Origin of the sequence: Nocardioides sp. AX2bis (genome assembly GCF_902506435.1) — a bacterium.
Lineage (GTDB): Bacteria > Actinomycetota > Actinomycetes > Propionibacteriales > Nocardioidaceae > Nocardioides.
Window position 1 is genome coordinate 62139 of sequence record NZ_LR733215.1, and the last position, 54942, is coordinate 117080.

61 protein-coding genes (1 of these 61 cut by a window edge) are annotated in these 54942 nt (G+C 73.2%); 32 read left to right on the forward strand and 29 right to left on the reverse strand.

Annotated features, from left to right (window positions below; genetic code table 11):
- Positions 1–282: 282 nt before the first annotated feature.
- From GV155_RS00295 to GV155_RS00305, 3 genes are all read right to left on the reverse strand, one after another.
- Entirely contained in the window at positions 283–429 is a 147-nt protein-coding gene (locus GV155_RS00295) for a hypothetical protein (protein ID WP_160004173.1), read from the reverse strand.
- A 100-nt stretch (positions 430–529) separates the two neighbouring features.
- Positions 530–1189 (reverse strand): hypothetical protein, encoded by a 660-nt coding sequence (locus GV155_RS00300; protein ID WP_160004175.1) that lies wholly within the window; start codon positions 1187–1189, stop codon positions 530–532.
- Positions 1186–1626: a MarR family winged helix-turn-helix transcriptional regulator gene (locus GV155_RS00305; protein WP_160004177.1), complete on the reverse strand. Its 441-nt coding sequence runs from the start codon at positions 1624–1626 to the stop codon at positions 1186–1188. Before GV155_RS00305 ends, GV155_RS00300 begins: the two co-directional genes overlap by 4 nt.
- 66 nt (positions 1627–1692) lie before the next feature.
- Here GV155_RS00305 and GV155_RS00310 point away from each other — a divergent pair, with 66 nt between their 5' ends.
- The 5 genes from GV155_RS00310 to GV155_RS00330 all read left to right on the forward strand — a co-directional run bounded on the left by GV155_RS00310 (position 1693) and on the right by GV155_RS00330 (position 7254).
- Positions 1693–2544: a phosphotransferase family protein gene (locus GV155_RS00310; RefSeq protein ID WP_160004190.1), complete on the forward strand. Its 852-nt coding sequence runs from the start codon at positions 1693–1695 to the stop codon at positions 2542–2544.
- Between the two features lie 73 nt (positions 2545–2617).
- Positions 2618–3355 carry a DinB family protein gene (locus GV155_RS00315; RefSeq protein WP_160004192.1) on the forward strand — a complete coding sequence of 246 codons (738 nt, stop codon included), beginning with the start codon at positions 2618–2620 and terminating at the stop codon, positions 3353–3355.
- Between the two features lie 46 nt (positions 3356–3401).
- A complete protein-coding gene (locus tag GV155_RS00320; RefSeq protein WP_236553749.1) occupies positions 3402–4247 on the forward strand; it encodes an esterase/lipase family protein in 846 nt (281 codons plus the stop codon).
- A gap of 133 nt (positions 4248–4380) precedes the next feature.
- Complete coding sequence (locus GV155_RS00325) at positions 4381–5358, forward strand: hypothetical protein (protein ID WP_160004194.1); 978 nt, start codon at positions 4381–4383, stop codon at positions 5356–5358.
- A 138-nt stretch (positions 5359–5496) separates the two neighbouring features.
- Entirely contained in the window at positions 5497–7254 is a 1758-nt protein-coding gene (locus GV155_RS00330) for a DEAD/DEAH box helicase (protein ID WP_160004196.1), read from the forward strand.
- 93 nt (positions 7255–7347) lie between these two features.
- Here the strand turns inward: GV155_RS00330 and GV155_RS00335 are convergent, their stop codons facing one another.
- On the reverse strand, positions 7348–7905 hold the full coding sequence (locus GV155_RS00335) for a Dps family protein (protein WP_160004198.1): 558 nt from the start codon (positions 7903–7905) through the stop codon (positions 7348–7350).
- A 130-nt stretch (positions 7906–8035) separates the two neighbouring features.
- Between GV155_RS00335 and GV155_RS00340 the strand changes: the two genes are divergently transcribed.
- From GV155_RS00340 to GV155_RS00350, 4 genes are all read left to right on the forward strand, one after another.
- Positions 8036–9973 carry a penicillin-binding transpeptidase domain-containing protein gene (locus GV155_RS00340; RefSeq protein ID WP_236553757.1) on the forward strand — a complete coding sequence of 646 codons (1938 nt, stop codon included), beginning with the start codon at positions 8036–8038 and terminating at the stop codon, positions 9971–9973.
- A 206-nt stretch (positions 9974–10179) separates the two neighbouring features.
- Positions 10180–11655: an NAD-dependent succinate-semialdehyde dehydrogenase gene (locus tag GV155_RS00345; RefSeq protein ID WP_160004202.1), complete on the forward strand. Its 1476-nt coding sequence runs from the start codon at positions 10180–10182 to the stop codon at positions 11653–11655.
- Between the two features lie 29 nt (positions 11656–11684).
- Positions 11685–12014 (forward strand): hypothetical protein, encoded by a 330-nt coding sequence (locus tag GV155_RS20590; protein ID WP_236554522.1) that lies wholly within the window; start codon positions 11685–11687, stop codon positions 12012–12014.
- On the forward strand, positions 12011–12730 hold the full coding sequence (locus GV155_RS00350; protein ID WP_328820822.1) for a DUF2332 family protein: 720 nt from the start codon (positions 12011–12013) through the stop codon (positions 12728–12730). Before GV155_RS20590 ends, GV155_RS00350 begins: the two co-directional genes overlap by 4 nt.
- Here GV155_RS00350 and GV155_RS00355 read toward each other — a convergent pair.
- The 5 genes from GV155_RS00355 to GV155_RS00375 all read right to left on the reverse strand — a co-directional run bounded on the left by GV155_RS00355 (position 12727) and on the right by GV155_RS00375 (position 17024).
- Positions 12727–13770, reverse strand: a complete 1044-nt coding sequence (locus GV155_RS00355) for a helix-turn-helix transcriptional regulator (RefSeq protein WP_160004204.1) — start codon at positions 13768–13770, stop codon at positions 12727–12729. The genes GV155_RS00350 and GV155_RS00355 overlap by 4 nt on opposite strands.
- Positions 13771–13833: 63 nt before the next feature.
- Entirely contained in the window at positions 13834–14427 is a 594-nt protein-coding gene (locus GV155_RS00360) for a TIGR03086 family metal-binding protein (RefSeq protein WP_160004205.1), read from the reverse strand.
- Entirely contained in the window at positions 14427–15416 is a 990-nt protein-coding gene (locus GV155_RS00365; RefSeq protein WP_236553759.1) for a sigma-70 family RNA polymerase sigma factor, read from the reverse strand. The genes GV155_RS00360 and GV155_RS00365 overlap by 1 nt, the downstream gene beginning before the upstream one ends.
- A gap of 125 nt (positions 15417–15541) precedes the next feature.
- Positions 15542–16216, reverse strand: coding sequence for an AIM24 family protein (locus GV155_RS00370; protein ID WP_160004209.1), 675 nt, complete (start codon positions 16214–16216; stop codon positions 15542–15544).
- Positions 16217–16286: 70 nt separating this feature from the next.
- Positions 16287–17024, reverse strand: coding sequence for a pirin family protein (locus tag GV155_RS00375; RefSeq protein ID WP_160004211.1), 738 nt, complete (start codon positions 17022–17024; stop codon positions 16287–16289).
- A gap of 16 nt (positions 17025–17040) precedes the next feature.
- Here GV155_RS00375 and GV155_RS00380 point away from each other — a divergent pair, with 16 nt between their 5' ends.
- Complete coding sequence (locus GV155_RS00380) at positions 17041–18420, forward strand: glycoside hydrolase family 1 protein (protein WP_236553763.1); 1380 nt, start codon at positions 17041–17043, stop codon at positions 18418–18420.
- Positions 18421–18527: 107 nt separating this feature from the next.
- Here the strand turns inward: GV155_RS00380 and GV155_RS00385 are convergent, their stop codons facing one another.
- From GV155_RS00385 to GV155_RS00410, 6 genes are all read right to left on the reverse strand, one after another.
- Positions 18528–19859: a UDP-glucose dehydrogenase family protein gene (locus GV155_RS00385; RefSeq protein WP_160004224.1), complete on the reverse strand. Its 1332-nt coding sequence runs from the start codon at positions 19857–19859 to the stop codon at positions 18528–18530.
- A gap of 88 nt (positions 19860–19947) precedes the next feature.
- Complete coding sequence (locus tag GV155_RS00390) at positions 19948–21102, reverse strand: aminotransferase class I/II-fold pyridoxal phosphate-dependent enzyme (protein WP_160004226.1); 1155 nt, start codon at positions 21100–21102, stop codon at positions 19948–19950.
- 10 nt (positions 21103–21112) lie between these two features.
- Positions 21113–23269 carry an FAD-dependent oxidoreductase gene (locus GV155_RS00395; protein WP_160004228.1) on the reverse strand — a complete coding sequence of 719 codons (2157 nt, stop codon included), beginning with the start codon at positions 23267–23269 and terminating at the stop codon, positions 21113–21115.
- Positions 23266–23796, reverse strand: coding sequence for a PadR family transcriptional regulator (locus tag GV155_RS00400; RefSeq protein ID WP_160004230.1), 531 nt, complete (start codon positions 23794–23796; stop codon positions 23266–23268). Before GV155_RS00400 ends, GV155_RS00395 begins: the two co-directional genes overlap by 4 nt.
- Before the next feature lie 63 nt (positions 23797–23859).
- Positions 23860–24603 carry a hypothetical protein gene (locus GV155_RS00405; protein WP_160004232.1) on the reverse strand — a complete coding sequence of 248 codons (744 nt, stop codon included), beginning with the start codon at positions 24601–24603 and terminating at the stop codon, positions 23860–23862.
- On the reverse strand, positions 24600–25151 hold the full coding sequence (locus tag GV155_RS00410; protein WP_160004234.1) for an RNA polymerase sigma factor: 552 nt from the start codon (positions 25149–25151) through the stop codon (positions 24600–24602). Before GV155_RS00410 ends, GV155_RS00405 begins: the two co-directional genes overlap by 4 nt.
- Positions 25152–25260: 109 nt before the next feature.
- Here GV155_RS00410 and GV155_RS00415 point away from each other — a divergent pair, with 109 nt between their 5' ends.
- Together GV155_RS00415 and GV155_RS00420 are read left to right on the forward strand one after the other, a co-directional pair.
- Positions 25261–25515 carry a metal-sensitive transcriptional regulator gene (locus GV155_RS00415; RefSeq protein ID WP_236553766.1) on the forward strand — a complete coding sequence of 85 codons (255 nt, stop codon included), beginning with the start codon at positions 25261–25263 and terminating at the stop codon, positions 25513–25515.
- Between the two features lie 38 nt (positions 25516–25553).
- Positions 25554–26030: a hotdog fold domain-containing protein gene (locus GV155_RS00420; RefSeq protein ID WP_160004236.1), complete on the forward strand. Its 477-nt coding sequence runs from the start codon at positions 25554–25556 to the stop codon at positions 26028–26030.
- Positions 26031–26042: 12 nt separating this feature from the next.
- Here the strand turns inward: GV155_RS00420 and GV155_RS00425 are convergent, their stop codons facing one another.
- The 4 genes from GV155_RS00425 to GV155_RS00440 form a co-directional block, all read right to left on the reverse strand.
- A complete protein-coding gene (locus tag GV155_RS00425) occupies positions 26043–26900 on the reverse strand; it encodes an amino acid ABC transporter permease (protein WP_160004238.1) in 858 nt (285 codons plus the stop codon).
- Positions 26897–27550: an amino acid ABC transporter permease gene (locus GV155_RS00430; RefSeq protein WP_160004239.1), complete on the reverse strand. Its 654-nt coding sequence runs from the start codon at positions 27548–27550 to the stop codon at positions 26897–26899. The genes GV155_RS00425 and GV155_RS00430 overlap by 4 nt, the downstream gene beginning before the upstream one ends.
- A gap of 93 nt (positions 27551–27643) precedes the next feature.
- Complete coding sequence (locus GV155_RS00435) at positions 27644–28537, reverse strand: glutamate ABC transporter substrate-binding protein (protein WP_160004241.1); 894 nt, start codon at positions 28535–28537, stop codon at positions 27644–27646.
- An 18-nt stretch (positions 28538–28555) separates the two neighbouring features.
- Positions 28556–29332 carry an amino acid ABC transporter ATP-binding protein gene (locus GV155_RS00440; protein WP_160004243.1) on the reverse strand — a complete coding sequence of 259 codons (777 nt, stop codon included), beginning with the start codon at positions 29330–29332 and terminating at the stop codon, positions 28556–28558.
- A gap of 150 nt (positions 29333–29482) precedes the next feature.
- On the opposite strand from GV155_RS00440, the gene GV155_RS00445 reads away from it, so the two are divergent.
- The 3 genes from GV155_RS00445 to miaB are packed head-to-tail and all read left to right on the forward strand — an operon-like array spanning position 29483 to position 32697.
- Positions 29483–30922, forward strand: coding sequence for a GntP family permease (locus GV155_RS00445; protein WP_236553769.1), 1440 nt, complete (start codon positions 29483–29485; stop codon positions 30920–30922).
- A 1-nt stretch (position 30923) separates the two neighbouring features.
- Positions 30924–31151 carry a hypothetical protein gene (locus tag GV155_RS00450; protein WP_160004245.1) on the forward strand — a complete coding sequence of 76 codons (228 nt, stop codon included), beginning with the start codon at positions 30924–30926 and terminating at the stop codon, positions 31149–31151.
- A gap of 22 nt (positions 31152–31173) precedes the next feature.
- On the forward strand, positions 31174–32697 hold the full coding sequence (gene miaB / locus GV155_RS00455; protein WP_160004247.1) for a tRNA (N6-isopentenyl adenosine(37)-C2)-methylthiotransferase MiaB: 1524 nt from the start codon (positions 31174–31176) through the stop codon (positions 32695–32697).
- Positions 32698–32712: 15 nt separating this feature from the next.
- Here the strand turns inward: miaB and GV155_RS00460 are convergent, their stop codons facing one another.
- The gene (locus GV155_RS00460; protein WP_160004249.1) at positions 32713–33009 is read right to left on the reverse strand and encodes a hypothetical protein; all 297 of its coding nucleotides are present in this window, start codon (positions 33007–33009) and stop codon (positions 32713–32715) included.
- A gap of 90 nt (positions 33010–33099) precedes the next feature.
- Here GV155_RS00460 and GV155_RS00465 point away from each other — a divergent pair, with 90 nt between their 5' ends.
- A complete protein-coding gene (locus tag GV155_RS00465) occupies positions 33100–33987 on the forward strand; it encodes a DUF559 domain-containing protein (RefSeq protein WP_160004251.1) in 888 nt (295 codons plus the stop codon).
- Positions 33988–34053: 66 nt separating this feature from the next.
- Here the strand turns inward: GV155_RS00465 and GV155_RS00470 are convergent, their stop codons facing one another.
- The 4 genes from GV155_RS00470 to GV155_RS00485 are packed head-to-tail and all read right to left on the reverse strand — an operon-like array spanning position 34054 to position 35304.
- Complete coding sequence (locus tag GV155_RS00470; protein ID WP_160004253.1) at positions 34054–34317, reverse strand: hypothetical protein; 264 nt, start codon at positions 34315–34317, stop codon at positions 34054–34056.
- Positions 34314–34817: an NUDIX hydrolase gene (locus GV155_RS00475; protein ID WP_201300003.1), complete on the reverse strand. Its 504-nt coding sequence runs from the start codon at positions 34815–34817 to the stop codon at positions 34314–34316. The genes GV155_RS00470 and GV155_RS00475 overlap by 4 nt, the downstream gene beginning before the upstream one ends.
- Positions 34814–35041, reverse strand: coding sequence for a hypothetical protein (locus GV155_RS00480; RefSeq protein ID WP_160004255.1), 228 nt, complete (start codon positions 35039–35041; stop codon positions 34814–34816). The genes GV155_RS00475 and GV155_RS00480 overlap by 4 nt, the downstream gene beginning before the upstream one ends.
- Positions 35038–35304, reverse strand: a complete 267-nt coding sequence (locus GV155_RS00485) for an antitoxin (protein ID WP_160004257.1) — start codon at positions 35302–35304, stop codon at positions 35038–35040. Before GV155_RS00485 ends, GV155_RS00480 begins: the two co-directional genes overlap by 4 nt.
- 58 nt (positions 35305–35362) lie before the next feature.
- Here GV155_RS00485 and miaA point away from each other — a divergent pair, with 58 nt between their 5' ends.
- From miaA to GV155_RS00510, 5 genes are read left to right on the forward strand one after another with little or no spacing between them, the layout of a single operon-like run.
- On the forward strand, positions 35363–36286 hold the full coding sequence (gene miaA / locus GV155_RS00490; RefSeq protein ID WP_160004259.1) for a tRNA (adenosine(37)-N6)-dimethylallyltransferase MiaA: 924 nt from the start codon (positions 35363–35365) through the stop codon (positions 36284–36286).
- On the forward strand, positions 36283–36909 hold the full coding sequence (locus GV155_RS00495; RefSeq protein WP_160004261.1) for an MSMEG_1061 family FMN-dependent PPOX-type flavoprotein: 627 nt from the start codon (positions 36283–36285) through the stop codon (positions 36907–36909). The genes miaA and GV155_RS00495 overlap by 4 nt, the downstream gene beginning before the upstream one ends.
- Entirely contained in the window at positions 36906–37745 is an 840-nt protein-coding gene (gene dapF / locus GV155_RS00500) for a diaminopimelate epimerase (RefSeq protein WP_160004263.1), read from the forward strand. Before GV155_RS00495 ends, dapF begins: the two co-directional genes overlap by 4 nt.
- A 32-nt stretch (positions 37746–37777) precedes the next feature.
- Entirely contained in the window at positions 37778–38554 is a 777-nt protein-coding gene (locus GV155_RS00505) for an SDR family NAD(P)-dependent oxidoreductase (RefSeq protein WP_160004265.1), read from the forward strand.
- 33 nt (positions 38555–38587) lie between these two features.
- The gene (locus tag GV155_RS00510) at positions 38588–38995 is read left to right on the forward strand and encodes a hypothetical protein (protein WP_160004266.1); all 408 of its coding nucleotides are present in this window, start codon (positions 38588–38590) and stop codon (positions 38993–38995) included.
- Here the strand turns inward: GV155_RS00510 and GV155_RS00515 are convergent.
- Positions 38986–39531, reverse strand: a complete 546-nt coding sequence (locus GV155_RS00515) for a maleylpyruvate isomerase family mycothiol-dependent enzyme (protein ID WP_160004268.1) — start codon at positions 39529–39531, stop codon at positions 38986–38988. The genes GV155_RS00510 and GV155_RS00515 overlap by 10 nt on opposite strands.
- A 60-nt stretch (positions 39532–39591) precedes the next feature.
- Here GV155_RS00515 and GV155_RS00520 point away from each other — a divergent pair, with 60 nt between their 5' ends.
- Positions 39592–40413, forward strand: a complete 822-nt coding sequence (locus tag GV155_RS00520) for an AraC family transcriptional regulator (protein WP_160010621.1) — start codon at positions 39592–39594, stop codon at positions 40411–40413.
- 69 nt (positions 40414–40482) lie between these two features.
- On the opposite strand, the gene GV155_RS00525 is transcribed toward GV155_RS00520, so the two are convergent.
- Positions 40483–42009, reverse strand: a complete 1527-nt coding sequence (locus GV155_RS00525) for a flotillin family protein (RefSeq protein ID WP_236553771.1) — start codon at positions 42007–42009, stop codon at positions 40483–40485.
- Positions 42010–42193: 184 nt separating this feature from the next.
- Between GV155_RS00525 and GV155_RS00530 the strand changes: the two genes are divergently transcribed.
- Positions 42194–43150: an asparaginase gene (locus GV155_RS00530; protein ID WP_160004272.1), complete on the forward strand. Its 957-nt coding sequence runs from the start codon at positions 42194–42196 to the stop codon at positions 43148–43150.
- A gap of 122 nt (positions 43151–43272) precedes the next feature.
- On the opposite strand, the gene gmd is transcribed toward GV155_RS00530, so the two are convergent.
- The gene (gene gmd, locus GV155_RS00535) at positions 43273–44310 is read right to left on the reverse strand and encodes a GDP-mannose 4,6-dehydratase (RefSeq protein ID WP_160004274.1); all 1038 of its coding nucleotides are present in this window, start codon (positions 44308–44310) and stop codon (positions 43273–43275) included.
- Positions 44311–44421: 111 nt separating this feature from the next.
- On the opposite strand from gmd, the gene GV155_RS00540 reads away from it, so the two are divergent.
- The 4 genes from GV155_RS00540 to GV155_RS00555 all read left to right on the forward strand — a co-directional run bounded on the left by GV155_RS00540 (position 44422) and on the right by GV155_RS00555 (position 47476).
- The gene (locus tag GV155_RS00540) at positions 44422–44829 is read left to right on the forward strand and encodes a helix-turn-helix domain-containing protein (RefSeq protein WP_160004276.1); all 408 of its coding nucleotides are present in this window, start codon (positions 44422–44424) and stop codon (positions 44827–44829) included.
- 11 nt (positions 44830–44840) lie between these two features.
- Positions 44841–45545 carry a hypothetical protein gene (locus GV155_RS00545; protein WP_160004278.1) on the forward strand — a complete coding sequence of 235 codons (705 nt, stop codon included), beginning with the start codon at positions 44841–44843 and terminating at the stop codon, positions 45543–45545.
- A 108-nt stretch (positions 45546–45653) separates the two neighbouring features.
- Positions 45654–45932 carry a DUF2516 family protein gene (locus tag GV155_RS00550; protein WP_160004280.1) on the forward strand — a complete coding sequence of 93 codons (279 nt, stop codon included), beginning with the start codon at positions 45654–45656 and terminating at the stop codon, positions 45930–45932.
- Positions 45933–46030: 98 nt separating this feature from the next.
- Positions 46031–47476, forward strand: coding sequence for a polysaccharide biosynthesis tyrosine autokinase (locus GV155_RS00555; protein WP_160004282.1), 1446 nt, complete (start codon positions 46031–46033; stop codon positions 47474–47476).
- Positions 47477–47668: 192 nt separating this feature from the next.
- Here GV155_RS00555 and GV155_RS00560 read toward each other — a convergent pair whose 3' ends face one another.
- Complete coding sequence (locus GV155_RS00560; protein WP_160004292.1) at positions 47669–49111, reverse strand: sugar transferase; 1443 nt, start codon at positions 49109–49111, stop codon at positions 47669–47671.
- A gap of 277 nt (positions 49112–49388) precedes the next feature.
- Here GV155_RS00560 and GV155_RS00565 point away from each other — a divergent pair, with 277 nt between their 5' ends.
- On the forward strand, positions 49389–49880 hold the full coding sequence (locus tag GV155_RS00565) for a hypothetical protein (RefSeq protein WP_160004294.1): 492 nt from the start codon (positions 49389–49391) through the stop codon (positions 49878–49880).
- 225 nt (positions 49881–50105) lie between these two features.
- Here GV155_RS00565 and GV155_RS00570 read toward each other — a convergent pair whose 3' ends face one another.
- On the reverse strand, positions 50106–51587 hold the full coding sequence (locus GV155_RS00570; protein WP_160004296.1) for a sugar transferase: 1482 nt from the start codon (positions 51585–51587) through the stop codon (positions 50106–50108).
- A 138-nt stretch (positions 51588–51725) separates the two neighbouring features.
- Here GV155_RS00570 and GV155_RS00575 point away from each other — a divergent pair, with 138 nt between their 5' ends.
- The 4 genes from GV155_RS00575 to GV155_RS00590 all read left to right on the forward strand — a co-directional run.
- Positions 51726–52649: an alpha/beta hydrolase gene (locus GV155_RS00575; protein WP_160004298.1), complete on the forward strand. Its 924-nt coding sequence runs from the start codon at positions 51726–51728 to the stop codon at positions 52647–52649.
- 4 nt (positions 52650–52653) lie between these two features.
- Complete coding sequence (locus GV155_RS00580; RefSeq protein ID WP_160004300.1) at positions 52654–53613, forward strand: glucosyl-3-phosphoglycerate synthase; 960 nt, start codon at positions 52654–52656, stop codon at positions 53611–53613.
- Between the two features lie 91 nt (positions 53614–53704).
- The gene (folP, locus tag GV155_RS00585) at positions 53705–54565 is read left to right on the forward strand and encodes a dihydropteroate synthase (RefSeq protein WP_236553773.1); all 861 of its coding nucleotides are present in this window, start codon (positions 53705–53707) and stop codon (positions 54563–54565) included.
- Positions 54566–54633: 68 nt separating this feature from the next.
- Positions 54634–54942, forward strand: the 5' portion of a protein-coding gene (locus GV155_RS00590) for a hypothetical protein (RefSeq protein ID WP_236553775.1). Its footprint extends 195 nt past the window's final position; 309 of the gene's 504 nt are visible here — the first part of the coding sequence; it begins with the start codon at positions 54634–54636; the stop codon falls past the right edge of the window.

Sequence of the window (54942 nt, forward strand, 5' to 3'; positions counted from 1 at the left end):
GGCTGTCCGCGAGCGTCATCTCGGCGGGACGGGGCGTGGTGCTGCTCGACGGCGTCATGGTCGACAAGCCGGTCGTGGACCGCGCCCGCCGGGTCCTCGCCCGCCGAGATGACGCTCGCGGACAGCCGAGATGACGCTCGCGGACAGCCGAGATGACGCTCGCGGCGCCTCGAGGTGACGGTTGCGGACACCGTCGTGTCCCGGACGCGACACGACCCGCCGCGAGGAGCTTCGCGACGGGTCGTGAGGCGGCGTCCGGGGGACGCCGGGGTGCGGTGCGGGTCAGGCAGCCTGGACGATCGTGGCGTGCGAGGCCATCTCGACGTGGCCGGCCGGGACCCAGTGCGCGACGGGGCGGGTACGTCCGGACGCATCGGTCTCCAGCGTCCAGCGCATCGTCAACGCCGCGTTCTCGGTGGTTTGGTACATGGGACACCTCCTGTTCACCTTCTGTTCACCTAAGGTAGCACGGGCGTCCACCGGACGGGGGCGATCGGCCGGCCCGGCCGGGTGAGGGGACCCGACCGGGCTAGGGCCGGCGACCAGGACGCGGGGACGAGAGCCCGGCCCGCTCGCGCACCAGCGCGGCGAGGACGCGGGGCTCGTCGGCGGCCAGCACCACGCGGGTGACCCCCTGGCGGGCGCCACCGACGACGACGTCGAGCGGCGTCCGCAGGTCGACGTGGAGGGTCGTGACCTTGCCGACCGGCACGATCAGCTCGGCTCGCGCCGGGTCGTCGCCGAGCTGCACCCGCCGTCCCGACTCGTGCGAGCGCTCCCGCACCCCCACGCCCACGACCAGGTCCCACGGCACCACGGCCGCGGCGCTCCGTTCGGCGTTGCGCACGACGAGGCCGGCGTCGGTCACCAGGTGCGGATAGACGTAGTGGCAGCCCGTCATCCCCAGGCACCACAGCACGCCCCAGATGCCGAGCGCGTCGGCGGCCAGGCGCACGCCCTCCCACGGGATGATCAGGTGCAGTGCGACCAGCTCCACCGCCGAGACCGCGGTGAAGGCCCACATCGCCAGCGCCACGGTCCCGGAGTACGCCACCGACCCGGCGCCGTCGGGCACCTGCGCGCGGCGCGTGAGGAGGCGGACGGCCCCGCAGTACATGCGCCACTCGGTGACCAGGGCCAGCCGGGCCAGCGTCCGGGCCCGGAGGAGGAGCCGCCGCGCACCGCTCACGACCCCTCCTCCGCCACGAGCACCTGCAACCGCGCCGCGACGTCGGCGAGTGCGGCGTGCGTCGCGGCGTACGCCCCGTCGTCGAGGTCGCCGAAGAGCTGGTCGGCCAGGCGCTCGTGACCGGCGACCAGGGCGGCGACCAGGTCGGCGCCGGCCGGGGTGGGGGTCACGTGCACCGCTCGCCGGTCGGTCGGGTGCGGTCGTCGTTCGACCAGACCTGATCCGACCAGGGCGTCGACGACGCTGGTGACGGAGCGCGGCGCGAGCCCGGTCTCGACGGCGAGCTGCTGCTGCGTCGCCGGACCGGTGGTGCCGACCAGCCAGAGCACGTGGCTGCGGGTCTCGGTCAACCCCATCGCGGCAAGGCCGCGCCGCATGTCCTCGCCGAGCAGCACGGTGATCAGCAGGACGAGGTCGAGGGCGGGGGTGCGGGCCATTCCATGAGGCTACCTCATCGTGAGTGTGACTCACGGATAGGTCACGACGTCACCTACGGTCCTCCCATGACCACCGAGGACGCCCTGGCCTGGGTCGAGCGCACGGTCGGGCCGGCCCGGGTCGTCGGGGAGCTCCTCGGCGGTTGGACGTCCACCATGCTCGCGCTCGAGACCGCCGCGGGCGAGGGCCTGGTGCTGCGGCTGATGACGCGCGAGCCGTGGCGCACCCACGGTGCGGCACTCACCACGCGGGAGAGCGAGGTGCAGCGGATGCTGGCCGACACCCCGGTGGCCGCGCCGCGCTCGGTCGCCCTCGACGCCGACGGCTCGTCCTGCGGGCACCCCGCCCACCTGATGACGCGGCTGCCCGGGTCCGTGCACACCGACCGGCCGTCGGCCGCGGACCTGCGGAGCATGGTCGCCGTGCTGGTGGGGATCCACGAGGTCGTGCCGACGATCGAGGTGCGGACGTACCAGTCCTGGGCCTTCGAGGCGAAGTACGTCGTGCCGCCGTGGTCGACCGACGACGGTCTGTGGGAGGCCGCGTTCGACCTGCTGCGGACGCCGCCTCCGGCGTACGAACCGACCTTCCTGCACCGTGACTTCCAGCCCCGCAACCTGCTGTGGTCGGGCGGTCGGGTCAGTGGCGTCGTCGACTGGGTGGAGACCTCGACCGGGCCGGCCTGGCTCGACGTCGCCCACGCCGCGAGCAACCTCGCGGTCGCGCACGACGCCGAGGTGGCCGAGACGTTCGCGCAGGAGTACGCGGGGCGCACCGGCCGCGAGCGGCAGCCGTACCTCGAGGTGATGGACCTCGTCGGCTTCCTCCCGCCGCCGGGAAGGCCCGGCTTCCTGACGCTGCCGCAGGAGCACGCGGGAGCGGAGGCGTGGCTGCGCCTGGCGCTGGGGAGGCTCTGAGGCCTGGCGCCCGGCCCGCGCGTGCGATATCCAGGAGGTCGGCAGCCGCCCACCGGCCGGACGAGGAGACCGCATGCCGCCCGAGACACCGTCCTTCGTCGACCGCGACCTGAGCGGCGCTCGCTTCGTCCGGGTCGACCTGTCCGGTGCGCGGATGCGCGCCGTCGACCTGCAGGGCGCCGACCTCGACGCCCCGTGGCTGGGCGAGGAGGGGGGCTCCCTGCTCGTCAACGGGGTCGACGTGGCGCCGCTGGTCGAGGTCGCGCTCAACGAGCGGTTCCCGGGTCGGGAGCTGCGGCGCGCCGCCGACCCCGAGGGGCTGCGTACGGCGTGGGCCGCCCTGGAGCGCGCCTGGCAGGCGACGCTCGTGCGCGCCGAGGCGATGGGGCCCGGTGCGGTCGACGTCCCCGTCGCCGGCGAGTGGTCCTTCGCCCAGACCCTGCGGCACCTCGTCATGGCGACCGACACCTGGCTGGGCCGCGCCGTGCTGCAGCTCGACGAGCCGTACGACCCGCGGGGCGTCCCGCACGCGGAGTACGCGACGGACGGGCACGACCCGGCGGTCTTCAGCGCGTCCGACCCGCCCTGGGACGAGGTGCTCGACCTGCGCGCGGGCCGGGTCGCGATGGTCCGAGACTTCTTGCGCGACGTCACACCGGCCGTGCTGGACGAGCCGCGCCGCAACCCGTGGGCGCCCGAGCACGCGGGGACCGTCCGCTCCTGCCTGCACGTGATCCTCAACGAGGAGTGGGAGCACCTCCGGTACGCCGTGCGCGACCTGGACGTGGTCGCGGCGGGAGGTCCGTCGTAGACGGACAGGGGGTGCGCGGGCTCACGCCCGGCACCATGATGTGACCGTGACCACGCTGCGCCGCCACCTCGCCGCCCTCCTCTGCACGGTCGTGGCCGCTGGCCTCGGCGCGGCAGTGCCCGCCACCGCCGCCGGCGCGGCGCCGTACGCCGGTCCCGTCCCCGCGGCGGACGTCTCGCCGCCGGGGGCCAACGACTTCGGCTGCCGGCCGGACCGCCGGCACCCGCAACCGGTCGTGCTGGTCAACGGCACGTTCGAGACGATGGAGAAGAACTGGGTGACGATGTCGCCGTACCTGGCCGACCGCGGCTACTGCGTCTTCGCCTTCAACTACGGCAACCGCGCGACCGGCCCGATCGGGAAGTCCGCCCGCGAGCTGAAGCGCTTCGTGCGCACCGTCCGGCAGGCCACGGACGCCCGCCGGGTGGACCTCGTCGGTCACAGCCAGGGCGGGATGATGCCGCGCTTCTACCTGAGGTTCCTCGACGGTGCCGCCAAGGTCGACGACCTCGTCGGCATCGCCCCGTCGAACCACGGGACCGAGATGGCGACCGAGGTCGAGGGGGACTCTCCCTGCCCCGCCTGCGAGCAGCAGGCCGCCGGCTCACGCTTCCTGACCCGGCTCAACCGCGGCGGCGACACCGTCCCGGGCCCGGACTACACCGTGATCTCCACGAAGCTCGACGAGGTCGTCACGCCGTACCAGTCCCAGTTCCTCGACGGTCCGCGCCGCCGGGTGACCAACACCCTGCTGCAGGACGTCTGCCCGACGGTCCTCATCGAGCACGACCAGGCGCCCAACGACCCGGTCACCCAGCAGATCGTGCTGGACGCGCTGCGCGCCGACGGCCCGGCCCGCGAGCGGTTCCAGCCGGAGTGCCTCCCGGTCTGAGTGGCGCTTCAGCAGTGCAGCGGATCGGTACCGGATACGCGTACCGATCCACTGCACTGTCGCCTCGTGCGCGTCATCCACAGGCCGGCCGAAGGCGCTGGTCACGGCGGTGTCTTCGCAGGAGGCTCGTGGGGTGGACCCGCCTCCCTACCCCGTTCGCGCGCTGCTGGTGCGCCAGGACGGTGTGGTCGCCCGCTGGCAGGCCCTCGGGTCGGGGCTCGAGAAGCGCGACGTACGTCGCATGCTCCACCGTCATGACTGGGTCTGCCTCCTGCCCGGGGTCTACGTCGACCACACCGGCACGCCGACCTGGCATCAGCGCGCCTGGGCCGCGGTGCTCGCGACCTGGCCCGCGGCGCTGCACGGCGAGTCGGCGCTGCGCGCGTACGACGGTCCCCTTCCCGGGCGGCGTCCGTCGGAAGCGACCGTCGTGCGCGTCGCGATCGACCGGACCCGGTCCCGGCCGGCACCCCTGCCCGGGGTCCAGGTGCACCAGGTGGCGCGGTTCGAGGAGTCGGTGCTGTGGAACCTGGGGCCACCGCGCCAGCGGTACGCCGACGCGGTGCTCGACGCGGCCCTGTCGGCAGGGTGCGAGCTGGACCGGGTCGCCGTGCTGGCCCGTGGCTGCGGGACGCGGGGGACCACGGCCCAGCAGCTGACGACCGCGCTGGCTCGCCGACCCCGGGCGCCACACCGCCGGTGGACCGAGCGGGTGCTGCGCGACCTCGCCGAAGGCACCTGCTCCGTCCTCGAGCACGGCTACCTGACCAGGGTCGAACGCCCGCACGGCCTGCCCCGCGCGGTCCGTCAGCAGCGAGAACGGTCCGTCAGCGGGATCGTCTACCGCGACGCGACCTACGCCACGGCCGTCGTCGAGCTCGACGGACGGCTGTTCCACGACGGACACGACGCGCGCGACCGGGACCTGGAGCGCGACCTCGACGTCGCCGCCTCCGGTCGGACGACGGTGCGCCTGGGCTGGGGCCAGGTCCTCGAGCGTCCCTGCACCACGGCGGTGAAGGTGGCGGCGTTCCTTCGACACCACGGGATCGCCGTCGAGGCCCGCCCGTGCGGCGACGGCTGCGCGGTGGGCGGCACGGTCGCTGCGTGACTGCAGCGGATCGGTGCCGGATACGCGTACCGATCCGCTGCTGTGGCCGGGATCCGAAGGTCCCGCACCACTCGCGTGACGCAGGTCGCACAGCTCCCCGAAAAGACGCCGGGGCCTCCGAGCGACTATCGTCGACGGGTGAGTGAGCAGAGCGCAGACGTCGCGGAGACCCAGACCACGACCTTCGCCGACCTCGGTCTCGGCGAGGCAACCCTCGCCGCGGTCGCCGATGTCGGCTACGAGATCCCGTCGACCATCCAGGCGCGCACCATCCCGCCGCTGCTCGAGGGGCGCGACCTCGTCGGGCTCGCGCAGACCGGCACGGGCAAGACGGCCGCCTTCGCGCTGCCGATCCTGGACCGCCTCGACGTCAAGCAGAAGACCCCCCAGGCGCTGGTCCTGGCCCCGACCCGCGAGCTCGCGATCCAGGTCTGCGAGGCGTTCGAGAAGTACGCCTCACGCCTCAAGGGCGTCCGCGTGCTGCCGGTCTACGGCGGTCAGGCGTACGGCGTGCAGCTCTCGGCGCTGCGCCGCGGCGTCCACGTGGTCGTCGGCACCCCCGGCCGGATCATGGACCACCTCCAGAAGGGCACGCTCGACCTCTCCGAGCTGCGGTTCCTGGTCCTCGACGAGGCCGACGAGATGCTCAACATGGGCTTCGCCGAGGACGTCGAGACGATCCTGGCCGACACCCCCGACACCAAGCAGGTCGCGCTGTTCTCCGCGACGATGCCGCGCCAGATCCGCACGCTGTCGAGCAAGTACCTCACCGACCCCGTCGAGATCACGGTCAAGAACAAGACGACCACCTCGGCGAACACCACCCAGCGCTACCTGATCTGCAGCTACCCGCAGAAGGTCGACGCCCTCACGCGCATCCTCGAGGTCGAGAACTTCGAGGGGATGATCGTCTTCGTCCGCACCAAGAACGAGACCGAGTCGCTGGCCGAGAAGCTGCGGGCCCGCGGCTTCTCCGCGATGGCCATCAACGGCGACGTCGCCCAGGTGCAGCGCGAGCGCACGGTCAACCAGCTGAAGTCGGGCAAGCTCGACATCCTGGTGGCCACCGACGTCGCCGCCCGCGGCCTCGACGTCGAGCGGATCAGCCACGTCGTCAACTACGACATCCCCACCGACACCGAGTCGTACGTCCACCGGATCGGCCGCACCGGCCGGGCCGGGCGCAGCGGCGTCGCGATCTCCTTCGTCACCCCGCGCGAGCGCTACCTGCTCAAGCACATCGAGAAGGCCACCCGCCAGCCGCTCACGCAGATGAGCCTGCCGTCGGTCGAGGACGTCAACACCACGCGCCTGAACCGCTTCGACGAGCAGATCACCGAGGCGCTGAGCTCCTCGGACCTGCCGTTCTTCCGCGACGTGGTCGCCCACTACGTCCGCAACCACGACGTGCCCGAGGCCGACGTGGCCGCCGCGCTGGCCATCGCCGCGCAGGGGGGCACGCCGCTGCTGCTCGACCCCGACGCCGTACGCCCGGCGCGCACCGAGCGCGAGCCGCGCACCGACCGTCCGGACCGTGGCGACCGCCCGGCCCGCAGCAACGACCGCGGCCCGCGCCGCGAGGGCGGTGCCGCGCTGGCGCAGTACCGGATCTCGGTCGGCAAGCGGCACAAGGTCGAGCCGCGCCAGATCGTGGGTGCGATCGCCAACGAGGGCGGCCTGCAGCGCAGCGACTTCGGCGCGATCTCGATCCGCCCCGAGTTCTCCCTGCTCGAGCTGCCGGCCGACCTGCCGCAGTCCACGCTCGACGCCCTCGCCGCCACGCGGATCAGCGGCAAGCTGATCGAGCTGCAGCGCGACAAGGGTCCGGCGATGAACCGTGGCGGTGGCGCGCCGGCCCGCGGCGGCAAGCCGCCGTACCGCGGCAACCGCGACTGACCCGCCCGGCCCTCCCGGTGACCGGGACGGCCCGGACATGACGAGACCCGCCACGCATCGCGTGGCGGGTCTCGTCGTACGAGGGGGTGCGAGTCAGGCGTTGCCGGCCTGCGACGCGGCCTCGGTCTCGCTGGTGGCGCCCTCGGTGGAGAGGTGACCGCCGGCGTTCTCGAGGTGCGCGCGCACGAACCAGTGGAACAGCTCGAGCTTGTCGACCTGGCCGATCAGCATGTCCTCGGTGACCGGGTCGAGGTCGCCCGCGGTCTCGATCGCCTCGCGGTGGCTGGTCAGCACGCCGTGGTAGACGACGTCGAGCGCGCCGAGGTGGGCCTGGGTGACGTCGCGGCGCAGGGAGTACTCGTCCCACTGGCGCTCGGAGACGATCGAGCCGGGGGTGCCCTTGGGCGAGCCGCCGAGGGTCGCGATGCGCTCGGCGAGGTCGTCGGCGTACCCGCGGACCTCCTCGACGTGCGGGTCGATCATCTCGTGGACGGCGATGAAGTGGGGGCCCACGACGTTCCAGTGCACGTGCTTCAGCGTGAGGTGCAGGTCGTTCATGGCGTGGAGACGGTCCTGGAGCAGGCCGACGAGCGTGCGCGCGTCGTCCTCGGACATGCCGGGGGTCGTGTAGTAGATCTTCTCGGTGCTCATGCTTCGACGGTAGCGGCGCCGCGAACGGCGGCAGGTCACCCCTGGGGACCTGCCCGCCGAGGGTGCGCGGGCGTGCCGACCAGCCCCCGGTCGGGGCCACGGCGGGGCCCGGATGGTCCACACTGGCGGCATGCCCGGTGCCGCCCTCGTCCGCCCCTCGCTCGCGGTGCTGGTCGCCCTGGCCCTGACCGGCTGCTCCGGCGGGGGGGACGACACCCCCGGCCCGCAGGAGCCGGCCCTGGCCCTGGCGGCCGCGCTCGACGGCGGGCTCCAGGACGGGGAGATGGACGGCCTGGCCTTCGTCGACTCGAGCGTCACCGACGTCGAGGCGGACTGGTCCGACACCACCGAAGGCCTCGGGGACCTGGTCCCGACCGTCGCGGTCTCGGGCGTCGCCGAGACCGAGGACGAGCCGGTCGAGGGCGTCGAGACCGCCGCGGCCACGTTGGACTGGTCCTGGGACGTCGCCGGCAAGCCGTGGACCTACACCACGACCGTCCCGATGCGGCTCCCCGAGACGGACGACGCGGGCTCCGGGACCTGGGAGCTGCAGTGGAGCCGGACCGTGGTCGAGCCCAGCCTGCGCGAGGCGACCACGCTCGCGCTGACCCCGGTCGCCGCCCGCCGCGGCGAGGTCCTGGGTGGTGACGGCGAGGCGCTGGTGACCGACCGGCTGGTGACCCGGGTGGGCATCGACCGGACGCAGGTCCCGGCCGCGCGGGCGGCGGCCTCGGCGCGTGCCCTGGCGGCGCTGGTCGACGTGGCGCCGGGGCCGTACGCCGAGCGGGTCGAGGAGGCCGGCGACGCCGCCTTCGTCGAGGCGCTCGTGCTGCGCACCGAGGACGTGCCGCCGCCCGTCGGTCCGGGGGTCGCCGAGATCGACGGAGCCCGGTTGATCTCCGACCGGCTGCCGCTGGCCCCCACCCGCGAGTTCGCCGCACCGATCCTCGGCACGGTCGGCGAGGTCACGGCCGAGATGGTCGAGGAGGACCCCGAGGCGTACGCCCCCGGCGACGTCGCCGGCCTGTCCGGGCTCCAGGCGCGCTACGACGACGTGCTCCGTGGCACCGACGGCGCCGTGCTGAGCGCGGTCGCCCCCGACGGGCGGGAGCGTCGCCTGGTGCGGGTGGCCGACCAGGACGGCGATCCGCTGCGGACCACGCTCGACGAGGACCTGCAGCTGCTGGCCGAGGAGGTGCTGGCCGACGTCGGTCCGGCCAGCGCGCTGGTCGCGCTGCGCCCGAGCGACGGCGCCGTGCTGGCCGCCGCGAGCGGGCCCGGCGCCGAGGGGCTGAACGTCGCCACCTACGGGCAGTACGCCCCCGGCTCCACGTTCAAGATCGTCAGCTCCCTGGCGCTGCTCCGCGGCGGCCTGACCCCCACCTCGACCGTGCCGTGCACGCCGACCGTGACCGTCGACGGCCGGGTCTTCGAGAACTACGACGACTACCCGGCCGGGTCCCTGGGCCGGGTGCCGCTGCGTACCGCGGTCGCGCAGTCGTGCAACACCGCGATGATCGCCGAGCGCGACCGGGCCGGCGCCGACGGCGTGGCCACCGCGGCCGCCGCCCTCGGGCTCGGGGTCGACCGCGACCTCGGCTTCCCGTCCTACTTCGGCCAGGTCGGCACGCCCGGGTCCGAGACCGGGCGCGCGGCGACGATGATCGGGCAGGGCGAGGTGCTGGCCTCGCCGATGGCGATGGCCGCCGTGGTCGGCTCGGTCCAGCAGGGCGCCCGCGTGACGCCGCGGCTGCTGCCGGACGTGGAGGTCGACACCGACGCCGGCGACGAGCAGCCGCTGACCTCGACCGAGGCCGAGCAGCTGCGCGGCATGCTCCGCGCGGTGGTCACCGAGGGGAGCGGCTCGTCGCTGGCCGACCTGTCGGGACCGCCGGTGATCGCCAAGACGGGCACGGCGGAGTTCGAGGACGGCGGCGAGCTGCGTACCCGCGCCTGGATGGTGGCGGCGCAGGGCGACCTGGCCGTGGCGGTCCTGGTGGCCGAGGGGAGCAGCGGGTCGGGCACGGCCGGACCGTTGCTCGAAGCGTTCCTGCGCACCGCCGGCTGAGACACGACGCCGGCCGGGACGTTCGGGCCGAAATGAGAGGAAGCCCCTCGCCGCATGGGGTCAGCGAGGGGCTCCCGGTCGTCTCCAGATGCTCCCTCCGAAGCCGACGGCGGCAACTATACGCGTCCGGCGTGCGCGCGCAAGGCCGTCCTGGCTCACCCGCCGGGCCGGTCCGGCCGGCAGGACCGCGTGCCACAGTGGCGTCCATGAGCCACCTCGACGCCCTGCAGCTGCTCCCCACCGACCACCGCGCGCTCCTCGTCGGCGGGCAGTGGCGGCCCTCGTCCGACGGGGCCCGGTTCGAGGTGACCGACCCGGCCGACGGGTCGGTGGTCTGCGAGGTGGCCGACGGCACCGCCGAGGACGCCACCGCCGCCCTGGACGCCGCGGTCGCCGCCCAGCCCGGCTGGGCGGCCACGCCCCCGCGCGAGCGGGGCGAGGTGCTGCGGCGCGCCTTCGAGCTGCTGGTCGAGCGCGCCGACGAGGTCGCGGCGCTGATGAGCCTCGAGATGGGCAAGCCGCTCGCCGAGGCGCGCGGCGAGGTGGCCTACGGCGCCGAGTTCTTCCGCTGGTTCGCCGAGGAGGCGGTGCGCATCCACGGGCTGTGGATGCAGGCCCCCGCCGGCGGCAGCCGGATCCTGACGATGAAGAAGCCGGTCGGGCCCTGCCTGTTCATCACGCCCTGGAACTTCCCGCTGGCCATGGGCACCCGCAAGATCGCCCCGGCCGTCGCGGCCGGCTGCACGATGGTGCTCAAGCCGGCCTCGCAGACGCCGCTGACGATGCTGGTCCTCGCCGGGATCCTGGCAGAGGCCGGGCTGCCCGACGGCGTGCTCAACGTCGTGCCCACCACCCGCGACGCCGACCTCTCCACGACGCTGCAGGCCGACGACCGCCTGCGCAAGGTCAGCTTCACCGGTTCCACCGCGGTCGGCCGGAAGCTCGTCGAGCAGTCCGCCCCCGGGCTGCAGCGGGTCAGCATGGAGCTCGGCGGCAACGCCCCCTTCCTGGTCTTCGAGGACGCCGACCTCGACGCCGCCGTCGACGGGGCGATGGTGGCCAAGATGCGCAACATGGGCGAGGCCTGCACCTCGGCCAACCGGTTCCTGGTCCACTCCGCGGTCGCGGAGCAGTTCGGGGCCCGCCTGGCCGAGCGGATGGGCGCACTGACCGTCGGTCGCGGGCAGGACGACGGCGTGGACGTCGGGCCGCTGATCGACGCGAAGGCCGTCGAGTCCGTCACCGGTCTCGTCGACGAGGCGGTCGCCGACGGCGCGCGCCTGCTGACCGGGGGCGCGGCCCGCGAGGGTGCCGGCCACTTCGTCGAGCCGACCGTGCTGGTCGACGTCGCGGCCTCGTCGCGGATCAACCGCGAGGAGATCTTCGGCCCGGTCGCGCCGATCACCACCTTCGAGACCGAGTCCGAGGCGGTGGCGCGCGCCAACGACACCGAGTACGGCCTGTCGTCCTACGTCTACACGCGCGACCTGGCCCGCAGCATCCGTGTCGCGGAGGGGCTCGCCTTCGGGATGGTCGGCCTCAACACCGGGCTGGTCTCCAACGCCGCGGCTCCCTTCGGCGGCATGAAGGCCTCCGGCTTCGGCCGCGAGGGCGGCTTCGAGGGGATCGAGGAGTACCTCGAGACCACCTACGTCGCGCTGCCCGTACCGGCCGCCGAGTGATCGTCGCCCCGGGCTGACGAGGGACGGTCGTGGAGGTCTTCGGTGACGTCGCCGCGGTCTGGCGCGACTTCGGCACCTACGAGGCGCGTGACGGGTGCTTCCACGACTGGGCCGTGCGGGTCGCCGACGACCCCGCGGTGCTGGCCTGGCTCGGCACGCTGGCCTCGGACCGCGAGCGCCAGCCCAACCTGGTGCTCGCGGCCGCCCGCTGGAACGGGGTCGCGGCACCCGGCCCGTACGCCGCCCTGCGCGCCGCCCTGCTCGACGACGACGCCGAGGTACGTCCGCGGGCCCGGTCCGCGCGACCGTCGCGGCCCGACGGACCCAGACCAACGAGGTCGGCCGCCTGGCGACCCTGACCCCGGTCCTCAGCCTCCTGGCGGCCCGCCACGACGAGCCGTTGGCCCTGCTGGAGATCGGCGCCAGCGCCGGGCTGTGCCTCCACCCGGACCGCTGGGACTACACCTGGCACCTGCCCACCGGTGAGATGTCGACCGACCACGGTGCTGCGGGCCGGTTGACCTGCGAGGTCACCGGTCCGGTGCCGGGTCCGGAGGTGTGGCCGGACGGACCTCTGCCGGTGGCGTGGCGTGGTGGGCTGGACCTCGCGCCGGTCGACGTCATCGACGACGACCAGGTCGCGTGGCTCGAGACGCTGGTCTGGCCCGAGCACGACGACCGGCGCGCCCGGCTGCGTACCGCGGTCGAGGTCGCCCGGACGGACCCGCCGGCGGTGGTCACCGCCGACCTGGCCGCACCGGCGGGGCTCGACCGCCTCGACGGACTGGTCGAGGAGGCCGGGCGGCACGGCCGGGTGGTGGTGATGCACAGCGCCGTCACCGCCTACCTGCCGGTCGCGGCCCGTCAGGTGCTCGAGCAGCGGCTGCGCGGCCTGGTGGCGGCCGGGCGCGCGCACTGGCTGTCGAACGAGGGCAAGCGGGTCCACCCCGCGGTGACCGCGACCGGCCCGTCGGTGCCCGACGACCTCGCGACCTTCGTCCTCGGCCTCGACGGGCAGGCGGTGGCCTGGACCCACGGGCACGGCCGCAGCATGCGCTGGGTCGCCCCGCGCTAGAGCGGGGGGTGGCCCAGCGCGTCGACCAGCGCGCGGCGGGAGGTGACGCCGAGCTTGCGGTAGACCCGGGAGAGGTGCCACTCGACCGCCTTGACCGAGATCCCCGCGGCGGCGGCGATCTCGCGGTTGGTGGCTCCCTGGGCGGCGGGCTCGACGACGCGCCGCTCCGAGGCGGTCAGCCGCTCGAGGTGCGGCCACGACGCCGTGGTCCCGGAGGCGTCCAGGAGCCGGCGCGCCCGGCCGAGCAGCGGCCAGAGGCCCTCGGTCAGGGCGTAGTGCTCGACCGAGGACAGCAGGCGTACGGCCTCCTGCTGCGCCGCCGGGTCGGCCGGCCCGCCGGAGCCGAGCAGCAGCAGGCCCGCCAGGTCGGTGTCGACCTGGGCGGCGAGCCGGAGCGCGACCACCCCGTCGAGGGCGCGGCGCGCCTGGAGCAGCCGGGCCTCCCGGCAGCCGGTGGTGTCGAGGACCGCGAGGACCCGCAGGGCCTGGGCGGCGTCGTGGGCCGAGCCGGACACGCGGGCGGCCGCGAGGTGCTCCTCGGCCAGCGCGACGGCCTCGTCGCGACGGCCCACCCGCGCCAGTGCGAACGCGGCGGCGACGCGCCAGCACGGACCCGTGGTCGCGCCCTCGACGTGCGCCTGGGCCCCGGCGGCGTGGAGCAGGTCGACCGCGGCGGCGGGGTCGCCCTGCGCCGCGGCCAGCTCGCCGGCCGCGTGCAGGTCGTGGGCGCACGCGACGACGGGCTGCCCGTCCCAGGCCTCCCCGGTCGCGGGGCGCAGGCTGACGCCGACCAGGACCTCGGCAGCGGCCGCCAGCTCCCCCTGGGCCAGCAGCGCGTCGACCAGGCCCTCCCGGGCCGGTGCCGCGACGGCCCGGTCCGTCGTGCCGACCAGGACCTCGAACGCGGCACGCGCGTCCCGGACGCGGCCGGCCCGCAGCGCGTCCTGCGCGAGCCGGAGCCGTACGTCCGGCGACGGCAGCGCCCGCGTCGGCGCGCAGCCGACGGCGATCACGGGGACGGCGGGATCGGAGACGAGCACTCCCGGACCCTAGGAGCACCGACGGTGCTCGCGAGGCAGGACGACGAATCCCGTCGACCCGGTTCAGTCCGGGGGTGCCCCTGTCTCGCGGCCGAGGTGGGCCAGCAGCCGCTCCGAGTCACCGGCCCCGGGCGGGACGTCCAGGCGGGGGCCGAACCTCCCCGCGCGGTCGTCGGCCGGGGCCAGTGCGTGGGCGGCACCGACCAGGCCCCGGGCCAGGGGGTCCGGCAGCCGGCGCAGACCCGGGGCGGGCGGGCGCCGTACGGAGCGCGCCACGTCGTTGCCGTGGACCGCGACCTCGAGCGCGGCCGCCAGGACCACCGTCGTCGCGGGCAGCGCGGCCCCACCGACCTCGACCACGGGGACGGGCCGGTCCCAGGCCTCCACCAGGTCCCGGGTCTTGGCGCGGAGGTCGTCGGCGGTGGCGACCGGGCGGACCAGGAGCGCCGGGCTGGCGGGGGACAGCCAGACCCGGCCGCCCGCGGCCTCGGTGAAGGCGTCGAGGGCGTCGTCGAGGTGCGCCAGCAGGTCGGCCAGGCACCAGTCGGCGCACGGCGTCGGGCGCGCGAGGTCGTCGAGGGTCACCGCGGCCAGCGCCGACCGGGTGTAGGTCACCGCTGCCGCGAGGAGCTCGACGCCCGCAGGCGTCGGGGTCATCAGACCGGGGCGTGGTCGGCCGGGAGGTGGTCGGGCAGGCCGAACCGGGCGAAGAGGCCGGGGTCGAAGAACGCGCCGACGTGGGCCACCCGGTCACCGTCGAGCGTCAGCACCTGCAGCTGGAACGGCGTGAAGCCACCGTCGGGGCCGCGCATGTAGAGGCCCAGAGCGGGCTGGCCGTTCGCGGTCGTGCGCAGCATCGGCATGTCCAGCGAGCCGCCCGGGCACTGGGTGTCGATCAGCTCGCCGATCGTCGTCGAGCCGCGGTACCAGCCGGTGAACGGCGGCATCTCCCACACGGCCTCGGCGGTGAGCAGCGAGACGATCCGGTCGATGTCCTTGCGCCAGAACGCCTCGACGTAGCGCGCCAGCAGCACCTCCTGCTCGGGGCTGAGGTCGTCGGCCACCGTGTCCTCGGTGAGGCCCCGCTCGGCCATCGTGGCGTGCGCGCGCTGCAGCGCGGAGTTGACCGCGGTGCTGGTCGTGTCCAGCGCCTCGGCGACCTCGGCGGCGCTCCAGCGCAGCACGTCGCGCAGGATCAGCACGGCACGCTGGCGTGCCGGGAGGTGCTGCAGTGCGGCGACGAAGGCGAGACGGATCGTGTCCCGCTCGGCCACGGTCACGGCGGCGTCGGGGATCGGCTCGAGCCAGGGGATCTCCGCGTCGGGCGCCAGCTCGTCGGCGGCCTGCGAGTCGGGCGCCCCGAGACCGGTCGGCAACGGCCGGCGCGGCCGGCCCTCGAGGTTGGTCAGGCAGACGTTGGTGGCGATCCGGTACAGCCAGGTCCGCACCGAGCTGCGTCCCTGGAACCCCGCCGAGGACCGCCAGGCCCGCAGCAGCGTCTCCTGCACCAGGTCCTCGGCCTCGTGCGCCGACCCGCTCATCCGGTAGCAGTGGGCGAGCAGCTCGCGGCCGTACCGCGCGGTGAGCGCGTCGAAGTCGTCGAGCTCGGTGCCGGTGGTGCTCCTGCCGGTCCCGGTCTCGGTCATCGGTGTCTCCTGGGTCAGGCTCATCGAGGGTGCCTCCGTGCTGGTCGTCAGTGTGCCTGTCCTGACCGACCGCGGTCGAGGCCCGGACTCATCGGAGCCCGGGCCACGACCTGGCAGCGCCTGGGTCAGCTGGAGGTGTTCGTCGACGGCGGCTTCCACTCGTACGGCTGCACGACGACGAACCCGTCGCCGTGGAAGGCGTACTGGAATGCCTCGCCGGAGCCGCCGCGGACCAGCGAGCTCATCTTCATGCTGTTGACGACCTGCGGCACGAGGTTGCTCGACCACGCCACGCAGGCCTGGACGTCGACGAAGGTCGGCTGCTGGCGGCAGTCGAGGAGGACCGGCTGCCCGACCGTGCAGAGCGCGACGGTGCCGTTCCCGCTCAGCGTCGTGTTGAAGAGCCCACCGGCCATGATCCCGGCGCCCTTCGTGCGGTTGATGTCCCACTGCAGGCCGGCGTCGAAGGCCAGCAGGTTGCGGCCGTTCACGCTCAGCGCGTCACCGGTCAGCTCGACCTGGAAGAGGTAGCCGGCCTCGTGGGCGAAGAAGACCTCGCCGCGGCCGCTGACCCGCATCAGCGGGTTGTCCTCGGCGGTGACCATCTTCTTCAGCAGCTTCATCGCGCTGCCGGCGCCCTCGTGGGTGAAGGAGATCTCGCCCTGGAAGGCGACCATCGAGCCCTTCACGGCCAGGACGTCCTCGCCCAGCGCGACCCGCAGCATCTGCGAGTTCTGCTGGGAGAAGCGCTCGGTGGCCTGGACCTCCTGGTGGCCCTGCTCGAACAGGCTGCTGCGCATGGGGTGGTCTCCTCGGGTGGGGGTCGCGGTCCCGCGAGGGTGCCACGCCACGGCGGCGTCCGGGGGACGCTCAGGCGAACGTCCAGACCATCAGCTCGGTCGACACCGCCGCGACGACGGTGGCGGCCGCCTGCGCCTCCGGGCCGTCGACGACGAGGGTGTCGCCCGCGGACAGCGGCTCGGCCAGGCTGAAGCGCAGCAGCGCCCCGGTGGTCACGAAGACGTGGCGCAGGCTGCCCGGCGGTGAGGTGTCCGGACCCAGCGCGAGCTCCTGGCCGGCCTGGAGACGGACGACCTGGAGCGCGGCTCCGGTGGTGCCGAGTCGCAGCGGGGCGTCCTCGCCGACGACAACCCCGGGACCGGCGGCGAGCAGCGCCGCCCGTCCGTCGAGGTGCACCGGGGCCGGGGTGGTCGCGGCGTACGACGGGGGCCGGCCGGGCTCGTCGGGCACGAGCCAGGTCTGGACGAACCGCGACGGGACGCCGGGCGCGGCCGTCTCGGCGTGCTCGACGCCGGACCCGGCCGACAGCAGGGCGAGCGACCCGGCGGCCAGGCGGCGGTCGGTGCCGAGGGAGTCGGAGTGGTCCACCGCGCCCTCGACGACCCACGTGAGGATCTCGAGGTCCTCGTGGTGGTGGGTCTCGAAGCCGCGCCCGGCCCCCAGGACGTGGTCGTCGTGGCAGACCATCGGCCCCAGCCGCAGCCGGTCGGGGTCGTAGTGCGGCCCGAACGAGAGCGCGTGCCGGGTCAGCCGCCCCGCGTCCCTGCTCGTGAAACGCGCCATTCCCCGTCGGATCTCCACCGTCACGGGCATCATTGTGCCCGTGTCCGCTGCAGGGTCCGGCCAGGTCACCCCGCCGGGCGCGGGGCTCCCCGTGCTGCCCCCGGGGTTCCGCTTCGGCGTGACCAGCTCGGCCTACCAGGTCGAGGGCGCGACCGGCGCCGACGGGCGGGGGCCGAGCGTGTGGGACACCTTCGCGCGGGTGCCGGGCGTCGTCGCGGACGGCACCACCGGGGACGTCGCCGCCGACCACTTCCACCGGTTCGAGGAGGACGCGGCGCTCCTCGGCCGGCTCGGCGTCGACGACTACCGCTTCTCGGTCTCCTGGACCCGGGTCCAGCCGGACGGACGCGGGCCGCTCGAGCCCCGCGGGCTGGACTTCTACGACCGCCTGGTCGACCGGGTGCTCGAGGCCGGCGTCTCGCCGGTCGCCGTCCTGCACCACCACGACCTGCCGCAGGGCCTCGAGGACGACGGCGGCTGGCTGAACCCGGAGACGGTGCACCGCTTCGCCGAGCACGCCTCCGTGGTCGCCGCACGTCTCGCGGACCGGGTCGCCGCCTGGATCCCGGTCTACGAGCCCGCCGTGATGGGCGTCCTGGGCTACGGCAACGGCGCCTACGCCCCCGGGCGGTCGCTCTACTTCGACGGGCTCTGGGCCGCGCACCACCTGCTGCTCGGTCACGGCCACGCCACCGTCGCGCTCCGGGCGGCCGGGGCCCGCGAGGTCGGCTGCGCCAACAACCACTCCCCGATGTGGCCGGCCAGCGAGGACGCCGCCGACGTGGGTGCGACCAAGCTGTTCGACTCCGTCTGGAACGGGCTCTACCTCGAGCCGATGCTGCTCGGGCGCTACCCCGCCGACCTGGCCCCGCTGATGGAGGACCTGGTCTCCCCGGGCGACCTGGCCATGATCCGTCAGCCGCTGGACTTCTACGGCGTGAACTACGACGGGCCGCTGCGCGTGGCCGCCGCCGCCGAGGACGCCCCCGCCCCCTGGCAGGTGCTCGAGCCGATGGGCCACCCGACCACCGACGACGGCCGGGCGGTCGTGCCGGACGCGCTGCGGGAGTGGCTCGTCATCCTCCGCGCCCGGTTCCGCGCGGCGCTGCCCCCGATCATGGTCACCGAGGTCGGCTGTGCGGTCGACGTCGAGCCGGACGCCGACGGGGTCGTGCACGACGAGGCCCGCGACGACTACCACCGCGCCCACCTCCAGGCCGTGGCCGAGGCCGTGCGCCGCGGGGTCGACGTCCGCGGCTACCACGCCCGCGGCCTGTTGGACGGCTTCGAGTGGACCGCCGGCCACGCCCACCGGTACGGCTTCGTCCACGTCGACCACGCGACCGGGGAGCGGACGCCCACGGTGTCCTTCGACCGGTACGCCGCGCTGATCGCGGCGCAGCCCCGGCACGCGGGATAGGACGGTCGGAAGTCCCCGGTCGGCCGGGGACTTCCGAACATGTCGGGCTTTGCAAAGGCCGACATGTTCAGAACTTGCCCGTCAAGTACGGCCCCCGGAGGGCCGCGTCAGCGGCGCCCGAGCCCCCGCACGGTCCAGCCGGCGGCGCGCCACGGCGCCGGGTCGAGCGTGGTGCGGCCGTCGAGGAGCAGGGGGCGGCGTACGGCGGCGCCGACCGCGACCGGGTCGGCGGCCGCGAACTCGGGCCACTCGGTCAGGTGCAGCAGCAGGTCGGCGCCGCGGGCGGCCTCGAGGGCCGAGCCGACGTGGTCGAGGTCGGGCGCCATCCGGCGGCCGGTCTCGCGGGCTGCGGGGTCGTAGACGGCCACCGAGGCGCCGCGCGCGTGCAGCGCGGAGGCCACGGCGAGCGCGGGGGAGTCGCGCACGTCGTCGCTGCCGGGCTTGAACGCCGCGCCCCAGACGCCGATCCGGGCCCGCGTGACCGAGCCGCCGAGCATGGCGGTGGCGGCGGCGACCGTACGGCTGCGCTGGCGCAGGTTGACGTCGTCGACGACCCCGAGCAGGTCGGCCATGCTGTCGACGCCGAGCTCGCCGGCGCGGTGGCCGAAGGCGCGGACGTCCTTGGGCAGGCAGCCGCCGCCGAACCCGATGCCGGGGGACAGGAAGCGGTTGCCGATCCGCACGTCGTGGCCCAGCGCCTCGGTCAGGGCGACCACGTCGGCCCCGGCGGCGTCGCACACCTCGGCGACGGCGTTGACGAAGGAGACCTTGGTGGCCAGGAACGCGTTGGCCGAGACCTTGACCAGCTCGGCGGTGGGCAGGTCGGTGACCAGCACCGGGACCCCCGCGTCCTCGAGCGGGGAGTAGAGCTCGCGCAGCACCTTGCCAGCCAGGCCCTCGCCCTCGGGACGGTGCGTGTCGACGCCGATCACCACCCGGTCCGGGCGCAGCGTGTCCTCGACGGCGTGGCCCTCGCGCAGGAACTCGGGGTTCCAGACCAGCTCGGCGTCCGCGCCGGCGGGGGCCAGCTCGGCGACCCGGCGGGCCAGGCGGGCGGCGGTGCCGACCGGGACCGTGGACTTCCCGACGACGTACGACGGCCGGTCCAGGTGGACCGCCAGCGCCTCGACGGCCCCGTCGACCTGGGCCAGGTCGGCGCCTCGTCCGTCCCGCCGCTGCGGCGTGCCGACGCAGAGGAAGTGCAGGTCGGCGTGGGCGGCGGCGTCGGCGAGGGAGTCGGTGAAGCGCAGGCGGCCGGAGGCCACGTGGGTGGCCAGCAGGGTGTCGAGGCCCGGCTCGTGGAACGGCAGCTCGCCGCTGGCGAGCAGCGCGCGCTGGCGCGGGTCGGTCTCGACGCCGAGCACGTCGTGGCCCAGCTCGGCCAGGCAGGCGGCGTGGGTGGCGCCCAGGTAGCCACAGCCGATGACGGAGATCCTCATGCGTCCAGCGTGCGTGGTCCGGGTGACGTCCCGATACCCCTCGCGGGGGGCGACGGGTGAACGGTTCCCGACAGGACGTGGTGCCGGATCAGGCCACGGCGGCGGCCAGCCGTTCGACCATCGTGGTGAGCCGGGTCACGCTGGTGGCGACGTTCAGGCGGACGTGGCCGACGAGCCCGGGCTGGTAGGCCTGGCCGGCCGCCGGCGCCACCCCGTGCTCGACGGCGACGGCCGCCGGGTCGTCGTGGCCGTAGGCGCGCAGGTCGAGCCACGGCAGGTAGGTCGCCTCCATCCGGCGCATCCGCGCCCGCGGCAGGTGTGTCGCGACGAGGTCGTCGAGCAGGTCCCGCTGCAGCCCGAGCCGCTCCACCAGGGCCCCCCGCCACGCGTCACCCTCGCTCCAGGACACCCGGGCCGCGATCATCCCGAGCGGGGAGTAGGCGTGGTTCTGCACCAGCGGCACCCCGCGCAGCACCGCCCGGTCGGCCGGGTCGGGCGCGACGACGACCGCGCAGTGCAGCCCGGCGGTGTTGAAGGTCTTGGACGCGCTGGTCACGGTCACCGCCCGGGGGTCGAGGCTCCCGTACGGCGTGAACCCCAGCCCGTGCGGAAGGTCCGGCAGCACGAGCGGGCCGTGGATCTCGTCGGCGACGACGCGCGCGCCGTAGCGGTCGGCCAGGTCCCGCAGGGCCTCGAGCTCGGCCCGGCGGGGGACCCGGCCCAACGGGTTGTGCGGGTTGCAGAGCAGCAGGGTGCGGGCGCCGGCGGCGAACGCCCCCTCGACGGCCGCCAGGTCGAGCCCGGCGGACTCCTGGTCGGGCGCGTCGGGGTCGGTGGTGACGAAGACCGCCTCCCGCCCGGTGGCGGCGACGATGTCGCGGAACGGGGGGTAGCAGGGCAGCGGCACCACGACCGGCCCCGGCGGGCACAGCGTCTCGAGCACCAGCCGGATCCCGGCGATCACGTCACCGGTGACCACACAGGCGTCCGGCTCGACGGCGTGGTCCCAGTGCCGGTGCGCCCACCCGGCGTACGCCTCCCCGACCCCGAGGTCGCCGAGCGGGGCGTAGCCGGCCGTGCCCCGGCGCACGGCGGCGGCGACCGCCTCGGCCACCGGCACCGCGACCTCGTAGTCCATCTCGGCGACGAACGCCGGCAGCACCCCCGGCGCGACCGAGCCCCACTTCAGGGGCAGGGCGTCGCGGATCGTGTCGTCGGGCAGGTCGCGGACCAGGTCGCTCACGGCGCCGACGCTACGCGGGGGCGCCGACAGGTGCGTCGACCGAGGGACGGTCCGGCAGGCGGTCGCCGAGGCCGGCGGCCACGCGGGTGCCCTGCTCGATCGCGCGCTCGGCGTCCAGCTCGGCGGCCAGGTCGGCCCCGCCGACCAGGTGCAGGCGCGGCCGGCCGGCCTCGGGCAGCGCGGCCAGCGCGTCGTACAGGCCCCGGACGGACTCCTGACCGGCGCAGAGCACGACGTGGTCGACCTCGAGGACCCGTTCGGCGCCGTCGACCACGACGTGCAGCCCGGCGTCGTCGACGTGGGTGTAGGTCACCCCGCGGACCTGCTCGACCCCGGACTGCTTCAGCACCGCGCGGTGCGCCCAGCCCGACGTCTTCCCGAGGTCGCGGCCGATGGTCGAGGTCTTGCGCTGGAGCAGCGTCACCTGGCGGGCGGGGGTGCGGGGGGTGCGCCCGGTCAGCCCGCCGGGGTGCTCCGCGGGGTCACCGACGCCCCAGTGGTCCTTCCAGTCCTGGAGCGTCTCGGTCGGGTCGTGGGCCAGGAAGTGGCTGGTGTCGACGCCGATCCCGCCGGCCCCGACCACCGCGACCCGCGCGCCGGGGACGATCTCGCCGGAGAGGACCTGGGCGTAGGTGACGACGCTGGGGTGGTCGACGCCCTCGAGGTCGGGGACGCGCGGCTCGACGCCGGTGGCGACGACGACCTCGTCGAAGCCGCGCAGGTCGGCGACGGACGCGCTGGTGGACAGGCGCACGTCGACGCCGAGGACGTCGAGCCGGCGCGCGTAGTAGCGCAGCGTGTGGGCGAAGTCCTCCTTGCCGGGCACGGCCATCGCGTAGCGGAACTGCCCGCCGATCTCGGGGCGCTGCTCGAAGAGCGTCACGGCCAGGCCGCGCTCGGCGGCCGAGACGGCGGTGGCCAGCCCGGCGGGCCCGGCGCCGACGACCGCGACCCGGGCCCGGGAGCGGGTGGGGGCCAGCACCAGCGTGGTCTCGCGGCACGCCCGCGGGTTGACCAGGCAGGAGGCCGTGCGGTTGGCGAAGGCGTGGTCGAGGCAGGCCTGGTTGCAGGCGATGCAGGTGTTGATCTCGTCCGCGCGCCCGGCCGCGGCCTTGGCCACGAACGTCGGGTCGGCCAGCAGCGGCCGGGCCATCGAGACCAGGTCGGCCTGGCCGGTGGCCAGCACCTCCTCGGCCATCTCGGGGGTGTTGATCCGGTTCGACGCGCAGACCGGGACGACGTGGCCCGACGCGTGCAGGTCGGCCCGGAGCCGGGCGGTGGCGTCGCGCCAGGCCCCCGGCGGGACCTGCGTGATGATCGTGGGCACCCGCGCCTCGTGCCAGCCGATGCCGGTGTTGAGCACGGTGACGCCGGCGCCGACCAGGCGCTGGGCCAGCTCCAGGACCTCCTCCCAGGTCTGCCCGCCCTCGACCAGGTCGAGCAGGGAGATCCGGTACACGACCGGCAGGTCGCCGCCGACCAGCTCGCGGGTGCGGCGCACGACCTCGAGCGGGAAGCGCATCCGCTTCTCGGCGCTCCCGCCCCAGGCGTCGGTCCGGTCGTTGGTGCGCGAGGCGAGGAACTGGTTGATCAGGTAGCCCTCCGAGCCCATCACCTCGACCGCGTCGTAGCCGGCCTTCACGGCCAGCGCCGCGGTGCGGGCGAAGTGGGTGGCGGTCCGGTCGACGCCGCGCGACGACAGCGCGCTCGGGCGGAACGGCGTGATCGGCGACTTCCGGCGCGAGGCCGAGACGCTGAACGGGTGGTAGCCGTACCGCCCGGCGTGCAGCACCTGCAGCGCGATCGCCCCGCCCTCGTCGTGGACGGCTCCGGTGACCTCGCGGTGGCGCATCGCCTGGAGCCGCGTGGTCATCTCGGAGGCCAGCGGCTTGAGCCAGCCGCGCTTGTCAGGGGCGTAGCCGCCGGTGACGATCAGGCCGACGCCGCCGCGGGCCCGTTCGGCGACGTACGCCGCCAGCCGCGGGAGGTCGCGGACGGTGTCCTCGAGCCCGGTGTGCATCGAGCCCATCACCACGCGGTTGCGGAGCGTGAGGCCGCCGGCGCCCGTGCCGTCGCCGCCGAGCGTGATCGGCTCGAGCAGGTGGGGGTACGGGGTGTCGGTGGGGTCGGTGCCCGTGGGTTCGGTGCCGGCGGTGGGGTCGGTCATGCGTGTGCCTCCAGGTACTCGGTGAGCCAGGTGACCCAGAACCGCTCCAGGCCGATCCCGCCGCGCAGCACCAGGTGCCGGTCGAGGTCGGGGCCGGCCAGCGCGGCGGGGTCCGGGTAGTCGCGGTCGGCCAGCTGCTCGTAGTGCGCCAGCCGGGCGGTGTGCTCGCCCAGCTGGTCGCGCACGAGGTCGAGCACCGCTGCGCGGTCGCCGTACGACGCCCCGCGCAGCTTGACGGCCAGCTCGCTGCGGAAGGTCTCCATCGGCGTCGGCTCCGCCAGCCAGACGGCGAGGGCGTCCTCGCCGTCCGGGGTGACGGTGAAGGTGCGCTTGTCGGGCCGCCCGACCTGGGGCACGGTCTCGACCGAGACCCAGCCGTCGGCCTCCATCCGCGCCAGCACGCGGTAGATCTGCTGGTGGGTGGCGTGCCAGAAGTAGCCCAGCGAGCGCTCGAACCGGCGGGTCAGCTCGAGCCCGGAGCCGGGCTGCTCGCGCAGCGCGACCAGCAGCACGTGCTCGAGGGCCATGCCGTCATGGTGCCGCACCTATGCAACGAGTTGCAAGAGGGGCGGATGGCGTGGGTCTTCACCTCAGCCCACGGGTGCGACCGACCGCTTGGAGCCCAGCTCCACGCCGGCGGCGTCGAGGAAGGTCAGCCTGACTGCCCTGGTGGAGGCGGCCTCGGGCAGGGCGGCGCCGTAGCCGAGCGAGTCCGGCCGCACCGGGAGCGTCCGGTCGACCCCGTCCCCGGTCACCCGGACCGCGACGGCGTCGGCGTACGGCGAGACCCCGTAGACGATCGGGTTCCGCTGGTCGTCGAAGAACCCGCCGAGCTGGTCGGGCCGCGTGACCAGGAGGGTCGACCTCCCGTCGGGTCCGACCACCAACGGGTCGCAGCCGTACTCGAGCTGGTCCTCCGTCGGGACGCCGGTGCCGTCCCACGCGCCCTCACCGTGGCTGACGGCGTAGCAAGTCTTGCCGGTCGAGGACCCGGCGATCCACAGCGCGAAGTGACCGGTCCGGTCGTCGAACTCGGCGACCAGCAGCGGGTCCTCGAGCCGGCCCAGGCCGTAGCCCGTGGTGTCGGGGGACTCGGCGAAGCCGAGGATCGCCTCCTTGACGACCTCGCCCGGGCCGCTGAGGGCGAAGGCGGTCCCGGCGCCGGCGGTGAGGGCCAGCAGCCCCGAGGCCGACAGGGCCACCACCCGCCGACGGCGGCGGGGAGGGGCGGTCGGCTGCTCGGCCAGGATCCTGGCCAGCGCGGTCGTCGACCACTGCGGGTCGAGCTCCTGCGGGGTGGGGGCGAGACGGCTCACGGTGTCGTGGTGGTTCATCGGGTGCTCCCGTTGTTCATGGCCACGCTGGTGGCGGTGGGACGTGCAGAGGGGTGGGCGGCGGCGCCGTGCTCCAGCGCCTGGCGGGCCCGGTGGGCGCGGACCCGGAGGGTGCCGCTGCGGATGCCGACGACGGCGGCCGCCTCGGCGGTCGTCAGTCCGTCCCACGCCAGCAGGAGCAGGGCCTCGCGCTGCTCGTCGGGCAGAGCGGCGAGGGCGTGGAGCGCCTCCTGCCGCTCGGCGGCGACGACGCCCGCGTCCTCGGCGGCCGCGGCCGCGGCCGACAGCAGGAGCAGGCGGTCGTGGAGCGCCGTACGACGTCCCGCCGCGCGACGGTGGTTGCCGACGACCTTGCGGGCGGCGCCGATCAACCAGGCGATCGGCGGTTCCGGGACGTCGGCCCACCGTCGCCAGGCCTGCAGGAACGTCTCCGCCACCACGTCCTGGACGTCGGCGGGCGGCACGTGGCGGCGGACGTACGCGGCGACGCGCGGCCCGTCGCGCCCCCAGGAGCGGGTGAACTCGTCGCGGTGGTCGTGGATGCTCATGTCTCAGTAGTGTCCGGCCGGTCCGTGGGTGTTACCGCGACCGACGACGGCGTGCCGTCAGCCCCACCGGCCCCAGGAATCCGGCCCAGGCGACCCGATCCCGGCCCCGGTGCCGCTCGAGCTGCGCCCGGTCCTGAACCGGATCAAGCGCGCGCAGGGCCAGCTCGGCGGTGTCCTGCGGATGGTCGAGGAGGGCCGGGACCTCGAGTCCGTGGTCCAGCAGCTCAAGGCGGTCGGTGGCGCGCTCGACCGCGCCGGCTTCGCGCTGGTCGCCCTCGACCTGCGCCGCAGCCTGGCCGAGGGTGAGGAGCTGGACGACGAGCGCCTCGCCGAGATCGAGAGGCTGGTCCTGTCGCTGGCCTGATCCCGCGGCGGGGTTACCGACCGGTAATGTCCGGCAGCATGAGTCAGGCCCTCGCCCTGTGGCAGCGCGCCACCAGCCTCCCGGTCGTGGGCGCGAGCCTCGGTCGCCGCGCGTTCTCCTTCGGCTTCGCGCAGAAGGCGCCGTACTTCCGCACGGTCCGACCCCGCTTCACCGAGCTGCGTCCCGACCACGCCGAGCTGGTCGTGCCCAAGCGCCGCTCGGTGCAGAACCACCTCGGCACGGTGCACGCGATCGCGCTGTGCAACGGCCTCGAGGCGGCGATGGGCGCGCTGGCCGAGGTGTCGATCCCGGCCGACAAGCGCTGGATCCCGAGGGGGATGGAGGTGGCCTACACCGCCAAGGCGACCAGCGACATCACCTGCATCGCCGAGACCGACCGGGGGCAGTGGACCGGCGACGACCCCGACGTGCCCGTGCGGGTACGCGGGGTGCGCGACGACGGGACCGTCGTGGTCGAGGGCGTCATCCGGCTCTGGGTGACGCCGCGGCGCTGAGGTCCGGGGACCTCAGATGCCGCCGCCGGTGCTCTGGCCGCCCTGCATGTTGCCGACGTCGGTGAGGTCGATCGGGCTGGTCTCGCCGACCAGACGACGCTGCACGATCGTGGCCAGGCCGCTCAGCAGCAGGTTCAGCACGATGTAGATGGTGGCGACGACCACGGCGACCTGGAACTGGTTGCCCAGCTCGGTCCAGATCGACCGGCCGACGTAGGTCAGGCCGGGGGCGGCGATGTAGAAGCCCAGGCTGGTGTCCTTGAGAGCGACCACCAGCTGGCTGATCAGCGCAGGCAGCATGATCTTCACCGCCTGCGGCAGCAGCACGATGCTCATCACCTGGGTCTTGCGCATGCCGATCGCGTACGCGGCCTCGCCCTGGCCCTTCGGCACGGCCAGCACGCCGGCGCGGAGGATCTCCGCGACCACGGCGCCGTTGTAGAGCATCAGCCCGATGACCAGGGACCAGTACGGTCCGATCCCGTCACCGACGCCGTAGGCGAAGAAGATGAAGACGATCAGCAGCAGCAGCGGGACGGCGCGGAAGAACTCGACCACCGCCCAGCAGGGCCAGCGCAGCCAGGCGTGGTCCGAGAGCTTGCCGACACCGAAGACCACGCCGAACACCAGGGCCAGCGCGATGGCGGCGACGGCCTGCGTCAGCGTGGTCCAGGTGCCCTGCCCGAGCACCTGCAGGAACGCCGGGGTGACGACGAACTCCCACGGGTCGTAGTCGAGCTCGCCGTTGGTCCACAGCACCCACAGCACGGCTCCGGCCAGCACGAGCAGCGCCAGCACGGTGGCGACGGTGTAGAGGCGGTGCCGGGCGACGGTGCGCGGCCCGGGGGTGTCGAAGAGGACGTTGCTCATCGGGCCGCCTTCCAGCGTCGCTCGAGGCCGAAGGCGCCGAGGCTGATCAGCTCGACGACGATGATGTAGCCGAGGGCGAAGGTGGCGAAGATCAGGAGCCGGTCGTCGGCGTTGTTGTTGGTGAAGCCCCGCATCCGCGCGGTGGCCTCGAGCAGGCCGAACGCAGCCGCGACCGAGGTGTTCTTCGTGAGCGCGATCAGGACGCTGGCCAGCGGCGGGACCACGGCGCGGAACGCCTGCGGCAGCACGACGTTGGTCATGTTCTGGCCGAAGGTCAGGCCGATCGCGCGGGCGGCCTCGGCCTGGCCGAGCGGCACGGAGTTGATGCCTGCGCGCAGGGCCTCGCAGACGAACGCCGAGGTGTAGAAGGTCAGCGCGATGACGCCCTTGAGCAGGAACGGCGTGTCGGTCAGGTAGCCGACGTTGGGGATCGCGATGAAGACGAAGAGGAACACGATCAGCAGCGGGGTGTTGCGCACGACGTTGACGTAGACGCCGGCGGCCCGGCGCAGCACGGCCACCGGCCCGACCCTCATGGCGGCCAGGAGCGTGCCCAGGACCAGCGAGGCCAGCCCGGAGATCAGGGCGAGCTGGATGGTGAGCCAGAAGGCGCTCAGCACCAGGTCGAAGTTGCTGGTGACGTCGTCCACCGCGGTTCCTCTCGACGTGCGGGGCGGGGCGGACCTGCTCGGTCCGCCCCGCCCGGGTTCAGCGGATCAGGAGGGCGCGGCTGCGCCCGGCGGTCAGGCCGCCGCGCACTCGTCCATGGCCGGGGGCTCGGGGGTCTCGACGCCGGACTGGCCCAGGGTGGCCTCGAAGGCCGCGGCCCAGGTGCCGTCCTCCTCCGCCGCCGTGATCGTGTCGGTGATCCACTGGCACATCTCCGGGGAGTCGGACGAGTAGCCCACGCCGTACCGCTCCTCGGAGAAGGGCTCGACGACGACCTTGAGGTCGTCGGGCGCCTCGGCGGCGTAGCCGAGCAGGATCGCACCGTCGGTGGTCATCGCGTCGATGCTGCCGTTGAGGACCTGGTCGACGCACTCGGAGTAGGTGTCGAACCCGCGGGGGGTGGCGCCCTCCTGCTCGATGTTGTCCAGCGAGGTCGAGCCGGTCACCGAGCACACCTCGGTTCCCTCGACGTCGCCGATCGTCTCGATCTCGGAGTCGGTCGGCACGAGCAGCTGCTGGCCGGTGACGTAGTACGGACCGGCCTGGCCGACGATCGCGCGGCGCTCGTCGGTGATGGAGTACGAGGCGATGACGAGGTCGACCTCGCCCTCCTGGAGGAACGGCTCCCGGTTGTCCGAGATCGTCTCCTTCCAGGTGATGTCCTCCGGGGCGATGCCGAGGCTGGCGGCGAGCACCTTGCCCATCTCGGGGTCGAAGCCGACCGGGGCGTCGTCGGTGGCGCCCTTGAACCCGATCCCGGGCTGGTCGTACTTCACGCCGATCGTGATCTCGCCGGACTCGGCGAGCTCGGCCATCCGGCTGCCCTCCTCGAACTGCGAGGCGGCGTCCTCCTGGACCTCCACGTCGGGGGTGTCGCTGGAGCCGCTGGAGCCGGCGTCACCGCAGGCGGCCAGGGCGGTCGAGAGACCCACGGCCACGGCCGCGAGCTTGAGACGGTGGATGCGCATGTGCGTTCTCCTAGGGGTTCAGTGCTTGAGGATCTTGCCCAGGAAGTCCTGGGCGCGGGCGGTGCGCGGGTTGGTGAAGAACTCGTGGGGGGTGTTCTCCTCGGCGATCGCGCCGTCGGCCATGAAGACGACGCGGTGGGCCGCGGTGCGAGCGAAGCCCATCTCGTGGGTGACCACGACCATCGTCATGCCCTGCTCGGCGAGCTCGACCATGACGTCGAGGACCTCCTTGATCATCTCCGGGTCCAGCGCCGAGGTCGGCTCGTCGAAGAGCATCACCTTGGGGTCCATCGCCAGCGCGCGGGCGATGGCCACGCGCTGCTGCTGGCCGCCGGAGAGCTGGGCGGGGTACTTCTGCGCCTGGTGGGCGATGCCGACCCGCTCCAGCAGCTCCATCGCCCGCTTGTCGGCGTCGGCCTTCTTCACGCCCCGGACCTTGATCGGGCCGAGCGTGACGTTCTCGAGGATCGTCTTGTGGGCGAAGAGGTTGAAGCTCTGGAAGACCATGCCGACCTCGGCGCGCAGGTTCGCCAGGGCCTTGCCCTCGGCCGGCAGCGGCTGGCCGTCGAGCGTGATCGAGCCGTCGTCGATGGTCTCGAGCCGGTTGATCGCGCGGCACAGCGTCGACTTTCCCGAGCCCGACGGGCCGATCACGACGACGACCTCGCCGCGCTTGATCGACAGGTCGATGTCCTGGAGCACGTGCAGCGCACCGAAGTGCTTGTTGACCTTCTCCAGCACGACGAGGGGCTGTCCGGTCGCGGCGTTGATCTCGCGGTCCTGCTGCACGGTCATGCGGCGCACCCTAGCCATCCCGAGGGACCTCCGGCCATGTCGGAGGACCCGGGTGGCCTAGTCGTGACCCGGCTGTGACCGGACCACCCCGACGGGCGAAGGTGCCCTAGGGTTCTTCGATCGTCCGCCCCGAGCCCCGAGGAGCTCCCCGTGATCGGTCTGATCGGGATCGTCCTGTCCCTCGCGCTGCTGATCCTGTTCGCCTACCGCGGCGTCAACGTGATCATCCTGGCGCCGCTGATGGCGCTGCTCGCGACCGTCTTCGCCGGCGGCGTGCCCCTGCTGGCCACCTACACCCAGGTGTTCATGCCGGCGCTCGGCGGCTACGTCATCACCTACTTCCCGCTGTTCCTGCTCGGCGCCATCTTCGGCAAGCTGATGGACGACTCGGGCTCCGCGCGCGCGATCGCGTACTTCATCGTCGACAAGCTCGGCGGCAGCCGCGCGATCCTCGCCGTCGTCCTGGCCTGCGCGGTCCTGACGTACGGCGGGGTGTCGCTGTTCGTGGTCGCCTTCGCCGTCTTCCCGATCGCGGCGGCGATGTTCCGCGAGGCCGGCGTGCCCAAGCGGCTGATCCCGGCCTCGATCGCGCTCGGCTCGTTCACCTTCACGATGACCGCGCTGCCCGGCACCCCGCAGATCCAGAACGCGATCCCGGCGCCGTTCTTCGGCACCGACGCCTTCGCCGCCCCCGGGCTGGGCATCATCGCCGCCGTCATCATGTTCGGCGGCGGCACGTGGTGGCTGGGGCACCGCTCGAAGAAGCTCCAGGCCGCGGGGGAGGGCTACCTCGACGCGGGGGACACCGCCAAGGCCGAGAAGGCGGCCGCCGCCGCCGGTACCGCGACGAAGGTGGAGGCCGGGACGGCCGCCACCGACACCCGCCCGCGGCCCTCGGCCCTGCTGGCCTTCCTGCCGATCGTCGTGGTGATCGCGGTCAACCTGCTGCTGGTGCGGCTGGTCTTCCCGGCGATGGACACCTCCTACCTGGCCGAGGACGCGTACGGGGCCACCGACCTCGAGACCGTCGGCGGCATCTGGGCGATCGTGGTCGCCCTCGTGGTGGCCTGCCTGCTCGTCGTCGCGCTGAACTGGACCCGCCTGGCCGACCTGAGGAAGATCATCAACGAAGGCAGCTTCGCCTCGTTCCTGCCGATCTTCAACACCGCCTCCGAGGTCGGGTACGGCGCCGTCATCGCCGCCCTGCCGGCCTTCCGGATCGTCCGGGACGCGGTGCTCGGGATCTCCAACAACCCGGTCATCTCGCTGGCGGTCTCGGTCAACGTGCTGGCCGGCATCACCGGCTCCGCCTCGGGCGGGATGAGCATCGCGCTGCAGGCCCTGGGTGAGCAGTTCCGCGGGCTGGCCGAGGACCAGGGGATCAGCCTGGAGCTGATGCACCGCGTCACCGTGCTGGCCGCCGGCGGCTTCGACGCCCTGCCGCACAACGGCGCGGTGATCACGGTGCTGGCCATCTGCGGGCTCACGCACCGCCAGTCCTACAAGGACATCTTCGTCGTGGCCGTGGTGATCCCGGTGGCCGCGCTGGTCACCGTGATCCTGCTCGGCACCGCCTTCGGCGGGTTCTGAGGTGCCCGCGCCGGGGGTCGCCCGGGACCTGCTGGTCGCGCTGGGCCTGGTCGTGGCCCTGCTCGTCGTGGCGCGCCTGGTCGACCGGGACGCCTGGTCGCAGCCGGGCACCTGGTTGCTGGTCCCGGTCGCGGTCGGGGTCGTGATGGCGCGGCGGGGCGTACGCCGGGCGGTGCTGCCGCCGGACGGGGACGACTGGGACGACGGGCGTGGCAGCCCGCGCGGCTGACCCGCCGTACCCTGGGAGCGCCATGACTGCTGCTCCCGGTTTCGAGACGCTCGCTGCGCTCGCTCCTCAACCTCCGTCCCCCCGCACCTACGAGGTCAAGACCTACGGGTGCCAGATGAACGTCCACGACTCCGAGCGCCTCACCGGGCTGCTCGAGCAGGCCGGGTACGCCGCCGCCTCGCGCGGCGAGCAGGCCGACGTGGTCGTCTTCAACACCTGCGCGGTGCGCGAGAACGCCGACAACAAGCTGTACGGCAACCTCTCCCACCTCGCGCCGGTCAAGGCCGCCCGGCCGGGGATGCAGATCGCCGTCGGCGGGTGCCTGGCGCAGAAGGACCGCGACACGATCACCGCCCGCGCGCCCTACGTCGACGTCGTCTTCGGCACCCACAACATCGGCGCGCTGCCGGTGCTGCTCGAGCGCGCCCGGGTCGCCGAGGAGGCACAGGTCGAGATCCTCGAGTCGCTCGACGTGTTCCCCTCGACGCTGCCGACCAAGCGCGACTCGGCGTACGCCGCCTGGGTCTCGGTGTCGGTGGGCTGCAACAACACGTGCACGTTCTGCATCGTCCCGGCGCTGCGTGGCAAGGAGAAGGACCGCCGGCCCGGCGAGATCCTGGCCGAGGTCGAGGCGCTGGTCGCCGAGGGCGTGACCGAGGTGACGCTGCTGGGGCAGAACGTGAACGCCTACGGCGTGGAGTTCGGTGACCGCCAGGCGTTCTCGAAGCTGCTGCGCGCGTGCGGTCAGGTCGAGGGGCTGGAGCGGGTGCGCTTCACCTCGCCCCACCCGGCGGAGTTCACCGACGACGTGATCGAGGCGATGGCCGAGACGCCGACGGTGATGCCGCAGCTGCACATGCCGCTGCAGTCCGGCTCGGACCGCGTGCTCAAGGCGATGCGCCGGTCGTACCGCCGCTCGAAGTTCCTCGGGATCATCGAGCGGGTGCGCGCGGCCATGCCCGACGCGGCGATCACCACCGACATCATCGTGGGCTTCCCCGGCGAGACCGAGGAGGACTTCGTGCAGACGCTCGAGGTGGTGCGGGAGGCGCGCTTCGCCGGCGCCTTCACCTTCCAGTACTCCCAGCGCCCGGGCACGCCCGCCGCGACCATGGCCGACCAGGTGCCGCCGGAGGTCGTCAAGGACCGGTACGAGCGCCTCGCCGCCGAGGTCAACCAGATCGCCTGGGAGGAGAACCAGCGGCTGGTCGGACGCCGGGTCGAGCTGCTGGTCAGCGAGGGGGAGGGGCGCAAGGACGCCGCCACCGCCCGGCTCTCGGGCCGCGGACCGGACAACCGGCTGGTCCACTTCGCGCTGCCCGAGGGCGAGCGGCCGCGGCCCGGTGACGTGGTGACGGTGGAGATCACCTACGCCGCGCCGCACCACCTCGTGGCCGACGGGCCGGTGCTGGGGCTGCGTCGGACGCGCTCGGGCGACGCGTGGGACGCCCGCCAGGGCAGGCCCGCTCCCGCGGCCGGGGTGGGACTGGGGATGCCCGCCGTGGGCGTCCCGGCGCCGCTGCCGCCGGCGCCGGCCTGCAGCTGAGGCCTCGGTCGGCCGTCAGCTGTCGCGCTCGTAGGACGGCCCGGGCTCGTAGGGCGTCTCCTTCGAGCGGGGGTCGCGCGAGTTGTAGCCCGCGACCGGCGGGATCGGCGCGTCGGGCAGCTCGCCGTCCTCGTCGGCGGCGGGACCCGGCGAGGTGTCGAGCTGGCCGTCGGTGCCGTGCTGTCCCGGGCCGGTGGCCCCCTCGCGCTCGCTGCTGACGCCCATGTCGCCCGCGGCCCCGTCGGGGCCGGTGGCGTTGGGGTTGGAGGCGACGAGCTCGTCCTCGCCCGGCTGACCGGTCTTCTCGCTCATGCGCCGACCCTACGGGCGCCTGGGCCCGCGTGGGGCCGCACCTGTGGATGACGCCGGCGGGCGGGGCGCCGGTCGGGCGATGCTGGCGGCGTGGACGTGGTGGAGGTGCTGGCCGAGCTCGGGGGCGTGGCCACCCGCGCCCAGCTGCGGGGCCGGTGCGACGACCACCAGCTCTTGGCCGCCCGGGAGGCCGGGCTCGTGGTCCGGCTCTCCCGAGGCAGGTACGTCCTGCCCGGCGTAGCGCAGGCGCCCCGGTTGGCACACGCGGCTGGTGCTGTCCTCTCCCACCGCAGCGCGGCCGCGCAGCACGGATGGGGCGTGGCCGTCGTGCCTCCTCGACCGGATGTGGTCGTCCCGCAGAACCGCCGCGTCGACGCGGCCGTGCGCCGGACGGTGACTCTCCACCGTGGCTGGCTGGAGGGGGAAGTCGTCGACGTCGGCGGTATCCGGACCACGTCCGTCGATCGCACGATCACAGACTGCTTACGGGCCCTTCCGTTCAACGAAGCGCTCGCCATCGCCGACTCGGCGCTCCGGGCAGGCGTCACGCACCGTCGGATGGTGCAGCTGGCCTCGGCGACGAAAGGTCCCGGTTCGATGCAGGCGCGCCGCGTGGCTGAGCAGGCGAGCATCAAGGCGGCGAACCCGTTCGAATCGGTCCTGCGGGCTATCGCCCTGGGTGTGGAAGGACTCAGTGTCAGGCCACAGTCCGAGCTGTGGTCCGGTGCGGTCTTCCTGGGGCGACCCGACCTCGTGGACCACCATCTCAAGATCGTGCTCGAGGCCGACTCGTTCACGTGGCACGGCAATCGGACCGCGCTTGCTCACGACTGCCGCCGCTACGACGAGATGGTCGCGGCCGGTTGGCTCGTGCTCCGGTTCGCCTACGAGCAGGTCATGGGCGACCCGGGTTGGGTGGCCGAGGTGCTGACCCGCTCGGTGCTCCTGCGTAGCAATGGGCTGGCCGCCACGGGCTGACCTGGGGCGACGCGCCCCGTGCTCCGGGATGGTCGACGGTTGCTACGCAGGAGCAACGGTGCCGCCTCAGACGGGGGACTCGTCCTCGGGGTCGACGTCGTCGGCGTCCTCGTCCTCGCGGGTGGCCTTGGTGTCGGTGTCCTCGCCCTGACGCATCTCGTCGGGCAGGGCGTCGTCGACCGCGGGGTTGAGCGAGGGGTCGAGGTCGGCGGGGACGGCGTCGCTGCGCTCCGCGCCGTCGGCGTGGTGCACCGCGTCGGCGCCGCCGGGGTCGACCTCGCCGGGCTCGGCCTCGGGCTCGGGCTTCGGACCGGGTGCCTGGCTGTTCATGACGTCTCCTCGAGAAGATCGGGGCTGAACCCGAAGGTCGTGTAGGGCGCGACAGCGCCCCCGCGAAGGCTAGCGAGGACCTGCCGCTCGTGAGGCACCACGGGGTCGGGCAGCTCGTCGAGACCGTCGAGCGGGCACCACCTCAGGCCGGCCGACTTGTCCGGCTCCTGCAGCGACGGCTCGCCCTGCCAGTCGCGGGCCAGGAAGAAGAAGTCCACCCGCTCGTCGATCGGCTCGCCGCCGCGGGTGCGCTGCATGGTGGTGACGAACGTCAGCTCGCCGACCTCGACACCGATCTCCTCGCGGGCCTCGCGCCGCGCCGCGTCCACCGCGGTCTCCCCGCGCTCGACGTGGCCGGCCGCCGCGGCGGCCCAATGACCGTCCATGAACCCGGTGCCGCGGCGGAGCTGCAGGAGCACCTCCGTGCCCCCTGCGGCCTCACGCAGCAGGAAGACGTAGGCGGCCGGCACGACCACGAAGCGGCCGTGGGTCGCGCTCACTGGGAGGGCTGGCCCTGCTCGGACTCCTCGGCGTTGGCCTCCTGGCTGGGAGCGTCCGCGGCGTCGCCGTCGTTGTCGCCGGGCAGCTCGCTGGAGTGCTCGCCGGGCGGGGTGCCCATCGCGGCCGGGTCGGGCGGCGCGTCGTCGGCCTCGGTGGCTGGCGTGGTGCTGGTGCCGTCCTCCGGCTCGATGGTCGGGTCGCTGGTCGAGCGGTTGCCGCTCACGGGCGGGGACCGGTCGGGCCGGTGGGACCGGTCGGACCCGTGGGACCGGTCGAGCCGGGGCCGCGGAAGTCGTCGTTCTTGCCGTCGAGCTTCTCCAGGGCCTCCTTGGCCTTGACGCTCGCCTTGCCGATCTTGTCGCCGTGCTTGCCACCGGTGCGCTTGTCGGCGGCTGCGGCGGCCTTGTCGATCCCCTGGGAGATCTTGTCGCCGTGCTGGTCGACGGCCCTGGTCAGCTTCTTCTTCGCGTCGTTGAGAAAGCTCATCGGTCCTCCTGGTGGCCGCGGCCCCGTGATCGGGACCGACACTTGCCAGACTAGCGACATGGCCCTCCCCCCGATCGTCGCCGTGGTGGGCCCGACGGCGGCCGGCAAGACCGGTCTCTCCCTCGACCTGGCCGAGCAGCTGGGGGGCGAGGTGGTCAACACCGACGCGATGCAGCTCTACCGCGGGATGGACGTCGGGACGGCCACGCTGCCCCCCGCCGAGCGGCGCGGCCTGCCCCACCACCTGCTCGACCTGCTCGACGTCACCGAGCCCGCGAACGTGGCCGCGTTCCAGGTGCTCGCCCGCGACACCATCGCCGAGGTCCGCGCCCGGGGGGCGGTGCCGGTGCTGGTGGGCGGCTCGGCGCTCTACACCCGCGCGGTCCTCGACCGGTTCGAGTTCCCCGGGACCGAGCCTGCCGTCCGCGCCCGCTGGGAGCGGCGCCTCGACGAGGTCGGCGCCCCCGCGCTGCACGCCGAGCTGGCCGTCCTCGACCCCGCCGCCGCGGTCACCATCGAGCCCGCCAACGGGCGCCGCGTCGTCCGCGCGCTCGAGGTCGGCGAGCTCACCGGTCGCTCCTACACCGCCACGCTGCCGGAGATGACGTACGTCGACCCGGCCACGGTCCAGGTCGGCCTCGCGATCGACCGCCCGGTCCTCGACGACCGGATCGCCCGCCGGGTCGAGCAGATGTATGACGCAGGGCTGCTCGACGAGGTGCGGCGGCTGCTCGACCAGGGGCTGAGGGAGGGGCTGACCGCCTCCCGCGCCATCGGCTACCGCGAGGCCGCCGCCCACCTCGCCGGCGAGCTGACCCGGGAGGAGGCGGTCGAGCGCACGGTCTTCGCGACCCGCCGCTTCGCCCGCCGCCAGATGGGCTGGTGGCGCAAGGACCCCCGGATCACCTGGGTCGAGCACGACGACCCCGACCGTCTCGCGGTGGCGCTGGACGCCGTCGCCGCGGCTACCGTGGGCCCGTGACCACCCGTACCGTCGACACCCTCGAGGACCTCGTCGCGCTGGTCGGCGAGCCGTCCGCGCGGGCCCGCGACAAGGGCCGTGACGCGCTGACCGACGTCGACCGCGACTGGCTGGCCGCCTCCCCGTTCTGCGTCCTGGCCACCGCCGACGCCGACGGCCGTTGCGACGCCTCGCCCAAGGGCGACCCCGCCGGCTGGCTCGCGCACGTCGTGGACGACCGCACCGTGGCGATCGCCGAGCGGCCCGGCAACCGCCGCGTCGACGGCTACCGCAACGTGCTGGAGAACCCGTACGTCGGGCTGCTCTTCGTCATCCCCGGCCGCGGCGACACCCTGCGCGTCAACGGCCGCGCCCGGCTGGTCAGCGACGCCCCCTGGTTCGACGACCTGGAGGTCCGCGGCCACCGTCCGCTGCTGGCGGTCGAGGTCGCGGTGGAGGACGTCTTCTTCCACTGCTCGAAGGCGTTCCTGCGCTCCGGCCTGTGGGAGCCCGCCACCTGGGAGCCGGAGGCCCGCGTACCCCGCCGGGCCGTGCTCGCCCACGCCCTCGAGCCCGACGAGCGGAGCCTCGAGGAGCTCGACGCCTACTACGGGCCGTCCTACGCCGAGGGGCTCTACTCGTGAGCGCGCCCTACCCGTTCCTGAAGGGGCACGGCACCGAGAACGACTTCGTGCTGCTGCCCGACCACGACGGCACCGTCCACGGCGGCCTCGACGAGGCCGCGTGGGAGACCCGCGTACGCGCGTTGTGCCACCGGCGGGCCGGGATCGGCGGCGACGGCGTGCTGCGCGTGGTCCGCTCCACGCGGCCCGAGGACGGGGCGTGGTTCATGGACTACCGCAACGCCGACGGCTCGGTCAGCGAGATGTGCGGCAACGGCGTGCGCGTCTTCGCCCTGCACCTGGTCCAAGAGGGCCTGGCCGACCCCGCCGCACCGATCGCGGTCGGCACCCGCGACGGCGTGAAGACCGTGACCGTCGAGGACGACGGCCGGCTGACCGTCGACATGGGCCCGACCCGCCTGCTCGGCACCACCGAGGTCTCGCTCGACGGGCGGACCTGGGCCGCCACCCACGTCGACGTCGGCAACCCCCACGCGGTGGCCTTCCTCGCCGACGGCGAGGACCTCGACGGGCTGTCGGGCCCCGGCCAGCCGCTGGCCCCGCCCACCTACGACGCCGCCGTCTACCCAGCCGGCGTCAACGTCGAGCTGGTCGTACGACGCGGTCCGCACCACGTGGCGCTGCGGGTGCACGAGCGCGGCTCGGGGGAGACCCGGTCCTGCGGCACCGGCGCCTGCGCGGTGATGGCCGCGGCGGCTGCGGCCGACGGTGCGCCGGAGGGCACGGCGTACCAGGTGGACGTCCCCGGCGGGAGCCTGTCGATCGCGGTGGTCGACGGACGGGTGCGGATGACCGGGCCGGCCGTCGTGCTCGCCCGGGGCACGACCACGCTCTGAGCCCCGACCCCGGGCGTCCTAGGCTGCGCGCCATGGACCTCCAGGGATCTGTCGCCCTCGTCACCGGCGCGGCCTCCGGCATCGGTGCCGCCGCCGCCCGCCAGCTCGCCGCCCGCGGCGCCACCGTCGTGGTGGCCGACCTGCAGGCCGACAAGGGCGAGGCGCTGGCCGCCGAGATCGGGGGCGTCTTCGCCCAGGTCGACGTCACCGACACCGAGCAGATCGCCGCCGCCGTGCGCGCGGCCTCCGACATCGCCCCGCTGCGCGCGGTGGTGAACTCGGCCGGGATCGGCTGGGCCCAGCGCACCGTCGGTCGCGACGGCACCCCGGAGTCGGCGCACTCGCTGGAGGCGTTCACCAAGGTCGTCGCGATCAACCTGATCGGCACCTTCGACGTGGTCCGCCAGGCCGCGACCGCGATGAGCCACAACGACGCCGACGCCGACGGCTGCCGCGGCGCGATCGTCAACGTGGCCAGCGTGGCCGCCTTCGACGGCCAGATCGGGCAGGCGGCGTACTCCTCCTCCAAGGGCGGCGTCGTCGGGATGACCCTCCCGGTCGCCCGCGACCTGGCGGCGGTCGGGATCCGCCTCAACACCGTCGCCCCGGGCCTGATCGACACCCCGATCTACGGCCAGGGCGAGGACGCGGAGGCGTTCAAGGCCAAGCTCGGCGAGTCGGTGCTGTTCCCCAAGCGGCTCGGGGTGCCCGACGAGCTGGCCTCGATGGTGATGGAGTGCCTGACCAACCCCTACATGAACGGCGAGGTCGTCCGCGTGGACGGCGGGATCCGGATGCCTCCGAAGTAGGACCGACCCGGCGAGCGCACCCAGGAGGCTGCGATGTGGACCTGCGTGAACGGGCACGACGTCCGCGACGGGATGTTCTCGTGCCCCCGGTGCGGCACGGACCAGGTGGCTGACCCCGACTTCCCGGTCGCGCCGAGGGCGTCGCCGGACCGCGCCGCGGTCCGTGTCGCCGCGCGCCGGGAGATCGCGAACCGCATCGCCACCGGCGTCGTCCTGCTGGTGGTCGCGCTCGTGCTGCGCTCCGTCGCGCTCGCCGTCGGCGCGAGCAGTGACGGGAGCGGTGACACGGTGCCTGCAGCGGCGCTGCTGGCCGTGGCCTCCTGGGCCGTCGGCCTCGCCGGTGCCGCGCTGGTGCTGGTCGGCGTCGTCGGCCACGGCGTACGGCTGGGGATCGACGCCGCGGGCAGCGCGCGGTCCGACGGGGGCGCCGGTCAGGCCTGACGGCCCGTCCTGGCCAGCAGCCGGGTCTGCCGCGAGGCGCCCGCCGGCGGCGCGAGCGCCGGGCGGCAGATGCCGTCCATGTACAGCGAGTCGCCGAACCCGTCCAACGCCTGCTCGACCGCGTCGGCCTCGCGGTCGTCCCAGGTGACGTCCAGCCCGGCCGCGCGGCCCAGGTCCCAGCGGTGCACCAGCAGGTCGAAGCCGTAGAAGTCGCGCAGCGTCTCGGCCAGGGTGGTCGGTCCGAAGTAGCCGTCGTAGGTGGCGCCGACGAGGTCGTCGTCGGCGGCCACCCGGCGTACGAGCGCCTGGTGCTCGTCCCAGACCGCGGCCGGGCCGCCCGTCGGTCGGGGGCCCGTGTCGATGCCGCGCTGGGCCAGGAAGTCGCGCTGGGTGTCCACGACGTGGTCGACGACCGCGGCGGCGTCCCAGCCCACGCAGGGGCTCGGGGACGACCAGGCATCGGCCCGGTCGACCGCGGTCACGGTCTCGGTGAAGCGGTCGGTGTCGGCGAGGTGCTGCTCGAGGGCGGGGTTCATGCGGCCCAGCGTGGTCCACCGGGCGTCGGCGGGTCTTGCAAGAATCCGACGGTGGAGCGGATGCGGGCGGACGACGTCGAGCGGGCCCACCTGCGCGACGCCCGCGGCTGGAGCCCGCCGGTGCACCGGTTCGCGCCGCCCGCGGACCTGGCCGGGGTCGCGCGGCGCTACTGGCTGCCGGTGTGGTCGCTGCCGGCCGGCGAGGTGACGGTGCAGCGGGTGCTGCGCTACCCGGTCTGCCTGGTGGTCGTCGCGGCCGACTACGCCCGCTTCTACGGTCCCGCGACCGGGCTGTCGGAGCAGGAGCTGAGCGGGTCCGGGTGGGCGTGCGGGGTGATGCTCCAGCCGGCGGCCGGGGCGATGGTGCTCGGCGACGCCGTCTCGACGGTGACCGACCGGGTCGTCCCGCTCGAGGACGTGCCGGGCCTGCCGGGGGGCTCGCTGGTCGCTGCGGTGCGCGCCGCGCTGGTCGACGACCCCGCGGACGCCGGTCGGCAGGAGCGGGCGCTGGCCGTGATGGACGACGCGCTGCGGGTCCTGCCGCCGGTCGACGAGGAGGGCCGGCTGGTCAACGCCGTGGTCGAGCACGTCGAGTCGGACCCGACCGTGCTGCGGGTGGGGCAGGTGTGCGAGGCGTTCGGGATCGGCGAGCGCGCGCTGCAGCGGCTGACCGCCCGCCGGGTCGGGCTGAACCCGAAGTGGCTGGTGCAGCGCCGTCGGCTGCAGGAGGCCGCCGAGCGGCTCGTCGCCGACCCGCCCGTGCCCCTGGCACAGGTCGCCGCCGACCTCGGGTACGCCGACCAGGCCCACCTGACCCGCGACTTCCACGCGGTCACCGGGGTGACCCCGGCGCGGTACGCCACCCAGCGCCGGGGCGGATAGTCCCTGACGAGATCGTCGCCGGTCCGGCCGGACGAGGACGATCTCGTCGGGGACTATCCCCCGCGCGCCTCAGGCGTCGCTGCGCGGAGCCGAGGACGGGGTCGCGGCCGGCGCGACCTGGAGCCCGACGCCCTCGGCGGCCTGGCCGACCGACTTGGCGATCAGCGCCTCGAGGTCGAGGCCGGTCGAGGTCTTGAGCATGTTCAGCGTCTCGACCACGTTGCTGGTGACCTGCTTGGGCAGGGCGCCGGCGCCGTCGGTGGAGACGATCGTGAGCTGGTCGATGGCCGAGATGGGGGCCGCGACCTCGCGGGCGATCTGCGGCAGGACCTCGATCAGCATCTGCAGCACGGCGGCGTCGTTGTAGTTGGCGAACGCCTCGGCCCGCTTGTCCATCGCCTCCGCCTCGGCCTGGCCGATGGCCAGCGTGGAGGCGGCCTGGGCCTCGCCCTCGGCGCGGGTGGCGTCGGCCTCCGCCGTACGCCGGGCCTTCTCGGCCTCACCGCGCTTGGCGCCCTCGATCGCTTCGGCCTCGGCGAGCGCGGCACGGCGGGACTTCTCGGCCTCACCGGACAGTCGCGCCTCCTGGGCCTTGGCCTCGGCCGCGGCGATGGTGGAGGCCTTGCGGGCGTCGGCGGCGGCGATCTCGGCCGAGCGCTTGGCCTCGGCGTCCTGCTCGACGCGGTAGCGGTCGGCGTCGGCGGGCTTGCGGACCTCGGTCTCGAGCTTGCGCTCGGTCAGCGCCGCCTGGCGCACGGCGACCTTCTCCTGCTCGGTGAGGATCGCCTGGTCGCGGTCGGCCTGGGCCAGCGGCCCGGCGGCGGCGGCCTGGGCGGAGGCCGCGTCGGTCTCGGCCTTGATCTCGGCCTGCTTCAGCGCCAGCGCGCGCTGCGAGACCGCGATCTGCTCCTCGGCGACGATCCGGGCCTGCTCGGCGGCCTGGCGGGCGTTGGCCTCGGCGATCGAGGCGGTCTGCCCGATCCGGGCGGCCTCGGGGCGACCGAGGTCGGCGAGGTAGGAGCCGTCGTCGGTGACGTCCTGGATCTGGAAGGTGTCCAGGATCAGGCCCTGGCCGGTCAGCGAGTTCTCGGACTCGTCGGCCACCCGCTGGGCGAAGGCCGCGCGGTCCCGGATGATCTGCTCGACGGTCAGGCCGCCGACGATCGAGCGCAGCGCACCGGCGAGGACCTCCTGGGTGAAGGCCTCGACCTCGGCCTGCTGCGACAGGAAGCGCTGCGCGGCGAGACGGATCTGGTCGGCGTTGCCGCCGACCTTGACGATCGCGACGCCCTCGACGTTGAGCTTGATGCCCTGCCCGGAGACCGCGCCGCGGATCTGCACCGAGATCCGGCGGCTGGAGAGGTCCAGCGTGGCCAGCTTCTGCACGAACGGGATGACGAACGTGCCACCGCCGAGGATCACCTTCTGCCCCGACAGGTCGGTGGTCAGCGCCCCGGTCTCCGGGTTCAGCACGGCCTTGCCCTTGCGGCCGGTGACGATGTACGCCTGGTTCGGCCCGGCGACCTTGTAGCGGCTGGTGACCAGCAGGACGAGCAGCACGAGCAGGACGACGAGGCCGCCAACGGCGATGAGCACGGGGTCTCCAAGGTTCACAGGGGTTCAGTCCAGGGGTCGAGGGGGCTGGGGGGCGTGGGGCAGTGCTGGGGGGCCGGGGCAAGGCCGGCGGTGGGCTCGGACATCCGGCGCATCCTAACTGCATAACGTCGATGGACTTGGGGTCCGCACGCGGGCACTTCGTCACCTGCGTAAGTTGCGGGCCATGCCAGCACAGGTCGTCGCCGAGATCATCCGCTCCGGGTTCGTCGAGGGGCACCACTACGGGTCGCTCGTCGCGCTCGACACCGCCGGTGAGGAGGCGTGGTCGGTGGGCGACGCCACCGCGCCGATCCTGCCGCGCTCCTGCAACAAGCCGCTCCAGGCGCTCGGCATGGTCCGGGCCGGGCTGGAACTCCCCGAGGAGCTGCTCGCGCTGACCTGTGCCTCGCACAGCGGCGAGCCGATGCACCAGGACGGCGTGCGACGGATCCTGGCCACCGCCGGGCTCGACGTCGACGCGCTCCAGACCCCGCTGGACTGGCCGATCGACGACGAGGAGCGCGAGCGTGCCCTGCGCGCGGGCGGGCAGAAGACGTCGTTGGCGATGAACTGCTCGGGCAAGCACGCCGGGATGCTGGTCACGTGCGCGGTCAACGGGTGGGACCTCGCGACCTACCGCGACCCCCAGCACCCGCTCCAGAAGGCGATCGCCGACACCTTCGCCGAGGCGACCGGGGAGGCCGTGGAGGCTGTGGCGATCGACGGGTGCGGCGCCCCCCTGCTCTCCACCTCGCTCACCGGCCTGGCCCGGGCCTTCCGCCGCCTGGCCGTGGCCGAGGACGGCCCCGAGCGCCGCATCGCCGAGGCGATCCGGCACCACCCGCAGATGGTCTCCGGCACGCGTCGGGACGAGCTGACCCTGCTGCGTGCGATCCCGGGCGCGATCGGCAAGGCCGGGGCCGAGTCCTGCTACGCCGTGGCCCTGCCCGACGGGCGTGCGTTCGCGCTCAAGACCGACGACGGCGCCGGGCGCGTACGCCCGGTGCTGATGGCTGCGGCGCTGGAGCGCTCTGGGGTTCTCGACGACGCCGGGGTCGACGCGGACGCCGTGCGGGGCACCGGGGTCGTCACGCTTCTTGGGGCCGGCAAGCCGGTTGGGGAGATCCGCGCGACGTTCTGAGGCGTGAGCTTAGGTCTCGTGACGCTCGCTGCGCTCGCTCCTCGACCACCGGGGTCTGAGGCGCGAGCTCGGGTCTCGTGACGCTCGCTGCGCTCGCTCCTCGACCACCGGGGCTGGGCTGATCAGTCCGTCGCCGAGGTGCTCCAACCGGGGAGGCGAACGTCGTCGACCCAGTGCCGTCCCTCGTGCTCGAGCGCGTCGACGTCGGCGTCGACCATGATCTGCGCCAGCTGCTCCATCCCGACGGAGGTGCGCCAGCCGAGCTTCTCGGCAGCCTTGGACGGGTCACCGAGCAGCTCCTCGACCTCGGTGGGGCGCAGGTAGCGCTCGTCGAAGCGGACGTGGCGGCGCCACTCCAGGCCGGCGTGCTCGAAGGCCGCCTCGACGAACTCCTCGACGCTGCGGCCGGTCCCGGTCGCCAGGACGTAGTCGTCGGGCTGGTCCTGCTGGAGCATCCGCCACATGCCCTCGACGTACTCCGGGGCGTAGCCCCAGTCCCGGACCGGGGTCAGGTCACCGAGGTAGAGGTGGTCCTGGCGCCCGGCCTGGATCCGGGCGACGGCCTGGGTGATCTTGCGGGTCACGAAGGTCTCGCCGCGCCGGGGTGACTCGTGGTTGAAGGCGATGCCGTTGACCGCATAAAGCCCGTAGCCCTCGCGGTAGTTGCGGGTCGTCCAGTGCGCATAGGCCTTGGCGGTGGCCTCGGGGGAGCGGGGGGCGAACAGACTCCGCTCAGTGTGGGGCGGGGTGCTGTCGCCGAACATGTCGGAGGAGCCCGCCTGGTAGAAGCGGCAGTCGACCTTGCTGTGCCGGATGGCTTCCAACAGGTGCAGCGTGCCCATCGCGACGATCTCGGCGGTGAACCGCGGCTGGTCGAAGCTCTCACGGACGTGGGACTGACCGGCCAGGTTGTAGACCTCGTCGGGAGCGATCGACCCGAGCAGGGTGAGCAGGCGGACCCCGTCGGTCATGTCGCCGTGGTGCAGGAACAGGCGTGCGTCGGGGTCGCGGGCGTCCTGGTAGAGGTGGTCGATCCGGCCGGTGTTGAAGCTCGAGGCCCGGCGGATGAGGCCGTGGACCTCGTAGCCCTTGGCGAGCAGGAGCTGCGCCAGGTAGGAGCCGTCCTGGCCGGTGACGCCGGTGATCAGTGCTTTCCTCACGGCGCGATGGTCGCACCTGAAGGGGTGGCTCGCTATTCCGCCTCGGCAGTGTGTACGACGTCACGCTTGCAGAGTTTGCAATCTGCTAGCAAGAGCAAGCACTATGGACGCATGGCAAAAGGAAAGGTCGGGCACACCGTGGCCGGTCTCGGTGAGTACCTCAAGGAGCAGCGTCTCGACTCGAGGCTCTCGCTCCGCCAGCTCGCCGAGATGACCGGGGTGTCCAACCCCTACCTCAGCCAGATTGAGCGCGGCCTCCGGCGGCCCTCGGCCCAGGTGCTCCAGCAGCTCTCCAAGGCGCTCCGCGTCTCGGCGGACCAGTTGTACGCCCGGGCCGGCATCGTCGGGCTCGACGACTCCACCGGGGTCACCGTCGAGAACGCCGTGCTCAACGATCCCCTGCTCACCGAGCGGCAGAAGCAGTCGCTGCTCGACGTGTACTCCTCGTTCCTGGCGCTCAACGCCCAGGCCGAGCTCGAACCCCACGACTCCCAGCCTGGCGCTGGGGCCAACCGATGAAGGAGATGGACATGGCCACCGCCAAGTTCGACATCAAGAAGATCGAGATCCCCGCCGAGGTGACCCGCCCGCTCTACGCCGGCGTGGGCGCCACCGACCTCGCCGTCGAGTACGTCCGCACCACCGTGGCCGACGTGCAGAAGCGCGTCAGCAACGTGCAGCAGCGGGTGAACGACGTCCAGAAGTCGGTCAAGAACATCGAGCTGGCCCCCAAGGCGCTGCGCGGCAAGGTCACCACGACCCTCGACGAGACGGCCACGACCGTCACCGACACCTACGTCGGCCTGGCCGAGCGCGGCGAGGACCTCGTCGTCCGCATCCGCAAGCAGGAGTCGACCCAGCAGGCGGCCAAGAACGCCGGCACGGCCAAGGCCAAGGCCAAGACCGTGAAGACCCAGGCCACCAAGGCGGCTGACAAGACCACGGCCACGGCCAAGCGCCAGGGCACCGCGGCCGCGAGGACCGCCAAGGCCAACGCCGACTCCGCCGCCGCGTCGGTCGAGTCCAACGCCAAGGCCGCGACCACCACAGTCAAGAAGAGCGCCGACTCCACCGCCAAGACCACGAAGTCGGCGGCGAAGAAGACCACCAGCACCGCCAAGAAGACGTCGGCCCCGGCGCGCAGCAGCGCCAAGGGCGCGGCCACCGCGGCCACTAAGACGGCCGAGAGCACCACCCAGGCCGTCACCGAGGCCGCCAAGAAGGTCGGCGACTGATCCTCGCCCCTGGCCGGCGCTGACAGCCGGCCGCTGATCCATCGAGAACCCCGGACCGCAGTGGTCCGGGGTTCTCGTCGTCGGAGGCCTGGGTAGGCTCGGCACATCATGGAGATCTTCGCGATTCAGGGTTACGTCGACCTGGTGGTGTTCGTCGTCCTGCTGGCGGTGAAGCTCTTCGCCTTCATCAACTCGTTGCTCTGGTCGGCGGAGTCCTACGAGGCCGCCGGCAAGCTGACCAAGCCGGCGTGGACGATCATCCTGGGCATCGGGGTGCTGCTGCAGTTCATCGGGATCCTCTTCATCCTCAGCATCGCGTTCACGATCGCGGCGTTCGTCTACCTGGCGGACGTGCGGCCGGCGCTCGCTGGGTTGCGTCGTCGCTGACGCTTCCCGTTCACGGGGTTCTGGTCTAAACCACTGACTCCGGACCGAGGCCGGGATACGCTCGGGCGGTCCGTGGCATGCGCTCAGATGGGGAATCCGTGGAACTCAAGGACTACTGGCTGACCATCCGGCGTCGGTGGGTCGTCGTGCTGCTCACCTTCCTGATCGTGCTGGGCGCCGCCACCGCCTACACGGCGCTCAGCACTCGGCTCTACGCCTCGAACGTCAAGCTGTACGTCGCCACGCAGACCCCGGACGTCGCCACCGCCGCATCGGCAGGACAGTTCGCCTCGCAGCAGATGGCGTCCTACGCCGAGATCGCCGGTTACACCAGCACGGCGCAAGCGGTCAGCGACGTCACCGGGGGGTCACTCCCTGCCGAGGATCTTGCGGAGCAGGTGGAGACCGCCGTCTCGCCTGACACCGTCAACCTGACCATCACGGTGACGGACACGGATCCGGTCGAGGCCCAGGCGTTGGCGGCGGCCTACGGCACCGTGGTCAGCGACCGCATCGAGGGTTTCAACACGCCGACTGAGCGGACGACTTCCTTCGTGACGGTGTCGGTCGCGGATGCAGCCGAGGTCGACACGGTGCCCGTCAGCCCTCAGCCACTGCGCAACCTCGGCCTGGGTGCCGTGATCGGGTTGCTGCTCGGCATCGGGATCGCCGTCATGCGGGACCTGCTGGACACCTCCGTGTCGTCCGCCGAGGACGTGCAGCAGGTCACTGACGCGCCGATCCTCGGCCACATCATCAGTGACGGGGCCGCTGCGAGGAAAGAGCCTCAGGCGGCCCTGCGAGAGCCGACGCCGTGGTCGGAGGCATTCCGAGTGCTGCGCACCAACATGCAGTTCGTCGAGGTCGACCACGACAAGCGGATGTTCGTGGTGTCCAGTCCGCTGCCGGGTGAGGGAAAGTCGACCACCACGGTCAACCTTGCCGTGACGCTGGCCATGGCGGGGCAGAAGGTCGCACTCGTCGACTGCGACCTGCGTCGCCCGATGTTGGCCACCCGACTCGACGTCGACGGAGGCGTAGGGACGACCAGCGTCCTCATCGGCCAGGTCAAGCTGGACGACGCGCTTCAGACCCTCGACGACTCCGGCGTTCAGGTGCTGGCCAGCGGTCCGATCCCGCCGAACCCGTCCGAGCTCCTGCAGTCCCAGGCGATGGGCGAGCTGATCGCTGACCTGCGCGAGCGGTTCGACGTCGTGCTCCTTGACGCGCCACCGTTGCTGCCGGTGACGGACTCGGCCATCCTCGCGACGCAGGTCGACGGGTTGCTCCTGGTGACCCGCCACGGCAAGACGACCCGAGACCAGCTCGACCACGCGCTCGAACGCGTGTCGGCCGTCGGTGGCAAGGTCGTAGGAGTCGTGATCAACATGGCCCCGTCCAAGACTGCCGGCCGCTCGTACGGATATGGGTACGGATACGGGCCGCTGGAGCCTGGTCACGAGCCGTCTCGGCGGGAGGCTCGCAAAGAGCGGAAGACGGCCGCGCGGGCTGCCTCGTCACGCGGGAAGCGGACGAAGGTCTGAGAGCCTCGGTCGACGCCCTCGCGCGGGAGCTGGAGGCGGGAGCGCGCGTCCATCCCATGGTGCGAGTGGTGGACGACCGATCTGACCCGTGACGTGGCAAGCCGCCGAGATGACACGCGCCCGTGGAACGGAGCCGCGCCGCAACGGATGCGGTGCTCGTGTCGGGCACGATGCCACACGCCCTCGGCAGTGTCAGTAGGCGCCGCGGGAACCCAGCACGGCGCTCGCCGTACGCGCCAGGATCGAGACGTCCTGGAGCATGGACCAGTTGTCGACGTAGTAGAGGTCCAGCCGGATCGCCTCCTCCAGGGTCAGGTCACTACGGCCGGAGACCTGCCACAGGCCGGTCATTCCCGGGCGCACGTGGAGACGGCGACTCATCGCATGGTCGTAGAGAGCGACTTCCTGCGCGACCTGGGGGCGGGGGCCGACCAGGCTCATGTCACCGCGAAGCACGTTGAAGAGCTGGGGGACCTCGTCGATGGAGAACCGCCGGAGCCAACGACCGGGCCGGGTGATGCGGGGGTCGTCCTTGACCTTGAACAACAGGGCGCTGGCGCCGGACGCCGACTTCATGGCTTCGATGCGATCGGCTGCATCGGGGACCATGGTCCGGAACTTCAGGCAGGGGAACTCGACACCGTGACGCCCGATCCGGGGGTGGGAGAACAGCAGCGGCCCGCCGTCGTGCAGTCGTATGCGCAGGGCCACGAACATCAGCAGCGGGCTGAAGGTCACGATGAGTCCGAGACTCCCGACGATGTCGAACAGCCGCTTCCCCCATCGCGAGGCGTCTGACCAGGTGGGCGGGTCGACGTGGATGAGAGGAAGGCCGCCGACCGGGCGGATGTCGACGCGATCACTCGAGATGTCGGTGACGCTCGGAGCGACCACGACGCCGATCTGCTGCTGCTCCAGGGTCCAGAACATGTTCCGCATCACCGAGGCAGAACCCGCCGAGCCGCCGGCGAAGAAGATCGTGTCGGCACCCACCGCAAGGGCCGTGCCGGGCGCGTCAGTGGTCCTGCCGAGGATGGGCAAGCCCGTTCCGGTCTCCTCGGCGACGTCCCATTCCGGTGTCAGGGCCCCGACGACCTCGTATCCCAGCCAGCGTTCGCGACCGAGGACGCGGGCGATGTCGTCGACGTGGGACCGAGTGCCCGCGATGAGTACGCGCCGGGTCAGTGCGCCACGACGCCGAGCAGCGTGCAGCACTCGGCGCACGAGGAACCGACCGAGAAGCAGCAGGGGGATCCCGATGGCGTAGGCCAGGACGAAGAATCCTCGAGACAGCGGGTACTGGGCGACGTAGCAGCCGACGGCGGTCAGACCACAGGCGACCAGACCGCCGTTCAGCACCCGCTTGAACTCATCGGTGCCCGCTCCATACACCTCCTGGCGGTATCCGCCGAGAACGGCGATCGCCGCTACCCAGCCCACGAGCATGGCGGGGCCGACCATGCCGACCGACTCGCGGACCGCCCCGTTCGTCGCGCCGAGCAGGTCGATCGTCTCCCGCCCGAGGACGGCGACCACGCCGGCAGCTCCGATGAGTGCCGCATCCAGGAGGAGCAGGGCGAGCGGGAGCAGCGCGAGCGTTCGGCGGGTGTCCCTGCGTGCGGCGAGCTGCGTCATCGTTGGTTCCGAGACCACCGTCACGACGTCGTTCCTCTCGGTCGTCCCTGCGGTGCGCGCCTGGACTTGCGCACGACGTCCCGGTCGATCGGGGCCGCGTGCTGACAAGGGATGTGAAGTGCCTGATGCTAATCGGGGCGGCCGGTCGCTGACCCTGATATCGAAGGATTAGGCCTTAATCGGGTTGATGAGAAGCAACGACTGCCGCACACCTCGTGCGGGAGTGGACTCGCACCTAGGCTTCGTGCGACCGCATGACCTGTGGAAGGTTGCACCCATGCTCAGACTGACGTCTCCTCGAATGCCGGCTGCTGCGCCCGCCGTCCTGCTTGTCTTCATGGCCTCGATGACCACGGCGTGCAGCGGCGACGCCGATCCAGGAGAGCAGCCCGACCCGTCGCAGTCCTCCATCCCGGCGAACGCAGGGGAGGCGCCCCTGGAGCTCGAGGCCGATGGCCTCCCGTTGGACTTCCCCCGGGAGACCGTGTCGATCGTCGATGGAGATGTGGTGTCGGTCAGCGAGCCCAACGGTGACAGTGACGCCTACACGCTGGTCGTGACGGTGGACGCAGCACCCGCCGACGCGGTGATGCAGGCGGTGAACCTGCTGGAGGAAGACGGGTGGGTCTCCCGGACGGAGCTGTCGGGCGAGCCCCCGGTGCCGCAGGTTCTCACCCTCGCGGACGCCGACGCAGATCGCGTCATCATCACGAATGCGGCGCAGGACGGGACGACCAACGTGACCTACTCGGTGATGGTGACCGACTGAATCGAGTGTCGATCGCAGCTGTCGCCCTTGCCGCTACTGCGATCGCGACGGCCCTCCTGGCTGGTCACCGGGTCTGGGCCGGACAGAACATCATCGACCTCGGTGGGTCCCACGGTGTCAACCTGGGGGACGTCCCGGTGGTTCTTGTCTGGGCGACCGTGGTCACCGGTTGCGCCGTCGCATGGCGCAGGTCCAACCTCTAGGCCCGCCCAGTTCTGCGGATCCTCAGTGAGCGCCGCGCCCGCCGAGGACCGCCCGAGCCGTCTTGGCCAGGATCGTCAGGTCCTGGGCCATCGACCAGTTGTCGACGTAGTAGAGGTCCAGCCGGATGGCCTCGTCCCACGAGAGCTGTGAGCGGCCGGAGACCTGCCAGAGGCCCGTCATCCCGGGGCGGACCCACATCCGGCGGGCAGCGCCGGCGTCGTAACCCTCGACCTCGCTGGGCAGCGGGGGGCGGGGGCCGATCAGGCTCATCTCGCCGCGCAGGACGTTGAGCAGCTGCGGGAGCTCGTCGATCGACAGTCGCCGGATCCACTTGCCGGGGCGGGTGATGCGCGGGTCGTCAGCCATCTTGAACAGGCCGCCGTCGAAACCGACCTCGGCGTGCAGCTGGGCCAGGCGCGCCTCGGCGTCAGGAACCATGCTGCGCACCTTGAAGCAGCCGAACTCGCGGCCGTTCCGGCCAACGCGGGTCTGGCGGAACAGCACCGGCCCGCCGTCGTCAAGCTTGACCAGCAGCGCCACCGCGGTCAGCAGCGGGGCGAGCAGGAAGAGCAGGACCGAGGAGCCAGCGACGTCGAAGGCGCGCTTCCCCCAGCGGGAGGCATCAGCCCAGGTCGGCGGGTCGACGTGCACCAGAGGCATGCCTCCGACGGGGTGCACGCGGACGCGCTCGCTGGAGATGTCGTTGATCGAGGGCGCGAGGACGACGCCCACGCCGGCCCGCTCGAGCGCCCACGAGGTGGCGCGCATGTCGTGCGCCGAGCCGGCGGCGCCGCCGGCGAAGAAGGCGACGTCGACCTCGTGCTCTGCCGTCACGGAGGTGAGGTCGGCGGCGGTCCCGAGGACGGGCACCCCGGCGGAGGTCTCGCTCATCGTGGTGCCGACCGGCAGGACGGCGCCGACCACGTGGTAGCCGAGCCAGGTGTCGCGCTGCAGGACGCGGGCGATGTCGTCGACGTGCGCAGCGTCGCCGCAGATGACGATGCGCTGGGCGTAGAGGCCCTCGCGGCGGGCGCGGTGCAAGGCCTTGCGCAGGGCGAAACGGACCGTCAGCAGGCCGGGCAGGCCGAGGCCGAAGAGGAGCAGGAAGAAACCACGGGACAGGTCGTAGTCGGTGACGTAGCAGGCGAAGCCGAAGGCGGCCCCGGCGTAGACGGAGGCGCGTGCCACCCGCCCATACTCCTCGCTGCCGGCGCCCTGCACGTCGGAGCGGTACCCGCCCACCAGCGCGATCGCCAGCACCCAGCCGACGAGCACCAGCGGGGCGACGATACTCAGGTCTCCGGCCAACGCGGCCGACTCACCAAAAAGCCACCCGGCCCGGCGACCGAGCAGGGCGACGACGCCGGCCAGGGCGACGACGACGGCGTCGCCGATCAGCGTCGGGAGGATCCAGGAGCGTGCCCCTCGAATCCGTCGTCGGCCCTCGTAAGCTGGCGCGAAGGTCGGGAGCGCCCGCGAGTCACCCGCGGCATACATGGTCATCGGTGTTCTTCCCCCTGGGCCACAGGCTTGTCCGTGGCCACATGAGTAGTAGACGTGGTCTGACCGGGTGATCGGAGCTTCCGGGGGCTGGATTCCCCAAAACCGGGTACGGGCCGGTGACCAGGCACAATGTGGCCCATGCCACTCGATCCCGGAACCCAGTCCCTGCTGGACCTCATCACCGCCGCCGGCTACCCGCCCATGCACGAGGGCACCCCGGCCACCGCCCGCCAGGCGATGCGGTCGATGACCATCGACCTCGTCACCGACGACAACCGGGTCCCGGTCGGCGACGTCGCCGAGGTCGACGCCGGCGGGGTGCCGGCCCGGCTCTACCGCCCCGAGGGCGACGGCCCGTGGCCGACCCTGGTCTGGATCCACGGCGGCGGCTGGGTGGTCGGGGACCTCGACACCTACGACCAGACCTGCCGCCGGTTCTGCCGGGACGGGCAGATGGCGGTGCTGTCGGTGGACTACCGGCTCGCCCCGGAGGCGCCGTTCCCGGCCGCGGTCGAGGACTCGCTGACGGCGGTCCGCTGGGCGCTGGCGCACCGCGCCGAGCTCGGTGGCAGCGACCTGGTCGCGGTGGGCGGCGACAGCGCCGGCGGCAACCTGTCGGCGATCGCCGCCCAGGAGCTGTCCGGCGAGCTCGCCGCGCAGGTGCTGATCTACCCCTCGACCGACATGGCCGGCGACTACCCCTCGCGTGCGGAGAACGCCGAGGGCTACTTCCTCGACCTGGCCACGATGGTCTGGTTCTCCGGGCACTACCTCAGCGGGGGCGAGCGCCTCGACCTGGCCGACCCGCGGCTGTCCCCGATCGCGGGCACCGTCGCCGGGGTGGCGCCGGCGGTCGTCGTGACGGCGGAGTACGACCCGCTCCGCGACGAGGGGGAGGCGTACGCCGACGCGCTCACCGCGGCCGGCGTCGACGTCGACCGCACGCGCTACGACGGCCTGGTGCACGGGTTCCTCGACATGGGCGCGATGAGCCCGGCCGCGGACGCCGCGCTCGACGACGTCATCGCGCGGACCAAGGCCCTGCTCGACCGGCTCGCCTGAGCCGGTGCGGTCGCTCCACGGCATCGCCACCCACGCCTGGGACGACTGGACCCTCGAGGAGCTGCTGGCGGCCAAGGCGGCCGCGGGCACGACGGTGAGCCTGGTGGTGCCGGCGCGCAACGAGGCCGCGACCGTCGGCGACGTCGTGACCCGGGTGCGCGAGGCGCTGGTGGAGACAACCGCTCTCATCGACGAGCTGGTCGTCGTCGATTCCGACTCCACCGACACGACCTACGACGTCGCGGCGGGCGCCGGCGCGACGGTGCACCGCAGCGCCGAGATCCGCCCCGACCTCGGTACGTACCCCGGCAAGGGCGAGGCGATGTGGAAGTCGCTGTTCGTCACCACCGGGGACCTCGTCGTCTTCATGGATGCCGACCTGCTCGACTGGGACACCCACTTCGTGCCGGGCCTGCTGGGACCGCTCCTGACCGGGGTGGTCGAGGAGCGAGCGCAGCGAGCGTCACGAGACCCGGTAAGCCCGATCGCCCTCGTCAAGGGGTTCTACGAGCGCCCCGGCGCCGACGGTCCCTGGGAGGGCGGCCGGGTGACCGAGCTGGTCGCCCGGCCGCTGATCGCCACCTCGTTCCCCGAGCTCGGCGGCCTGGTGCAGCCACTTGCGGGGGAGTGGGCCGCACGGCGCTCGCTCCTGGAGCAGCTGTGGATGCCGACGGGGTACGCCGTCGAGCTGGCCGCGCTGGTCGACACCGCCAGGCTGCTGGGGACAGGAGCGATCGCCCAGGTCGACCTCGGTCGCCGCGCGCACCGCCACCAGGCACTGCGGGACCTCGGTGGGATGTCGACCCAGATCGTCGCGGCCGCGCTCGCTCGCCTCGGGGCTCGCGAGCCCGGGGAGCCGGCGGTGCTCCGGCAGCACGGCCCCGGCGCGGGTGGAGTGCCGGCCAGCGACGACCGCGACGTAGGAACGGTCGAGCGTCCTCCGGCGAGCAGCGTCGACCTGTGACTTTCACGCACCAGGTGCGTGCAAGTCACAGGTCGACCGTCCGCTGACCTCGATGGGTCCGACGCTGCGGGCGCCCGGCTAGGTTCGCCCCGTGCTCCGACTCGGCCGTCACGCCTTCACCGACGACACCACGCTGATGATGGCCATCGTCAACCGCACCCCCGACTCCTTCTACGACCGGGGCGCGACCTGGGCCGAGGACCGGGCCTTCGAGCGCGTGGCGCTGGTCGTCGAGCAGGGCGCGGAGATCGTCGACATCGGCGGCATCAAAGCCGCCCCGGGCGCCGAGATCGACGCCGCGGAGGAGAAGTCGCGGGTGGTGGACTTCGTGGCGCGCGTACGGGACGCCTTCCCCTCGCTGGTGATCTCCGTCGACACCTGGCGCGCCGAGGTCGGCGACGCCGTGTGCCGGGCCGGTGCCGACGTCCTGAACGACGCTTGGGGCGGCGCTGACCCCGAGCTTGTCGACGTGGCCGCGGCCCACGACGTCGCCATCATCTGCACCCACACCGGGGGAGCGACGCCGCGGACGCGGCCCTACCGGGTGGAGTACAACGACGTGGTCGCCTCGGCGATCGCCGACACCACGGCGTACGCCGCGCGGGCGCTGGCCGCCGGGGTCGCGCGGGAGTCGGTGGTGATCGACCCGGCGCACGACTTCGGCAAGAACACCTTCCACTCCCTCGAGCTCACCCGGCGCCTGGCCGAGATGGTCGACACCGGGTGGCCGGTGCTGGTGTCGCTGAGCAACAAGGACTTCGTCGGCGAGACGTTGGACAAGCCGGTCGGGGAGCGCCTGCTCGGCACGCTCGCGGCGACCGCGGTCTGCGCGACTGCCGGGGCGAGGATCTACCGGGTGCACGAGGTGGTCGAGACCCGGCAGGTCGTCGACATGGCGTGGGCCATCGCCGGGCGGCGGCTGCCGGCGCGGGCGATCCGGGGGCTGCAGTGAGCTCGGTGGTCGAGGGTCTCGTGACGCTCGCTGGCGCTCGTTCCTCGACCACCGGAGGTAGACGAGTCGTGCTGGTGCCGGGCGCGCTGGCGCTGCTGCCCGAGTACGCCGGCCAGCAGGACCCGCTGGCCGAGCTCCGTGCGGCCTGCCATGCGGCCGTGGCGTGGCTCTGCGAGCCCGGTGAGACCGTCGCGGTCCACTGCGAGCACCAGAGCCTGCGGCTGGCCCGACACCTGGTCGGCCAAGCGGGCGGAACGCTCCACCCGATAGACGACCGCCCCGCGCCGACGCTCGTGATCGGGAACGGGTCGGCCCGGCGTACCGAGAAGGCGCCCGGGCACCTCGACCCTCGCGCGGCTTCCTTCGACGCCGACCTC

Bases quoted from the DNA above. Each gene is read 5' to 3' on its own strand.
- GV155_RS00550 (WP_160004280.1), top strand. From the start codon at position 45,654: ATGGAGATCTTCGCGATTCAGGGTTACGTCGACCTGGTGGTGTTCGTC.
- GV155_RS00370 (WP_160004209.1), bottom strand. From the start codon at position 16,216: ATGCGCAGCAGCCTGTTCGAGCAGGGCCACCAGGAGGTCCAGGCCACC.
- GV155_RS00570 (WP_160004296.1), bottom strand. From the start codon at position 51,587: ATGACCATGTATGCCGCGGGTGACTCGCGGGCGCTCCCGACCTTCGCG.
- GV155_RS00345 (WP_160004202.1), top strand. From the start codon at position 10,180: ATGAGCCACCTCGACGCCCTGCAGCTGCTCCCCACCGACCACCGCGCG.
- GV155_RS00405 (WP_160004232.1), bottom strand. From the start codon at position 24,603: ATGAACCACCACGACACCGTGAGCCGTCTCGCCCCCACCCCGCAGGAG.
- GV155_RS00440 (WP_160004243.1), bottom strand. From the start codon at position 29,332: ATGACCGTGCAGCAGGACCGCGAGATCAACGCCGCGACCGGACAGCCC.
- GV155_RS00400 (WP_160004230.1), bottom strand. From the start codon at position 23,796: ATGGCCCTCGAGCACGTGCTGCTGGTCGCGCTGCGCGAGCAGCCCGGC.
- GV155_RS00515 (WP_160004268.1), bottom strand. From the start codon at position 39,531: ATGAACCCCGCCCTCGAGCAGCACCTCGCCGACACCGACCGCTTCACC.
- GV155_RS00470 (WP_160004253.1), bottom strand. From the start codon at position 34,317: ATGAACAGCCAGGCACCCGGTCCGAAGCCCGAGCCCGAGGCCGAGCCC.
- GV155_RS00540 (WP_160004276.1), top strand. From the start codon at position 44,422: ATGGCAAAAGGAAAGGTCGGGCACACCGTGGCCGGTCTCGGTGAGTAC.
- GV155_RS00460 (WP_160004249.1), bottom strand. From the start codon at position 33,009: ATGAGCGAGAAGACCGGTCAGCCGGGCGAGGACGAGCTCGTCGCCTCC.
- GV155_RS00420 (WP_160004236.1), top strand. From the start codon at position 25,554: ATGAGTCAGGCCCTCGCCCTGTGGCAGCGCGCCACCAGCCTCCCGGTC.
- GV155_RS00385 (WP_160004224.1), bottom strand. From the start codon at position 19,859: ATGAGGATCTCCGTCATCGGCTGTGGCTACCTGGGCGCCACCCACGCC.
- GV155_RS00510 (WP_160004266.1), top strand. From the start codon at position 38,588: ATGTGGACCTGCGTGAACGGGCACGACGTCCGCGACGGGATGTTCTCG.
- GV155_RS00530 (WP_160004272.1), top strand. From the start codon at position 42,194: ATGCCAGCACAGGTCGTCGCCGAGATCATCCGCTCCGGGTTCGTCGAG.
- GV155_RS00365 (WP_236553759.1), bottom strand. From the start codon at position 15,416: ATGACCGAGACCGGGACCGGCAGGAGCACCACCGGCACCGAGCTCGAC.
- GV155_RS00560 (WP_160004292.1), bottom strand. From the start codon at position 49,111: ATGACGCAGCTCGCCGCACGCAGGGACACCCGCCGAACGCTCGCGCTG.
- GV155_RS00310 (WP_160004190.1), top strand. From the start codon at position 1,693: ATGACCACCGAGGACGCCCTGGCCTGGGTCGAGCGCACGGTCGGGCCG.
- GV155_RS00565 (WP_160004294.1), top strand. From the start codon at position 49,389: ATGCTCAGACTGACGTCTCCTCGAATGCCGGCTGCTGCGCCCGCCGTC.
- GV155_RS00505 (WP_160004265.1), top strand. From the start codon at position 37,778: ATGGACCTCCAGGGATCTGTCGCCCTCGTCACCGGCGCGGCCTCCGGC.
- GV155_RS00545 (WP_160004278.1), top strand. From the start codon at position 44,841: ATGGCCACCGCCAAGTTCGACATCAAGAAGATCGAGATCCCCGCCGAG.
- GV155_RS00520 (WP_160010621.1), top strand. From the start codon at position 39,592: ATGCGGGCGGACGACGTCGAGCGGGCCCACCTGCGCGACGCCCGCGGC.
- GV155_RS00485 (WP_160004257.1), bottom strand. From the start codon at position 35,304: ATGAGCTTTCTCAACGACGCGAAGAAGAAGCTGACCAGGGCCGTCGAC.
- GV155_RS00305 (WP_160004177.1), bottom strand. From the start codon at position 1,626: ATGGCCCGCACCCCCGCCCTCGACCTCGTCCTGCTGATCACCGTGCTG.
- miaA (WP_160004259.1), top strand. From the start codon at position 35,363: ATGGCCCTCCCCCCGATCGTCGCCGTGGTGGGCCCGACGGCGGCCGGC.
- GV155_RS00425 (WP_160004238.1), bottom strand. From the start codon at position 26,900: ATGAGCAACGTCCTCTTCGACACCCCCGGGCCGCGCACCGTCGCCCGG.
- miaB (WP_160004247.1), top strand. From the start codon at position 31,174: ATGACTGCTGCTCCCGGTTTCGAGACGCTCGCTGCGCTCGCTCCTCAA.
- GV155_RS00360 (WP_160004205.1), bottom strand. From the start codon at position 14,427: ATGACCCCGACGCCTGCGGGCGTCGAGCTCCTCGCGGCAGCGGTGACC.
- GV155_RS00575 (WP_160004298.1), top strand. From the start codon at position 51,726: ATGCCACTCGATCCCGGAACCCAGTCCCTGCTGGACCTCATCACCGCC.
- GV155_RS00435 (WP_160004241.1), bottom strand. From the start codon at position 28,537: ATGCGCATCCACCGTCTCAAGCTCGCGGCCGTGGCCGTGGGTCTCTCG.
- GV155_RS00410 (WP_160004234.1), bottom strand. From the start codon at position 25,151: ATGAGCATCCACGACCACCGCGACGAGTTCACCCGCTCCTGGGGGCGC.
- GV155_RS00295 (WP_160004173.1), bottom strand. From the start codon at position 429: ATGTACCAAACCACCGAGAACGCGGCGTTGACGATGCGCTGGACGCTG.
- GV155_RS00315 (WP_160004192.1), top strand. From the start codon at position 2,618: ATGCCGCCCGAGACACCGTCCTTCGTCGACCGCGACCTGAGCGGCGCT.
- GV155_RS00340 (WP_236553757.1), top strand. From the start codon at position 8,036: ATGCCCGGTGCCGCCCTCGTCCGCCCCTCGCTCGCGGTGCTGGTCGCC.
- GV155_RS00395 (WP_160004228.1), bottom strand. From the start codon at position 23,269: ATGACCGACCCCACCGCCGGCACCGAACCCACGGGCACCGACCCCACC.
- GV155_RS00335 (WP_160004198.1), bottom strand. From the start codon at position 7,905: ATGAGCACCGAGAAGATCTACTACACGACCCCCGGCATGTCCGAGGAC.